The sequence below is a fragment of the Herbaspirillum sp. GW821-FHT09A12 genome, assembly GCF_059418325.1.
Map to the genome: position 1 here is coordinate 57672 of NZ_JBWKPR010000002.1, position 57671 is coordinate 115342.

Here is a 57671-nt window from a genome sequence, read left to right on the forward strand (position 1 = left end):
GACGAAATGCGTATGGAATACCAGCAGCGCGAACGGCAACGGTCTGTCAATCAGCAAATCGACGTATCCATACAGCGGATGCAGACCAATCGTTTTTGAGGCGTACCCACATGAAAACCGCAACCAATTTACATGACGACGGCTGGCAAACCCGCGTAAACATTGAAGATAACGTGGAACCTCCCCCCCTTGCAGAAAAAAAGGTGTACGCACGCGCCAAGCTGGCTAGCGCGACGGACGTAAGCCGAGAACTTGCTAAGCTGTATCGCGAAGCGCGCGGCGGACGTATCAAAGTCGAAGACGCATCGCGTTTGGCTAACATTCTTGCGATTCTCTCCCGCATCCTTGTCGACAGTGATTTGGAGGCACGTATCGGTGCCTTAGAGCTAAGGGGCTGAAGATGGCAAATGCGCGATTGAAAAGTCGAATCGCTATGTTGGAGCGAAAGAGAAATGGGAAGCCACGAGTTGCGCGCATCGCGGTTGAATACCGAGTGGATGTTAATGGTGCTGTTATTGAGCCATCGATTATTTTGTGGGCGCAACAAGTCGCCTCTGGCGAGATTAATGCTGAATTTACATTTCTTGAGCCATATAGGGGACTTCTCGCCCCTTGTATCATTCTTATTCCGACGTACGGCAGCGTTGATGAATGGGAAGTTGCTGCTCAAAAGCAGCAGCGAAGGATTTTAGCGTTGGCTCGTAGCTGAACAAGCGAGCCAACTGGATTAGATAAATTACCGGGGCTAGAGATTTTCTAAATCCCCGAAGGATCAATTCCGATATTTTTTAGCGCATTGACAAAGGACTCATCCAGTTCAACATCGCCAGTAGTGGACGCGGCTTGGTTCATCCCGACTATACGGTAGCGGATATGTTTTCCTTTCAGCATTTCTTTGAGAATGCTCCTGGCTTTTTCGCCAGTCGCAGCAGTATACGGCGACATAATTTTTGTTACGTTGGTCATTGCTTGCGCTTGGAATTTGGCTATGTCCACGCCTTTTACTTCGGTGTTTTGTGAAAGAACTGGGGGACTATTGGGCATTAAATAGATAGGCGTTTCATCTGGTGTGATTGTCCATGCATTGTTCGTGTCGATACGAATTTGTACGGTGCCAGTCGGGACTCTAAATCGTCCGCCAGAGCGAAGGCCGACAAATATTTCACCATTTTGAATGCCGACGAATGGGTAGTATTTTAGAGAACTCGTAACTATAGAGTTTCCAGCCTTCCAATTGCCGATGGTGACCATTTTTGTCGATACATCAGTAAATTCATCGATATTCTCAGCACTCTTCCAGCGTTCTCCTGCACAGCCTGTGAGCAGTCCCATTAATGCTAGCGAAGAAAATACTGTTTTTATACGCATGCTTCCCCCAAGTTGATTTGATTGATACGTGCCTATAGGCCGTGGACTATAGGCTACATGAAAACCATGCTCATGACCTATGGTGAGCGCGGAAATTATGGAAGTGGGTCAAATTTTTGGGGAAGTTTTGCGACGGTATAGATCAAAGCAAAACATTTCGCAGGAAGAACTCGCCTTCCAGTCGGGAGTAGATCGAACATTTATTTCTCGTTTAGAGCGCGGTTTGCGCCAACCCACACTTACGACATTGATTGGTATAGGACTGGCACTAGACATCTCCGCTGCGGACTTGGTGAGGGAGGTGGAGAGAGAATATTTACAGCGGCGAAGATAATCGCGGTTGTATGAAGTCAGAGAAATAAAAAAGCCCACAAGCGAAATCGCATTGTGGGTTTTTTTGTGGGACAAAATCAAAAATGAATCGTAAGTCTTTGATTTTATTGATCTTGTGGCGGAGGCTGTGAGATTCGAACTCACGGACGGGTCACCCCGTCGGCAGTTTTCAAGACTGCTGGTTTAAACCACTCACCCAAACCTCCTTGGCTGGCGGATGCCTGCTGCGGGGCAGGTATCGCGAGGGGCGCATTATACATCACTTGCGCCGCGCCAAAACCTTTCCGGGTTGCCGCAGCCTGTTCACGCTCCCGCCGGGAGCCGGCCGCATGATCGTGGATGAGGGAAGGCCAGGCTGGCCGCTTGCCCGAAAAATCTAAGCCGCGCCACAATTTGCCGTACACCACACACGAGAACCATCGACCCGCGGCAGCGATATCCTGATTTCCAGCCCATGCGGGAACATATTCGCCACGCCCACTCCGCCGCCGTGGCGTTCTGCAATCTGCCGCACCAGATACAGGCCAAGGCCGCTGCCCTTGGACTTGGCATTGCGTCCGCGCCGAAAGCGCGTGAAGAGTTGCCCCAGTTCGTCTTCCGGTATGCCGTTGCCGTTATCGCGGATGACGATATCTATCCATTCCGGCCGGTTGACCGCGACCAGGGTGACCAGGGTTCCCGGGGCGGTATGCACGACGGCATTGGTCATCACATTGGCGAGCATCATCTGCAGCCATAATTCATCGCCGGCGACGTACAGGTGCGGGGCGGCGGGCTGGATCAGCAGCAAATGTTCCGTGGCGATGCGCTGGATGCGTTTTGCCGCATAGTCGATGATGTCCTGCAGCGGGATCGCCGGTTTCGAGAAAAAGGCGCCGGACGATTCGAAGCGTTCGATCACCAGGCATTGTTCGACGATGTGGATCAGCTCGGCCACGGCGCGTTGCATTTGTTGCAAGCGTCGCGGGTGCGCCGGACTCTGGGCATGCAGCCCGGCTTCCAGGACGCCCAGCGGCGTGCCGAAATCGTGGGATACGGTCAGGAAGAATTGCCGCTGGCTTTCCCATGCCTCCCTTTCGGTTTTCAAGGCTTCCGCCAGTTTGTCGTGCGCCACCGACAGCTCGCGCTCAATGATGCGGCGCCGGGAAATCTCGCTTTCCAATGCCTGCGTGCGCCGGGTGACCTTGATTTCCAGGCTGTGTTCCGAATGCCGCAGGTGCCTGACCAGGTCGGCTTGCGCGCGCTTGCGTTCTTCGCGCATCGTTTTGACTTGCCGGATGACCGCCAGATTCATCAGGATGACGTGCAAATAACTGGAAAAGGGCAAGATATTGCGCGAAATGCTGTTGCCTTCGATCAGGCCGGCATTGTGGGCGACAAAAACCAGCGCGCTGATGATCTGCACCAGAAACGCGCCTAAATAATAATGCGCGGCGGTTTCGCCTTTTTTCAGCAACATGCCGCTGATGATGCAGGTGAAGATCACTTGCGCAAAGTAGACGGCCTGGATCAGCGGCGAGGCGATCTGGAATGCGCCGCTCAAGGCAATCAGCGAGGCGCCGACGGCCAAGCCCCAGGAGATGTTGATGTAATAACGAAACGACTGCGGATAATGCAGTTCCGCGCGCGCCACGCGCAGCATTTCGGCGCTGAAGCCGATGCCCAAGGCCATGCCCACCCCCAGCAGCGGATGGAAAAAGGGCAGCGGCAGCCATGTCGCGGCAAAGCCCATGCTCAGAAATTGCGACAGTGCCGTGCCGGACACATAAAACGCATACACCAGATAAAGGCGGGTTTTGAGGTACAGGCCGAAGATGGCATTGGACAGGGCGGTGATAAACAGTCCGCCGAAGAAAATGCCGAACAGCAGGCCTTCCCATACTTTGGCCGCCGCAAACGCCGGCGGCCGCCACAAGGTGGCGAACAAGGCGCGGGTGGTTTTCGTCTGCAGCAGAACATACAGGCTCTGATGCTGCTCCCGCTCGTCGATATCGAGGAAGAACACCGGATTTCTATAGGCCAGGTCGCGTGTGGCGGGCGGCACCTGGCTGCCGGCCTCTTCATAAGAATAGGAACCATTCGCGTCCTTGCTGTAGAGACGGACCGAATTGACATAGGCCGGGCCGAGCTCCAGCCACCAGCGTCCACGGCCGCCGTGCGCGACCGTCAAATCGATGCGCAACCATAGCGGGCCGCCGAAGCCGGCTGCCAGGTCTCCCGAGACGGGCTTGAATTGATGGCGATATTCGGGAGTGGCGAGCTCTTCAGGAGTGAGTGTTTTGCCGGCAGGATCGAAGACCGACATCATGCGCGTCAGGTTGATTTGTTGGGTCTTTTCATTGAGGGGAGAGGCTGTCGCTGTCGAGTGAAAAAACGAAAAAAACAACAGCAAGGACAGTTTTTTCAGCACGTCTTTAAATGAATTGTGTATTTGTGAATTTTTGTAAATTTTCAGGGGATTCTTTTTCTGTATAAATAGAAAAAAAAGAAAAAAAATTCTTGTAGTAAATGGCAAATACACATTGGTAAAGTTTCTAGTTTTCTCTTTGGTGAGAAGATCGGAGGCACTTTACCACCTCTTTCTTTAACCGGCCGAAGCCAGATTTTTTGCAAGGAATCACATTATTTCTTCCCTATAAACCTAATAGAAGGTTTGACGTGAACATTCTTGTTATCGAAGACCACTTAGATTGGCGCGATATGATGATTGACCATCTTTCCAGTCATGGCTTGTCCGTACGTGCAGGGGGGACATTGCGGGAAATGAAAGATGCGTTGCAAACGCAGATGCCGAATATTCTGATTCTCGATCCTACGCTGCCGGACGGGAATGCCTTGCCGGAATTGGCGGATCTGCGCCAGCGCTTTCCATCGATGGGCATCGTCGTCGTCACCGGCCGCATCCAGATGCAGGATCGGGTGCGCAGCCTGGGCAGCGGCGCCGATTATTACCTCACCAAACCGCTCAAGCTGCCGGAATTGTCGGCCACCCTGACTGCGCTGTCGCGCCGTTTGCGGACGGGAGCCGGGGCCGCCGCTCCGGTCGAGGTTTCCTGGAAATTCGACCGCAAGACCGGCAGCCTGAGCGGTCCGGAAGGCATCACCCTCACATTCACCGATCGCGAAAGCAGGATCTTTTCGGCCTTGCTGGAAAGCCCGCATTTTCCTATCAGCAATACCCGTTTGCTGCAAGTGCTGGGGGTATTGAGCGATCGGCTCGACACGCATCGCGTCGATGCCCTGGTGTACCGGATTCGCCAGAAGTTGCGGGCCTTGCCGGGCGTGCCGATCGGCATCCGCAATATTTATAGCGAAGGATATATCTGCACGCACACCAACGCGATCGATTTCGTCCAGATCGCGGAATGAGCCAGGCAAGCGTTATTTGAATGCATCCCTGGCAAGGCAGGACAATAAAAATCGAAGCTTGCCAGAAATAGCTGCATTGCGCAGCGTTGTCGCATCGGTCCGCAGCAGAGCGTTGCTGCGCCGCCAGAACCGATGCCGCAGAACCGCCGGACGCGGGCCGCTTGGCCCGACGTACGTCCGGCGATAACTTGGGGGGAGTATGTCCACCAATAAGTCAAATGCGCCATGAGCCAGTGACAAGGTAGTTCTGATCTAAAAAACGAGGCGAGTTGAACGGTATCGGAGGCCAGTCCTGCCCGATAGGGGATAACTCACGCCCGCGAATTGATAAGGGGTGACAATGAATCGCATATTCCACACCATCTGGAGCCATGTCTGCGGCACCTGGGTAGTCGCATCCGAGCTGACATCGGCCAAGGGCAAGCGCAACAGTGGAGGGCGCAGCGATGGAGGAGCCGGAAACCGGACGGCAATAGCCGGACTCCGGCTGCTGCCCCTGGTTGCGGCGCTGGTCGCCGGGGCCGGGTTCAGCGTTCCTACCTCCGTCTATGCCGCAACCTGCATCCAGGGCGACGCGATCTCAACCTCATCGGCGCTGGGCTCCGGCGGCGCCGCACCGGCCACATGCGGCTCATGGTCGATTGCGATCGGCGCCGGCAGCGGCGCCACGGCAAACAATTTCGGTATCGCCATTGGCGATGCGTCGAATTCGACAGGTACGAACTCGGTGGCGATTGGCCGGCAGGCGACGGCAACCGCAGGTCAGACCTCGGCGTTCGGTCAGGGCGCCCAGGCCACCGCGGCTGGCGCCACTGCCATAGGTAACAGCTCCGTGGCTGCTGGGCAGAACTCCTTTGCCGGCGGTTTGTCTGCGTCAGCCACCGCCGCTGCCACCAATGGCGTGGCCATTGGCACTTCCGCTACCGTCAGTGCCGCCGGCGCCGTTGCTGTCGGTGTCAGCGCCGTCGGATCGGGCGGCAACGGCGCGGCAATCGGCAACGGTGCGGCGGCATCGGGTAGCAATTCAGTGGCGGTCGGCTTTAATTCGGTCGCTTCAGGGGTGACTTCCTCTGCAATGGGCGCGGGCGCCCAAGCTGCCGGCACCGGGGGCGCGGCGGTTGGCAACGACACAAGGGCGACCGGCAACTACTCTTTTGCCGGCGGCGGCGGTAGCGGCGGGGCCAATGGCCTTGGCGCCCAGGCGCTGGGAACCGATTCGGTCGCACTGGGCCGGGCGGCTGCCTATAACCAGTCTTCCATCGCGATCGGTGCGGCTTCGGTTGCGGGCGTTTCGGGGTCGGGTAGCGTCGCCAATGATGTCGCTATCGGCAATACGGCCAAGGCGACCGGCGGCAATTCCTTCGCGGGCGGTAATGGTGCTACTGCGTCAGGGGGCAATACCACTTCTATCGGTACCGGCTCCAAAGCCACCAGCGGGCAAGACTCGGCTTATGGCGCCAGCGCGAATGCGTCAGGCGGCGCCAGCACTGCCATCGGTAATAACGCAACAGCCTCGTCCACCCAGGCTGCCGCCATCGGTTATGCGGCAATCGCATCAGGCAGTTACTCATTTGCTGCTGCGGCCAGCGCCAATGCCTATGGCAATCAAAGCGTGGCGATAGGCAATAACGCCGTTTCCGGCGTATCGGGCAATGCGGGTGGCTTTCAATTTGACGTAGCGGTCGGTAACAGCGCGAAAGCAACGGGTGGCAGCAGTGCGGCGATTGGCGCGAGTGCGACGGCGAGCGGCGCCAATGCATTTGCCGGCGGCCCGAACGCAACTGCTTCCGCCGGCCAAACCGTGGCGATCGGAGCCCAGGCGAATGCTTCTGCCGGTGCCGGCGTAGCGGTCGGCAACAATTCTGCCGCATCGGGTATCGCATCGGCCGCCCTTGGCTATGGCTCCGCTGCATCGGGTGCTTATTCGTTCGCGGGCGGCAATGCAACCGCTTATGGCGATCAAGGCATCGCCGTCGGCAAGAGTGCCGTGGCCGGTGTATCGGGGTCATCGACGACGGTCGTCAATGATGTCGCCATCGGCAATACAGCCAAGGCGACCGGTGGCAACAGCACGGCGATCGGCGCTAATGCATCGGCAAATTCTGCCGGCACGGTAGCCGTAGGGTGGAATGCCAAAGTGACTGGTGGCGGCAATACTGGTGGGGTAGCGATTGGCCAGTCCGCTGTCGCCGTCGATACCTCGACGTCGATTGGCGGCGGCGCAGTCTCTGCGGCTAATGCGATTGCGATCGGCGCCTGGGGTTCGTTTGCGACACAGGCCAGCGGAGACGGTTCCATCGCCATGGGCAATAGCGCTGTCGCGTCGAACCAAACCTCCATCGCCATCGGCCGCCAATCGACAGCTTCCGGCAGCGGCGCCATTGCGCAAGGCCAGGGCGCGACCGCCAGCGGCAGTGGATCGCTGGCGCTGGGCGGCGCCATTGGCGGCTTTGGCGCGACGGGCGGTGCGGTTTCTTATGGCAACCAAAGCATCGCGATAGGCAATAGCGCCGTGGCCGGCGTATCCGGTTCGGCAACGACGATTACCAACGATCTCGCCATCGGCTATACCGCGAAAGCCACCGGCGGCAATTCCCAGGCTTTCGGCGGCGGCGCCACTGCCTCGGGCAGTTTCTCTACTGCTGTGGGCGCCAGCGCCAGCGCCAGCGCGCTGTTTGCCAATGCCTTCGGCAACAACACGATTGCGTCGGCCCAGGGGACGACGGCCGTTGGCACCAGCGCCAAGGCGACAGCCCAGGGCGACACGGCGATTGGCGCCAACAGCGTGGCGGCGGGCGGCAATTCCTTTGCCGCCGGCCAGACTGCGGCCTCCTATGGCCAGCAAAGCATCGCCATCGGCAATAGTTCGGTGGCCGGCATTTCCGGCTCGGCGGCGACGATCGTCAACGATGTCGCCATCGGCAATACGGCCAAGGCGACCGGCGGCAATTCCGTCGCCATCGGCAATACCGCCGTCGCCAATTCGGCCGGCGCCGTGGCCATCGGCCAGAGCGCCACCGCCACCGGCGGCAAGGCGGTATCGATCGGCGTCGGCAATACCGCCAGCGGCAATGGCGCGGTCGCCATTGGCGACCCCAACAACGCGACCGGCACCGGCGCGGTGGCGATGGGCGCCAATAACACCGCCAACGGCCAGGGCGCGGTCGCGCTCGGCAACACCAGCACGGCTACCGGCCAGGGTTCGGTGGCCTTGGGCAATGCCTCGCAGGCGCAGGCGGCCGGCGGCCTGGCTTTCGGCGATACCGCCAAGGCGTCGGCGGCCAACGGCGTGGCGCTGGGTTCCAACTCGACCGCCACCAATGCCAACGATGTGGCGCTGGGCGCGGGCAGCGTGACCGCGGCCGCGGTCGGCACCGCCAGCGCCACCATTGGCGGCACCAGCTACAGCTTTGCCGGCACCACGCCGGCCAGCACGGTCAGCGTCGGCGCCGGCGGCGCCGAGCGCACCATCACCAATGTCGCGGCCGGCCGTCTCAGCGGCACCAGCACCGATGCGGTCAACGGTTCGCAACTGTTCGCGACCAATACCGCCATCAACAACATTGCCACCGGCGGCGCCGGCATCAAGTATTTCCACGCCAATTCGACCCTGGCCGACTCGGCGGCCACCGGCACCGATGCGATTGCCTCCGGCCCGCTGGCGGCGGCTTCCGGCGCCAGCGCTTCGGCTTACGGCAAAGCGGCGACCGCCTACGGCAACCAGAGCGTGGCGGTCGGCAATGGCGCCGTGGCCGGGGTATCCGGCTCGCCGACCACCATCATCAACGACATCGCGCTGGGCAACGGCGCGCAGGCCACGGGCGGAAATACGCTGGCGGCCGGCTTGTCGGCGGCGGCATCGGGCGCGTCGTCGATTGCGCTGGGCAATACCGCCACCGCCAATGCGTCCGGCGCGATTGCGCTGGGCCAGAATGCGGCGGCCAGCCTGGCCAATTCGCTGGCGCTGGGCAGCAACTCGACCACCACCGGCGGGGTCACCGCAAATACTACCGGCAGCGCGGCTTATACCAGCAGCACCATCGGCGGCGTCACTTATAGCTATGGCGGCGGGCAATCCTTGCCGGTCGGCGTGGTCAGCGTGGGTTCGGACGGCGGCGGCGTACGCCGGATCCAGAACGTGGCCACCGGCCTGGTCAGCGCCACCAGCACCGATGCCATCAACGGCAGCCAGTTGTATGCGGTGGCGCAGCAGGTTTCCGCGGCGGCGGCGTCGACCGTCAATTATTTCAATGCGAATTCCACCACCACCGGCGCCGGCAGCAATACCAAGGCCAACTCGGGCGCGACCGGCACGGACGCGATTGCGATCGGCGTCAGCGCCGCCGCCTCCTCGGCCAACGATGTCGCGGTCGGCAAGACGGCCCAGGCCAGCGGCGGCAATTCCTTTGCGGCCGGCAATGCGTCCAAGGCTGCGGGGGCGTCGTCGGTGGCGTTTGGCGATACGGCTACCAGCTACAACGCCGGCGATATTTCGATCGGCCAGAATGCGGTCGCCGGCGTTTCGGCCGGCGCGGTCACCAACGATACCGCGATCGGCGCCTCGGCCAAGGCCACCGGCGGCAATTCGTTCGCGGCCGGCGCCAGTGCCCAGGCCAGCGGCAGCCGTTCCTTCGCCGGCGGCGTTGGCGCGCTGGCTTCCGGGACTTCCTCGACCTCGCTGGGCGACAGCGCCAATGCCTCCAACACCAATGCGGTGGCGATCGGCGCCTCCAGCGCGGCCTCCGGCATCGGCGCGGCGGCCTTCGGCCTGTCGGCGGCGGCGGCCGGGCAAAACTCGCTGGCGGCCGGCAATGCGGCCAGGACCTTCAACCTGGGCGACGTGGCCTTGGGCCGCAATGCGGTGGCCGGCGTCTCCGGCGGCAGCGTGACCACCGATACCGCGGTCGGCAGCGGCACCACGGCCACCGGCGGCAACGCCTTTGCCGGCGGCAATGCGGCGACCGCATCCGGCGCCTCGTCGGTGGCCCTGGGCGATACCTCCAAAGCCACCAATGTCAATACGGTTGCACTGGGCCTGAATGCCACGGCCAGCGGCCAGGGCGCGATTGCGGAAGGCGCCAATTCGGTCTCCAGCGGCACTGCGTCGATCGCAGTCGGCGTGAGCGCCAAGGCCAGCGCCAACAATACGACCGCGCTGGGCGGCAGCGCGACCGCCTCGGCCTTGTCGGCCACGGCCATCGGCGCCAGCACGCAGGCGCTGGCCAACAATGCCTTTGCCGGCGCCGCCGGTGCGATTGCCTATAACAGCGGCGATGTGGCATTGGGCTTCAATTCGGTGGCCGGCATCTCCGCCGGCCCGGGCACCAACGATACCGCCATCGGCGCGACTGCCAAAGCCACCGGCGGCAGCGCGTTTGCCGGCGGCTTCGCGGCGCTCGCCTCGGGCGTGTCGTCGGTGGCGCTCGGCAATGCGGCGGCAGCGTCCAGCACCGATACCATCGCCATCGGCGCCTCGTCGGTGTCTTCCGGCACCTTCGCCGCCGCCATCGGCGCCAATTCGACCGCGTCCGGCAGCAATGCATCGGCGCTGGGCGCCAATACGCAAGCGGTGGGCGACAATTCCCTGGCCGGCGGCAATAGCGCCATCGCCTATAACGCCGGGGATACCGCGCTGGGCTATAACGCGGTGGCCGGCGTCTCCGGCTCCGGCACGGCGACCGACGATACGGCGGTCGGCACCGGCGCCCAGGCCACCGGCGGCAAGTCCTTCGCCGGCGGCAATGCGGCCACGGCCAGCGGGGCCTCTTCGGTGGCCATCGGCGATGCCGCCAATGCGGTCAGCGGCGGCGCGGTGGCCATCGGCCAGAATGCCACGGCCACCGGCGGCAAGTCGGTGTCGATCGGCGTGGGCAACACCGCCAACGGCGACGGCGCAGTCGCCATCGGCGACCCCAACAGCGCCACCGGCAACGGCGCCGTGGCGATGGGCCAGAACAATACCGCCAACGGCGTCGGCGCGCTGGCGCTGGGCAACAACAATACAGCCACCGGACAAGGTTCGCTGGCACTGGGCTACAGCTCGCAAGCGTCCAACCCCGGCAGCATCGCCCTGGGCGATACCGCCAAGGTATCGATCAACGGCGGCGTGGCGCTGGGTTCGGGATCGGTGTCCGACCGCCCGATTGCGCAAGGTTCGGGCACGGTGGCGACCGGCGCGGTGCCGTACAATACGTCGGACCAGAACTTGCTGGGGGCGGTGTCGGTAGGTTCTTCCACCTCCTATCGCCAGATCACCAACGTGGCCGACGGTACGCAACCGCAAGACGCCGTGACCTTGCGGCAGTTGACCGGGGCGCTGACGTCGTTTGCGACCACCACTACCAAGTATTTCCACGCCAACTCCACCGGGGCCGATTCCCTGGCGGTCGGCACCGACTCGATTGCGGTCGGTCCGGCCACGGTGGTCAACGGCAATAACGGCGTGGGCATCGGTAACGGCGCGACCGTGCAGGCGGGCGCGCCGGGCGGCGTGGCCCTCGGCCAGACCGCCACCGCCGGCGCCGCCGATGCGCTGGCGCTGGGCAACGGCACGACAGCCAGCGGCAACCAGTCGGTGGCCCTGGGTTCCGGCGCCAACGTGAGCGGCGCCGGCAGCCTGGCGCTGGGTTCCGGCGCCAAGGCCACCCATGACAACAGCATTGCGCTGGGCGCGGGTTCGCAAACGGCGGTCGGCGCGCAGACCAATTACGTCGCCTATGCCTTGGCGGCGCCCCAGACTTCGGTTGGCGAAGTCAACATCGGCAACCGCACCATCGGCGGCGTGGCGGCCGGCGTGCTCGATAGCGATGCGGTCAACGTGGCGCAGGTGAAGGAGGCGATCAACGCGGTGACGGCCGGCGTCACCAAATATTTCCATGCCAATTCGGTGGCCGCCGACAGCCAGGCCAACGGCACCGACAGCGTGGCCATCGGCCCGCAATCGGTGGCCACCGGCGTGGCCAGCTTTGCGGCCGGCAGCCAGGCGCAGGCGCAGACCGACGGTGCGGTGGCGATCGGCCAGGGCGCGATTGCGCAAGGCGGCAAGTCGGTCTCGGTCGGCGCCGGCAATACCGCCAACGGCGACGGCGCAGTCGCCATCGGCGATCCGAACACCGCGACCGGCGCCGGCGCCGTCGCCCTGGGCAAGGACAATACCGCCAACGGCGCCGGCGCGGTGGCGCTGGGCAATACCAATACCGCCACCGGCCAGGGGACGGTGGCATTGGGCATCAATTCCAAGGCCTCGGCGGCCGGCGCCTTGGCCTTCGGCGATACGGCCCTGGCCAACCAAGCCAATGCCATCGCGCTGGGCGCCAGCGCGCAGGCGGTCAATGCCAACAGCGTGGCGCTGGGCGCCAATGCCAAGACCTCGGTCGGCGCCCAGACCGGCTATACCGCGTTTGCGCTGACGGCGCCGCAAAACTCGGTGGGCGAAGTGTCGGTCGGTTCGGCCGGCAATGAACGGACCATCACCAATGTGGCGGCCGGCATCAACGGCACCGATGCGGTCAACGTCAACCAATTGAGCGCGGTCAACAGCAAGTTCACGGCGCTGCAGCAGGATGCCTTGCTGTGGGATCCGGCGGCCAACGGCGGCGCCGGCGCCTTCAGCGCCAATCATATTGGCGTCGGCCCCAACATCATCACCAATGTGGCGCCCGGCGCGGTCAATGCGACCAGCACGGACGCCATCAACGGCAGCCAGCTGTTTGCCGTTGCCGGCGATGTCAGCAACACCTACCTCACCAATAACGGCACCGGCGTCAAGTATGTGCGCACCAACGACACGGCCGGCGCCGGCCTGACGGCGGACGATGCGCATGCCTCGGCGCTGGGATCGACGGCGGTCGGCTACAACGCTACGGCATCGGCCGCGGATGCGCTGGCCCTGGGACGCGATACGATCGCCAACCAGGCCAACAGCGTGGCGCTGGGCGCCAACGCCAAAACTTCGGTCGGCGCCCAGAGCAATTACACGGCCTATGCAATGACGCCGTTGCAAAACTCGGTGGGCGAGGTGTCGGTCGGTTCGGCCGGCGCCGAGCGCAAGCTGACCAATGTGGCGGCCGGCAGCGCGGATACCGATGCGGTCAACGTGGCGCAATTGAAGGCGGCGGATGCCAAGCTGATCGCGGTGCAGCAGGACGCCTTGCTGTGGGATCCGGCGGCCAACGGCGGCGCCGGCGCCTTCAGCGCCAATCATATTGGCGTCGGCCCCAACATCATCACCAATGTGGCGCCCGGCGCGGTCAATGCGACCAGCACGGACGCCATCAACGGCAGCCAGCTGTTTGCCGTTGCCGGCGATGTCAGCAACACCTACCTCACCAATAACGGCAGCGGCGTCAAGTACGTGCGCACCAACGACATGGCCGGCGCCGGTTTGCCGGCCGACGATGCGCATGCCTCGGCGCTGGGATCGACGGCGGTCGGCTACAACGCAACGGCGTCTGCCGCGAATGCGCTGGCCCTGGGACGCGATACGGTCGCCAACCAGGCCAACAGCGTGGCGCTGGGCGCCAACGCCGCGACCTCGGTCGGGGCGCAAACCAACTACGCCGCGTTTGCCTTGACGGCGCCGCAAAACTCGGTGGGCGAAGTGTCGGTCGGCTCGGCCGGCAATGAACGGACCATCACCCATGTCGCGGCCGGCATCAACGGCACCGATGCGGTCAACGTCAACCAGCTGGCGGCGGTGAACGCCAGGATCACCAGCGGCACGGTGGGGCCGTTCGTCTCCGACAGTTCGGTGACGACGACGCAGCCGGTGTCGTCGGGCGCCAATGCGTCGGCCGGCGGTTTCGGCGCGTCGGCCACCGGTGCGGCCTCGACCGTGATCGGCAACCAGGCGACCGATAACGCCGTGGCCAACTCGACGGTGCTGGGCCAGGGCGCCAGCATCGCGGCCGGCCTGACCGGCTCCAACGTGGCGCTGGGACAGGGATCGAAGGTGGCGGCCGCGGCCGTGGCCACGCCCAATGCAACGGTCGGCGGCACCACCTATAACTTTGCCGGCGCCAGCCCGGCCGGGGTGGTCAGCGTCGGCGCCGGCGGCGCCGAGCGGCAGATCACCAATGTGGCGGCCGGCCAGTTGTCGGCTACCTCCACCGATGCGGTCAACGGCTCGCAATTGTTTGCCACCAACAGCGCCGTCAACAACATCGCCAACGGCGCCGGCATCAAATACTTCCACGTCAATTCGACCCTGGCGGATTCGACCGCTGCCGGCCTGAACAGCATTGCGGTGGGGCCGAATGCCGCCTCCAACGGCGTCGGCACCGTGGCGATCGGCAATGGCGCGACGGCGGGTTCGACCGGCTCGAGCATTGCCATCGGCCAGAACGCGTCGGCCAATGCATCGACCGCCGGCGGCGCCGCGGTGTCGATCGGCCTGGGCAACGTCGCCAGCGGCGACGGCGCGGTGTCGATCGGCGACCCCAACAGCGCGACTGGCCAGGGCGCGGTGGCCCTAGGTTACAACAATACGGCCAACGGCAGCGGCGCGGTCACGCTGGGTAACCAGAATACCGCGACCGGCAATGGCGCCGTCGCGGTGGGTAACCAGAACAGCGCCACCGGCGATGGCGCCCTGGCGATCGGCACCAACAATACGGCGTCGGGGGTCGGCTCCATGGCCCTGGGCAGCAGCGTGACGGCCAGCGCCAACGATACCCTGGCGCTCGGCACCAACTCCAGCGCGACTGCGCAAAGCGCGATGGCGGTGGGTAACAATGCGGCGGCCAGCGGGATATATTCGGTGGCGTCCGGCAATGAAAGCTCGGCGTCGGGCCAAAGCGCCACCGCCGTGGGTAATGCCGCCATCGCATCGGCCGACTACACCACGACGGTCGGCCAGGCATCCAAGGCGAGCGGAGCGGATTCTTCCGCCTTCGGTGTGCAGGCGACGGCAAGCGGCGATTTCAGCACCGCCATCGGCCAGGCCTCGATCGCATCCGGCGTCGGTGCGACCGCGCTGGGCGTGCAGGCCAAGGCGAGCGGCGATTTCGGCACCGCGCTGGGGCAAGCTGCGGTGGCTTCCGGCCTGAGCGCCACGGCGGTCGGTATTGTCGCCAATGCCGGCGGCCAGCACAGCGTGGCGATGGGCGATTCGGCCAATTCGTCGGCCGATGGCGCGGTGGCGATCGGTTATGGCGCGACTGCCGGCAACCTGGACAGCGTGGCGCTGGGCAGCAAGTCGGTGACCGCGGCGGCCAATCCGACGGCCAGCGCCGTGATCAGCGGCACGACCTACAACTTTGCCGGGGCGGCGCCGACCAGCGTGGTCAGCGTCGGCGCGGTGGGCGCCGAGCGGCAGATCACCAATGTGGCGGCAGGCCAGTTGTCGTCCTCGTCCACCGATGCGGTCAACGGTTCGCAGCTCTTCGCGACCAATACCGCGGTCAACAACCTGAATACCGGCAAGGCCGGGCCCTTCGTTTCCGACGGCTCGGTGACGTCGATACAGCCGGTGTCGTCGGGGGCCAATGCATTGGCCGGCGGCTTCGGCGCTTCGGCCACCGGGGCGGCGTCGTCGGTGCTGGGCAATTCGGCCACCGACAACGGCGTGGCCAACTCGACGGTATTGGGCCAGGGCGCCAGCATCGCGGCCGGCCTGACCGGTTCCAACGTGGCGCTGGGCCAGGGCTCGACGGTGACGGCGGCGGCGGTGCCCACCGGCAGCGCAGTGCTCAGCGGCACCACCTATAACTTTGCCGGCGCCAGCCCGGCCGGCGTGGTCAGCGTCGGCGCCGGCGGCGCCGAGCGGCAGATCACCAACGTCGCGGCCGGCCAGCTTTCGGCCACCTCGACCGATGCCGTCAACGGTTCGCAACTGTTTGCGACCAATTCCGCGCTCAACAGCATCAACAACGGCGCGGGCGTCAAATACTTCCACTCCAACTCGATCCTGGCCGATTCCAACCCTGTCGGCGCCAATTCGACGGCCATCGGCCCGGTGGCGAATGCCTATGGCAACGGCGCCATTGCGATGGGCCTGAACACGGTCGCCGGCACCTCCGGCACGCCGACCATCATCAACGATATCGCGATCGGCAATGCGGCCAAGGCCAGCGGCGGATCGAATATCGCCGTCGGCGACAATGCCACGGTCAGCGGCGTCAACTCGATTGCCATCGGCACCAATACCTCGGTGGTCGGCAACCGCTCCATCGCCATCGGCTTCGGCCAGACCGTGGTGGGCGACGGCATCGTGTCGATCGGCGATCCGAACTCGGTGATCGGCACCAACCTGTTCGTGGCCGGCAACAACAACACGGCCAACGGCACCAACGTGAGCGCGGTCGGTAACGGCAATACGGCCACCGGCACCAATGTCACGGCGATGGGCATGAATGTCCTGGCCAATGCGGACGACACCACCGCGATCGGCGTTGGCACGCAGGCCACCGCGCAAGCCGCCGTGGCCGTCGGCAATAACGCCAGGTCCTCAGGCTTGAGCTCGGTGGCGGTGGGCGATGCCGCCACGGCCAGCGCGGACTATTCCACCGCGATCGGGCAGAACAGCAGCGCTTCCTCATTGGGCGGCAGCGCCTTGGGCACCTCGGCCAATGCCTCCGGCGTCAGCTCGCTGGCGCTGGGCGCGGGATCTGCCGCGTCGGCAAACTACAGCGTGGCCTTGGGCACCAGCACGACGACTTCGCGCGGGGGACAGACCGGCTATACCGCCTTCGGCCTGTCGACCGCACAAAATTCGCTGGGTGAAATCGCCCTTGCGCACTCGACCAGCGGCACCGATCCGGTCACCGGCTTGCCTTACGTGACGGGCGACCGGCAAATTACCGGCCTGGCAGCGGGTAGCGCGCCCACCGATGCGGTCAACGTCAGCCAGCTCACCGGCGCGGCGGCCAACCTGGGCAATTCGATCTCCAATGTCTTCGGCGGCACCACCAGTTACAACCCGGTCACCGGCCTGGTCACGGGCGGCTTTACCTACGCCGGCAACTCGACTTATACCAGCGTGCAGCAAGTGTTCGATGCATTGACGACGACCGGCACCAAGTATTTCCATGCCAATTCGACCCTGGGCGATTCCACGCCGACCGGTACCGATTCGGTGGCTGTGGGCCCCCTGGCGGTGGCTTCGGCCGCCAATTCGGTAGCGATGGGCAACGGCGCCAATTCCTCGGTGGCCGGCGGCGTGGCCCTGGGTTCGGGCTCGGTATCCGACCGGGCGGTTGCGGCAACGCAAGGGAAGGTTGCCGGCAGCCCGGTGTCTTACGACACCACCGACGGCACGCTGCTGGGCGCGCTGTCGCTGGGCAACGGCACCAGCGGCAGCTACCGCCAGATCACCAACGTGGCTGACGCGACCCAGGCCAACGATGCGGTGACCTTGCGGCAATTGGTGGGGGCCTTGTCTTCATTCTCGGTCACGGGGCAGTTGTATTTCCATGCGCAATCGCCGGTTGCCGGCGGCGCTGACGATTCGGTGGCGTCCGGCACGTATTCGGTGGCGGTGGGCGCCAGTACCGTTGCCGCCGGCAACGACAGCATCGGCATCGGACATGGCGCAACGATACAGGGCACGGCAACCAGCGGCATCGCCATCGGCCAGGCGGCGACTGTGCTGAGTGCCGAAGGCATCGCCCTGGGCAACAACGCCAACGCCGGCGGCATCAAGTCGCTGGCGCTGGGATCGAATGCGCAGGCCAGCCTGCAGGGCGGCATCGCCATGGGCGCCGACGCCAACGCCAGCGGCGTGCAATCGATGGCGCTGGGAGCCGGCGCCATTGCCGACAAGGACAACAGCATCGCGCTGGGCAGCGGTTCGGCGACCACGGTGGGCGCGTTGACCAATTACACCGCGTACGCTTTGGCCGCGCCGCAAACGTCGGCGGGTGAAATCAATATCGGCAACCGCCAGATCACCGGCCTGGCCGCCGGCGTTGCCGATACCGATGCGGTCAACGTCAGCCAGTTGAAGGCGGTGGCGGCAACGGTGAGCGACGCCTTGCTGTGGGATCCGGCGCTGGGCGCTTTCAGTGCCTCGCATGGCGCGACGACGACCAACAAGATCACCAATGTGGCCGATGGCACGCTGAGCGCGACCAGCACCGACGCGGTCAACGGTTCGCAATTGTTCGCGACCAATACCAATGTCACCAACCTCACCGATGTGGTCAACAATATCGCCGGCAATACGTCGGCCACCTACATCACCAATAACGGCGCCGGCATCAAATATGTACGCACCAACGATACCGGGCTGACGGCCGATGACGCGCATGCGTCGGCCAAGGGGGCGACGGCGGTCGGTTACAACGCGCAGGCGTCGTTCGAGAATGCGGTGGCGGTCGGCAATACCGCGGTGGCTTCCGTCTTCGGCGGCGTGGCGCTGGGTTCCGGCTCTGTCTCCGACCGTGTGATTGCGGCGACCAACGGCACCATCCCGGTCGGCGCCACCGGGATTCCCTACAACACGGGGGACAAGATATTGCTGGGCGCGATCTCGGTGGGCGACAGCACTGCCGGCACCTATCGCCAGATCACCAATGTCGCCGACGGCACGCAAGCGCAGGACGCGGTCACGGTGCGGCAGCTGACCGGCGCGCTGACCTCGTTCGCGACGACTACCACCAAGTATTTCCACGCCAACTCGACCGAATCGGATTCTCTGGCGGTCGGCACCAATTCGGTGGCGGTGGGGCCCAATACGGTGGTCAACGGCGATAACGGCATCGGCATCGGCAACGGCGCCGTGGTCGATATTGCGGCTACCGGCGGCATGGCGATCGGACAAAACGCACAATCGTTGCAAGCCGATGCCATGGCAATGGGCAACGGCGCCATCGCCAGCGGCGCGCAATCCATCGCCCAGGGCGCCAACGCCAAGGCCACTGGCGGTTCCAGCATCGCCATCGGTTCCGGCGCGAATGCCGCGCATGCGGACAGTATCGCCCTGGGCTCCGGATCGGCCACCACGGTCGGCGCGCAGGCCGGCTACGTAGCCTATGCGCTGGCGGCAGCGCAGACTTCGTCCGGCGAAGTCAACATCGGTAACCGCAAGATCACCGGCGTGGCGGCCGGCAGCGCCGATACCGACGCGGTCAACGTCAGCCAGTTGAAGGCGGTGGCGGCCACCATTACCAACGGCCCCGGCAATACGACTACCGGCGATATCAACACCGCGGTGACGCAATCCAAGCAATACACCGATAGCCAGATCAGCAATCTGCGCGGCGACCTGGACAAGTATCGCAACGACGCCAACGGCGGCACGGCTTCGGCCATGGCGGTGGCCGGCTTGCCGCAACCGGGCGCGCCGGGCAAGAGCATGGTCTCGATTGCCGGCAGCACCTATGAAGGCCAGACCGGCCTGGCCTTGGGCCTGTCGACTTATACCGACAACGGCCGCTGGATCATCAAGGCCGCGGCAACGACCAATAGCCGCGGCAAGACCGGCGCGGTGGTCGGCGCCGGTTTCCAATGGTGATGTGCCGGATTGCAAAGGGGAAAGGGGAAAACAACATGAAAAAAAATCTGATCAGGACGTATTGCAAGGGGGTTTGCATGGCGGCGGCGCTGCTCTCGGTGTCTGCGCTGGCCAAGGCGCAAGATGCAGGGCCGGTGTTTCCCGCGCTGTCAACGATCACGCTCAAGGGCGGCACCTTTCCGATCCAGGGCAACCTGAAGAAGGTGGTCGCCGGCTTAAACAAGGATCAGATGCGGGACTTGCTGGGAGTGCCGCATTTCAGCGAGGGCTTCTGGCGCGTGCGGGTATGGAATTACCTGTTCAAATTCCGCAAGGACGGGGAGATCATCAATTGCCAGTATCAGGTCCAGTTCGGCGACGACATGCTGGTCGAAGGCACCTACTGGAAGGACCAGGAATGCGCCAATTTCGTCGCGTCGAATTGAGTTAAACGGATTGCATTGCGTTGAATCGCAGCATCGCGAACACGTTTTTTTATGCAGCACCTGTAGTCGATCTTTGTTCGTTGAATTTTTGTGTCACTTTATAGGAAGAGAAAAATGGCCGCATACCAATCGCTTAAAAAATCCGCTTGCATCGCTGCATTTTCCCTGGGGGCCATCGTCTCGGCGCATCAGGCCGCGGCGCAATCAAACGCCTCAATCGATACTGCCGTCGCCGCGGCGACGCGCTGGGCGGTACTGGCCGACGCCAATCAAGCCGATCGGATGTGGAGCCTGAGCGGCCCCGTCATGCAAAAAGGCGTCAGCAAGGAAGAGTGGATCAAGTATCTGGCCGCCCTGCAGAGCGAGCTGGGCAGCGCCGGCGGCCGCGAATGGATACAGATCGTACGCATCAATAACCCGGCCAATCTGCCGCCGGGAGAATACGTGAATGTGGTGTTCGCCTCCCGCTTCGCCAAAGCCCCGACGGTGGAGAAAGTCTCGATGGTGCAAACCGCAGACCGCTGGACGCCCGTCGGCTACGTCGTGACCAAGCTGGAAAGCTCGCCGGCGCCGGGAGCAGCCGCACCCGCCGCCAGATAAGGCGTCTGTCATGTGATGCAATGCCTCGCCCCGTCGATCTCGGCGGGGCGAGGCATTGTTGCGTCTTCACGCTGGCTTTATTCTTTCTTGCGTGGGGTGCGCCGCCGCGCCAGCACTAGAACGTCCCCGGATAGGCGCCGCCGTCCAGCAGCAGGTTCTGGCCGGTGATGAAGCCGGCCTGGGCGCTGCACAGGTAGGCGCAGGCGTCGCCGAACTCGGCCGGGTCGCCGAAGCGGCCGGACGGGTTTTGCTTGCGCCGTTCGGCCAGCACCTCATCCACGCTCTTGCCGCTGTCCCTGGCGGCGCCTTGCGCGGTGGCGCGCAGGCGGTCGGTTTCAAACGGGCCCGGCAGCAGGTTGTTGATGGTGACGTTGTGCGCCACGGTCTTGCGCGACAGGCCGGCGACGAAGCCGGTCAGGCCGGAGCGGGCGCCGTTGGACAGGCCCAGGATGTCGATCGGCGCGCGCACGGCGCTGGAGGTGATGTTGACGATGCGACCGAAGCCGCGCGCGATCATGCCGTCGACCGTGGCCTTGATGAGCTCGATCGGGGTCAGCATGTTGGCGTCGACCGCGGCGATCCAGTCATCGCGTGACCAGTCGCGGAAATCGCCCGGCTTGGGGCCGCCGGCGTTGGTCACCAGGATGTCCGGGCTGGGGCAGGCGGCCAGCGCCAAGACGCGGCCTTCGGGCGTGGTGATGTCGCAGGCGACGGTGGTGATGGTGGCACCATTTCCGGCAACTTCGGCGCGGATCTCGGCGGCTGCCGCTTCCAGCGCCTCCCGGCTGCGCGCCAGCATGGTCACGGCCACGCCTTCGCGCGCCAGCGAGAGCGCGCAGGCGCGGCCCAGGCCCTTGCTCGACGCGCATACCAGCGCGGTTTTACCTTTGAGTCCTAAATCCATTTGTTTTCTTCCTTTGCATGAAGTGGGGAGCGGCTAGTGATGCCGTTTGTTGTGCCGATTGTTGTACATCATGCATGCCATTGCATTCCAGGAGATCCGTCCGGGCGGCGCCAGGCATTGCCCCGGTTTATGACAGCCGGGGCCGGCTGCGCTACACTGGCGAGCTTTGCAGGCGCATGCAGCGGGGCGCTGCCGGGGCCTACTTCTTGATCACCATGTAGACGGCCAGCGCGATGATGGCGACTACGCCCATTTCCAACGCGAATACGATGGCGCCGCTCATGACAGTCTCCTTGTTTGATTTGAACGCCGCACGGCAGGGCTGGCAGTGATGCCAATCCATGCACGCGCGGCAGACCCGTAACTTTACACCGATGATGGATTCTTTGTTTTTGTCGAGCGCGCTCAACTTCCTGTTGGGCGGCGTGCTGGGGGCGATGGGCGGGCTGTTCGGGATCGGCGGCGGGCTGATCGCCATTCCGGTGCTGGGTTATTTGTACGGCATGGACCAGCAACTGGCGCAGGGCACCTCGCTGGTGATGATCGTGCCCAACGTGGTGATCGCCTTCTGGCGCTACAAGCAGCGCAACAGGATCGAGTGGAGTTCGGCATTGATGATGTGCGTGCCGGCGGTGGTGACGACCTATTTCTCGGCGCGCGTGGCCACCAGCATCGATGCGCGCAGCCTGCATTTCTGCTTTGCCGCCTTCATGGGCCTGCTGGCGCTGTACTACCTGTGGACCTTGCTGCGCCGGCAGCGCAATGTGCAGTCGTCCATCGCGCTGCCGCGCAAGTACATCTTCGCGGTGGGCATGGCGGCCGGCGCCTCGGCGGGTTTTTTCAGCGTCGGCGGCGCGATCGTCGCGGTGCCCATGCTGACCGCTTTCTTCGGCGCCACGCAGACCGCGGCGCAAGGGCTGGGGCTGGCGATGGTCACGCCGGGCACGCTGGTGGCGCTATGGACCTATGCCCATGCCGGCCATGTCGACTGGGCGGTGGGTATCCCGATGGCGCTGGGCGGCGTGCTCAGCATTTCCTGGGGCGTGGCCTTGGCGCACCATCTGCCGGAGCGCCGCTTGCGCATCCTGTTTTGCGGCGCGCTGATTGCCTTGTCGATCTGGATGATGTTCAACGGCTGAGCGGGGCCGGGGTGGGACAATGCAAAACGGGGAGCCATCGCGGCTCCCCGTTTTGCGTTGGAAAGGGCGCCTGCCCCGTTCAGAGATCGACCCTGATCCGGGCCACGACGCTGCGCTCGGCGCCGGGCGTGACGTACAGCGCATTCCACGACGAGGTGTAGTAGTTGCGGTTGAACAGGTTGTGCACATCCAGCGAGAGCCGCACGCTCTTGCTCACCTGCCAGTAGCTGAGCAGCTTGACAATGGTGTAGGCCGGCAGCGAGTAGGTATCGCTGGCGTTACCCGAACGGTTGCCCACGTAGTTTACGCCGCCGCCCACGCCATAGCGGCTGCCGTTGGCCAGGGCATCCTCGCGGATCGCCAGCAGGCCGGCGCTGAACTGCGGGATGTTGCTCAGGCGCGTGCCGGCGGCCAGCGTCTTGTCCTTGGTCACGCGGGCATCGGTCCAGGCGAAATTGCCGGAGACGCGCCAATGGGTGTCGATCTGGCCGTAGACATCGGCTTCGAAGCCGCTGCTCTTGACCTCGCCGGCCGCTACCGAGTAGCCGGGCACGTCGCTGGCGGTCAGCACATTGGTCTTGGTGATGTCGAATACGGCGAAGTTGGCGCCCAGGCGGTCGTCGTCGGTCTGTATTTTCCAGCCGGCTTCATAGGCGGTGGAATGCTGCGGATCGAACGCGCGCCCATTGATGTCAGTGCCGTTGTTGGCGCGGAAGGACTTGCCGGCCGACAGGTACAGCGAACTCCACGCATTGGGCAGATACGTCACGCCGGCGCGCGGCGATAGCGCGCTTTGGCGCTGCGAGATGTCGGTGTTGGCTACGCGGTTTTGCAGATTCTGGTCGTACTGGTCCCAGCGCAGGCCGGTCAGCAGCTTCCATTGCGGCGACAGGCTGAGCTGGTCCTGCACGAACAGGGCCTTGACGCGCTGTTGCTCGTCCGAGCTGGAGGTGCGGCTGGTCAGCGCCGGCGCCGGCTTGCCGTAGATGGGGTCGTAGATATCGATCGGGTAGTTGGCCGAACGCAGGATCTCGGTGTTCATCCACAGGCTGGAGGCTTCGGCGCCGAACAGCAGCGTATGTTCGATGCCGCCGGTCTTGAGCTTGCCTTCCAGTTCGGCCTGGAACGAGGCATCGCGCGAGGGCAACTGGCGCCAGGTAGCCTGGCGGTTGAGGGTGCGGTTATCGGCCGCCAGCGAGGTGGCTTCGGTGTAGTTGCCGCTGAAGGTGCTTTCCTTGTAGCTGGCGCCAAAGCGCGCGCGCCAGGTGTCCGACAGCGTGCGATCCAGCGTCAGCTGGTGGGTATTGCTGGTCAGCGTCATGTTGCCGTCGGCCGGTTCGTTGAGCACGCGGTCGCGGGGCAGGGCGCCCAGTGCGCCGCGCACGTTGATCACGCCGCGGTCCAGCGGCGTATTGGCGCGCAGGAATTCTCCCTCGTAGTTGAGGATGGTGCTGCTGTCGATGACCCAGGCAAAGGCCGGTGCGATCAGCGAGCGTTTGTTGTGCAGCAGGTTGGAGCGGCTGTCGCCTTCCTCGGCCATCAGGTTGAGGCGATAGGCCAGGTTCTGCGTGAGCGGGCCGGTGCTGTCAAAGGTGGTGCGGCGCAGGCCGCGACTGCCGATGGACAGGTCGGCCACATTGCGTGAGGTGAACTCCGGCTTTTTGGTGACGATATTGATGGTGCCGCCGGGCTCGCTGCTGCCGTAGATGGCCGAGGCCGGCCCCTTCAGGAACTCAAAGCGTTCCACGGTGGCGGTATCGCGCGGGGGATTGTAGCCGCGCGAGCCGGGAAAGCCGTTGACCAGGAATCCCATGTCGGTGCTGCTGAAGCCGCGGATGCCGAAGTTGTCCCAGGTGCCGCCGAAATCGTTCAAGCGGGCGATGCCGCTGACGAAGTCCACCGTGTCGGCCAGGCGCAATGCGCCAAGGTCTTCGATTTGCTGGGCGCCCATGACGCGCACCGACTGCGGCACTTCGCGCAACGGGGTGTCGGTGCGGGTGGCGCCGCTGCTGCTGGACTGGCGGTAGGAACGGGTGGCGGCCTTGTCGCTGAGTACCTGGATTTCGGGCAGGGCGCCTTCGGCGGCCTCGCTGCCGGCGCTCTGCGCCCAGGCGAAAGGAGAAGCGGAGAGCAAGCTCGCGGCAAGAACGCGAGCAGAGGCCGAGTTGGCCATGCGGACAATCATAAGAATCCGTAAATATTCGAGGAAGCGGGATTCTAAATGATAATTGTTATCTTTTGTAAATTTATGTTTGCAAGACGGCAGGCCTTGTTCCGTCGTAAAAAGACGGGAGTGTTGCTGCGTAGTCTTGGATGGCGGGGCCGGGCCGGATGAGTGCCGGGGGCTTGCGCTGCGCCGGGCTGGAAAAACGAATAAGGTCGGCGACCGGCGCTGCGCTCGGCGCCGGGGAGGCCGGATTGCCTTAGCCGAATTTGATGTCGTTGCGGCGTTTTTTCCTCGCCGCCTTGGTGATGGCGCTGACATTGCCCTCGGCGGCGGTATCGACGGCATCGACGGGTTGCGCCATCTGCTCGCCGATGAAGTCGACCAGGTTGCGCGCATGCGGCGACAGCGTGTCGATGTCCTGGAACACCATGCTGCGCTCGCGCACGCTCCACGGGTCGGACAGTTCGACGATGGCCAGTTGCATGGTCTGCTGGTGGCGCTGGGCGGCCGACAGCGGCACGATGCCGATGCCGACGTTGGTCTCGATCATGCGGCACATGGCTTCGAAGCTGCGCACCTGGATGCGCAGCTTGAGCCGCTGGCCGTTTTCCGAGACGATCTTGTTGAGGAAGTGGTGCAGCGTGCTGCCTTCATGCAGGCCGACGTGTTCGTACTCAAGCGTTTCCACGAACGGGATGGCGCCGGCGCCGGCCAGCGGATGTTCCAGCGCGGTGGCCAGCACCAGGCGGTCGGTGGAGAAATTCAGGATTTCCAGCCCGTCGCCCTGTACCGGGCCGGCCACGATGCCGATGTCGGCGGTGCCTTCCTGGATGCCGCGCATGATGTCGTGGTTGAGCCGCTCTTCCAGCGCCACGTTGACTTGCGGATACAGCGCCAGGAACTTGCCCAGGATCTCCGGCATGAATTCGGTCACTGCCGTGGTGTTGGCGAAGATCCGGATATATCCCTTGATGCCGTTGTTGTACTGCTGCATGTCGCTCTTGAGGTGCTCGACTTGCTGCATGAACAGTTGCGCATGGTGCAGCAGCGTCTGCCCGGCCGGGGTCAGTTGCACGCCCTTGCTTTCGCGGTAGAGCAGGCGGGTGCCGAAGCGCGTCTCCAGTTCCTTGATGCGGTTGCTGGTGGCCGCCAGCGAAAGGTTCATGCGCTCGGCGCTGCGCGTTAAGCTGTTGAGCTCGGCGATCAGGATGAAAAGGCGCAGGTCGGTCAGGTCGAAGAGCATGGTGTTATCCGGCTGATGGTGACTAAGGATGCAGAGGGCACATTCGCACTGCACAGAAGTCTTGCGCTTGTGCGTCGCCTTGATGGTTTGCCATGTTACGCCGATTTTCCGATGCCCATGCCGGCTCTTCTTGCTGCGTCGCCGCATGCGCGCCTTGTTCCGAGGCGCGGAACGAATGGGGCCTGGCTTCATCCTTGCCAAAGCCCCCCTTCCAAAAATACAGATTGTCTTCATCGCAACGCGAGAACAGACTTGCCCGCATTCAAACCTATAAGAACGAATGAGGAGCACATGTCGAATTCGGATCTCGATCTGACGATGTTGCGGCAATGGGTGGACAAGACCGAAGGCCGCGAAGACCACATCAACCCGGCCTTCGCCGCGGCGCTGGCAGCCACCATCGATGGCCCGCGCCAGCCGCAGACGGGCGAGGCCTTGCCGCCGCTATGGCACTGGATCTATTTCTGGACGGTGTGCCAGCAATCCGAAGTCGGCGCCGACGGCCATCCCCGGCGCGGCGGTTTCCTGCCGCCGATTCCCTTGCCGCGCCGCATGTGGGCCGGCGGCCGCCTGCGCTTCACGGCGCCGCTGCCCATCGGCGCGGCCGCGCACAAGACCTCGCGCATCGCCAGCGTCGACGTCAAGCAGGGCCGCAGCGGTGCGCTGGCCTTCGTCACCGTCAAGCATGAGATCGGCCACGGCGGCCAGGTCTGCATCCATGAAGAGCACGACATCGTCTACCGCGACATGCCGCAGCCCGGCGCCGCGCCGGTAGCGCCCAAGGCGGCGCCGACGGGCGCGCAGTGGAAGCGCCGCGTCGATCCCGATCCGGTGCTGCTGTTCCGCTATTCGGCGCTGACCTTCAATGGCCACCGCATCCACTACGACCGCAGTTACGTCACCGGCGTGGAAGGCTATCCCGGCCTGATCGTGCACGGCCCGCTGATCGCCACCTTGCTGGCCGACCTGCTGGCGCGCGAGATGCCGCAGGCGGTGCTGCGCGAATTCAATTTCCGCGCGGTGGGCAGCCTGTTCGACATCGAGGGCTTCGAGCTGTGCGGCAAGCTGGCCGCCGACGGCAAGTCGGCCGAGCTGTGGGCGCAGAACCTGCGCGGCGAGCTGGCGATGCAGGCCGAGGCCATCCTCGGCTGAGCCGATTCCCCTCATTCATCAATCACCAATAACGTTCCGGAGACTTACCATGTCGTATCAGGCGCCCAATGACGCTTATGGCGATTTGCGCGATGCAGTGCGCGATCTGTGCAATACCTTTCCCCCCGAATACTGGCGCAAGGTGGACGAAGCGCGCGGCTATCCCGAGGCATTCGTCGACGCGCTGACCAAGGCCGGCTGGCTGGCTGCATTGATTCCGCAAGACTACGGCGGCTCCGGGCTGGGCCTGACCGAGGCCTCGGTGATCATGGAAGAGATCAACCGCACCGGCGGCAACTCCGGCGCCTGCCACGGCCAGATGTACAACATGGGCACGCTGCTGCGCCACGGTTCGGAGCAGCAGAAGCAGTTGTACCTGCCCAAGATCGCCAGCGGCGAGCTGCGCCTGCAGTCGATGGGCGTGACCGAACCCACCACCGGTACCGATACCACCAAGATCAAGACCGTGGCCGTCAGGAAGGGCGACCGCTACGTGGTCAACGGCCAGAAGGTGTGGATCTCGCGCATCCAGCACTCCGACCTGATGATCCTGCTGGCGCGCACCACGCCGCTGGACCAGGTGAAGAAGAAGTCGGAAGGCATGTCGATCTTCCTGGTCGACCTGAAGCAGGCCATCGGCCATGGCATGGAAGTGCGCCCCATCCTCAACATGGTCAACCATGAGACCAATGAGCTGTTCTTCGACAACCTTGAAATCCCCGCCGAGAACCTGATCGGCGAAGAGGGCAAGGGGTTCAAATACATCCTCGACGGGCTCAACGCCGAACGCACGCTGATCGCCGCCGAGTGCATCGGCGACGGCTACTGGTTCATCGACAAGGCGGCGCAGTACGCCAAGGAGCGCGTGGTGTTCGACCGCCCGATCGGCATGAACCAGGGCGTGCAGTTCCCCATCGCCGACAGCTTCATCGAACTGGAAGCGGCCAACCTGATGCGCTACAAGGCCTGCGAACTGTTCGACGCGCACCAGCCTTGCGGCGCCCAGGCCAACATGGCCAAGTTCCTGGCGGCCAAGGCCTCGTGGGAAGCGGCCAACGTCTGCCTGCAGACGCACGGCGGCTTCGGCTTCGCCTGCGAATACGACGTCGAGCGCAAGTTTCGCGAGACCCGCCTGTACCAGGTGGCGCCGATCTCGACCAACCTGATCTATTCCTACGTGGCCGAGCACATCCTCGGCCTGCCGCGCTCGTTCTGATGCTTGTAGTTCGGAGCTTGTATAACAACAAGGAGACGCCCATGAGCCAGACCAGCGACAGCCCATCCCGCACCCTGGCCGCCTTCCTGGCCGGCCTGCGCTACCAGGACATCCCGCCGGCGGTGATCGCCCGCGCCGAAGACCTGTTCCTCGACTGGTTCGCCTCGGCGCTGGCCGGCAAGGGCGCGCGCCAGATCGAGATCATCGAGCGCTATGCCGCCGCGATGGGGCCGAAGGATGGGCCGAGCACCATCCTCACCAGCCGCAAGTCCAGCTCGCCTTACTTCGCGGCGCTGGTCAACGGCGCCTCTTCGCACCTGGTCGAGCAGGACGACGTGCATAACGGTTCGGTATTCCACCCGGCGGCGGTGGTGTTTCCGGCCGCGCTGGCGGCGGCGCAGGATCTCGGCAAGTCGGGCGCCGACTTGCTGGCGGCGGCGGTGGCGGGTTACGAGGCGGGCATCCGCATCGGCGAATTCATGGGCCGTTCGCACTACCGCGTGTTCCATACCACCGGCACCGTCGGCACGCTGGCCGCCGCGGTCGCGGTGGGCAAGCTGATGGACTTCGACACCAATCAGTTCCTGCATGCGCTCGGCTCGGCCGGCACCCAGGCCGCCGGCCTGTGGGAATTCCTGCGCGACGCCGCCGACTCCAAGCAACTGCATACCGGCAAGGCCGCCGCCGATGGCCTGCTGGCCGCTTACCTGACGCGTGACGGTTTCACCGGCGCGCAGCGCATCCTGGAAGGCGCGCAGGGCATGGCCGCCGGCATGTCGTCGGATGCCGATCCGGCCAGGCTGACCGACGGCCTGGGCACGCGCTGGGCCACGGCCGAGACGTCGTTCAAGTTCCATGCCTCCTGCCGCCATACCCATCCGGCGGCCGATGCCTTGCAAGTGCTGATGCAGCGCGAAGGCTTGCGCCACGACCAGATCGCCGCCGTCAACACGCGCGTGCACCAGGGCGCCATCGATGTGCTGGGGCCGGTGCGCAATCCGCAGACGGTGCACCAGGCCAAGTTCTCGATGGGCACCGTGCTGGGGTTGATCGCCGTGCACCAGCAGGCCGGCTTGACCGAGTTCGAACAGCAGGCATTGCAGGACCCGCGCGTGGCGCAGTTCCGCGAGAAGGTGAAGATGACGCTGGACAAGGAGGTCGACAGCGCCTATCCCGCGCGCTGGCTGGGCCGGGTGGAGGTGGAAACCACCGATGGCCGCAGATTGTCGGCGGCGGTCGATGTGCCCAAGGGCGATCCGGACAATACGCTGTCGCGCCCCGAGCTGGAGCGCAAGGCGGCCAAGCTGATCGCTTTCTCCGGGGCTGCCAGCGACGCCGAGATCGGCAACATCATCGCGCGCGCCTGGCGCCTGCACGAGGAAAAACAACTCTCAGAACTGTTCTGAGCGGGGCCGGCCCGGCCTCCTTGGATGAGGAAAAAAGGAAACATCATGCTGCACTCCAACCGGCCCCTCGAGGGCATCACCGTCATCAGCCTGGAACACGCGATTGCGGCACCGTTCTGCACGCGCCAGCTGGCCGATCTCGGCGCCCGCGTGATCAAGATCGAACGCCCCGGCGTGGGCGATTTCGCGCGCGGCTACGATACCCGCGTCAATGGCCTGTCGTCGCACTTCGTCTGGACCAACCGTTCCAAGGAAAGCCTGACGCTGAACCTGAAGGATGAAGAGGGCAAGAAGATCATCGGCAAGCTGCTGGAGCAAGCCGACGTGCTGGTGCAAAACCTGGCGCCGGGCGCGGCCGCCGGCCTGGGCCTGTCGGCCGAGGCGCTGCACCGGAAGCATCCGCGCCTGATCGTGTGCGACATCTCCGGCTATGGCGAGGACGGCCCTTACTGCGACAAGAAAGCCTATGACCTGCTGATCCAGAGCGAGGCCGGTTTCCTGTCCGTGACCGGCACGCGCGACGACATGGCCAAGGCCGGCTGCTCGATCGCCGACATCGCCGCCGGCATGTATGCCTACTCCAATATCCTGGCCGCGCTGATCAAGCGCGGACGCGACGGCAAAGGCAGCCACATCGACCTCTCCATGCTGGAGGCGTTGACCGAATGGATGAGCTTTCCCATGTACTACGCCTACCAGGGCGCGTCGGCGCCGGTGCGCTCGGGCGCCGAGCACGCGACCATCTACCCTTACGGCCCCTTTGCCGCCGGCGACGGCAAGACGGTGATGCTGGGCCTGCAGAACGAGCGCGAGTGGAAGGTGTTTTGCGAAGTGGTGTTGCGGGATCCGGCGCTGGCGTCCGACGAGCGTTTTTCCAACAACTCGCGCCGCCATGAACATCGCGACGCATTGCGCGCGTTGATCCTCAAGATGTTCGCCGATATGACTGCAGAGCAAGTCGTGGCGCGCCTGGATGAGGCCCAGATCGCCAACGCCGGGGTGAGCAGCATGCAAGACCTGTGGCAGCACCCGCAACTGGCGGCGCGCCAGCGCTGGACCGAGGTCGGCTCGCCGGCCGGCATGCTGCCCGCGCTGCTGCCGCCGGGCGCCAACGACAGCTACGACTACCGCATGGATGCGGTGCCGGGCCTGGGCCAGCATACCGAGGGCATCCTGGGGGCGCTGGGTTACGGCGCAGAGCAGATCGCGGCGATGCGCGAACGGGGAGCGGTGTGATGGCAGCGCCGCAGGCGATGTCCGCCGCCAGCTACCTGTTCGTGCCGGCCAACCGTACCGATCGTTATGCCAAGGCGCTCGACAGCGGCGCCGATGCGGTGATCGTCGACCTGGAGGATGCCGTCGGCCCGCAATTGAAGGATGAGGCGCGCGCCGCGCTGGCCGGGTGGCTGCGGCACAACGGCGCGCAACCCAGGCTGTGGGTGCGCGTCAATGCCGCGGACACCGCCTGGCACGAAGCCGATGTGGCCGCTTTCGCCGGCATGGACATCGCCGGCATCGTGCTGCCCAAGGCGGAGAATCCGGCGGCCGTTGCCGCCATCGCCAGACGCTTGAAGGGGCACAGGCAGGGCGTGATCGCCCTGATCGAGACTGCGGCCGGCATCGCCGCCATGCGCGACATCGCGCGTACGGCCGGTGTGGCGCGACTGGCCTTCGGCTCCATCGACTTGCAGGTGGACCTGGGCATGCAATGCGATGCCATCGAGAGCGAGCTGGCGCACTTGCGGGTGGAGATGGTGCTGGCCTCGCGCCTGGCCGGGATCGCGCCGCCGATCGACGGCGTGACCACCACGTTCGACGACATGCCGTTCCTGGCGGCCGCCGTGCAGCGATCGTTGCGCCTGGGCTTCGGCGCCAAGCTGTGCATCCATCCCAGGCAAGTGGCGGCGGTCAACGCAGGTTTTCGCCCGACGGCAGGGGAGCTGGCCTGGGCGAAGGCGGTGATGGCGGCCGTGGACAAGAGCGACGGCGGCGCCATTTCGCTGGACGGCAAGATGATCGACAAGCCGGTGATCCTGCAGGCGCAGCGTTTCTTGCAGCGCGGCGGGGTCGTGTAACCTGCATGTTTCTTTCCAACAGCTGAGGAGCGAGACATCATGAAAATCCAGGCCGCCGTATTGCGTGAAATGAGCGACGTCCACCCATTTGCGCAGAGCCAGCCGCTGAAGATAGAAGAGCTGGAACTGGATGCGCCCGGTCCGGGCGAGGTGCTGGTGAAGATGAAGGCCGCCGGCCTGTGCCATTCGGATTTGTCGGTGATTACCGGCGTGCGTCCACGCCCGGTGCCGATGGCGCTGGGGCATGAGGCGTCGGCCGAGGTGGTGCAGGTGGGCAGCGGCGTGACCGACCTGCGCGCCGGCGACCTGGTGGTGCAGGTGTTCGTGCCCAGCTGCGGCCATTGCCTGCCTTGCATGGAAGGCCGTCCGGCGCTGTGCGAGCCAGGTGCGCAGAGCAATACCGTGGGCCAGTTGCTGTCCGGGCAGCGCCGCCTGCACAGCAAGGCGCAGGCGGTGAACCACCACATGGGGGTGTCGGCGTTTGCCGACCATGCGGTGGTGTCGCGCCGCTCCTGCGTCAAGATCGAGGCGGATATCGACCCGGTGGAGGCGGCCTTGTTCGGTTGCGCCGTGCTGACCGGTGTCGGCGCCGCGGTCAATACGGCCGAGGTCAAGGCCGGCACCACGGCGGTGGTGCTGGGCCTGGGCGGCGTCGGCCTGTGCGCGATGCTGGGGGCGCTGGCTTCCGGCGCGCGTGAAGTCATCGCGGTCGATTTGCACGACAGCAAGCTGGAAGTGGCCCGATCGCTGGGCGCCAGCGCGACCGTGAACGCGCGCGATCCGGATGCGGTCGAGAAGGTCAAGGCGCTGACCCGCGGCGGCGTCGACTACGCCTTTGAGATGGCCGGTTCGGTACAGGCCATGGAAATGGCCTATCGCATGACGCGCCGCGGCGGCATGACGGTGACCGCCGGCTTGCCGGCACCCGACCAGAAATGGGCGCTGCAGCAGGTCAGCCTGGTGGCCGAGGAACGCACGGTCAAGGGCAGTTATATCGGTTCTTGCGTGCCGCTGCGCGACATCCCGCGTTATATCGGGCTGTATCAGGCCGGCCGCTTGCCGATCGACAAACTGATGGGCCAGCGCCTGGCGCTGGCGGACATCAACCACGGTTTCGACCGGCTACATTCAGGAGAGGGATTGCGGGACCTGATTGTCTTTTAACGTTTCACCAGGAGGAGACACATACCATGGATAAAACAAGATTGAGCAGTACGAGATTCAGCAGTACAAGAAGAGCCATCCAGGCGGCCATCGCCATTTCAGGCCTGGCCGCGCTGGCCCTGCATTCGCCGCTGGCGCTGGCCCAGCAGCCCATCGTCATCAAGTTCAGCCACGTGGTGGCCAACGACACGCCCAAGGGCAAGGGCGCCGAGCGTTTCAAGGAACTGGCCGAGAAGGCCACCAAGGGGCGCGTGAAGGTCGAGGTCTATCCGAACAGCACGCTGTACAAGGACAAGGAAGAGCTGGAAGCGCTGCAACTGGGTGCGGTGCAGATGCTGGCGCCGTCGCTGGCCAAGTTCGGCCCGCTGGGCGTGAGGGAGTTCGAGGTGTTCGACCTGCCTTACATCTTCCCCAACCGCACGGTGTTGCATCGCGTGACCGAAGGGCCGGTCGGCCAGGGGCTGTTCCAGAAGCTGGAAGGCAAGGGCATCAAGGGCCTGGCTTACTGGGACAACGGCATGAAGGTGATGACGGCCAACAAGCCCTTGCACAAGGTCACGGACTTCCGTGGCTTGAAGATGCGCATCCAGTCCTCCAAGGTGCTGGACGAACAATTCCGCGCCCTGAAGGCCAATCCGCAGGTGCTGGCGTTCTCCGAGGTGTACCAGGCGATGCAGACCGGCGTGGTGGATGGCAGCGAGAACACGCCTTCCAACGTCTTCACGCAAAAGATGCATGAGGTGCAGTCCAACCTGACGGTGTCGGACCACGGTTACATCGGCTATGCCGTGATCGTGAACAAGAAGTTCTGGGATTCGCTGCCGGCCGATGTCCGCACCGAGCTGGAAGGGGCGATGAAGGAAGCCACTGCCTATGCCAACACCATCGCGCAGAAGGAAAACGACGATGCGCTGGCCGCCATCAAGGCCTCCGGCAAGACCAAGGTCTATTACCTGAGCGATGAAGAAAAGGCAGAATGGCGCAAGGCATTGATGACCGTGCACAAGAGCATGGCGCCGCGCGTCGGCAAGGACCTGATCGACGCCATCTACAAGGAAAGCGAAGCGGCTGGCGTGAAGATGAACTGACTGAACTGATGCCGGCTGCCTTGTTGCAAGCCGCGGCCCGCAGCGATGCGGGCCGATTTTTTTGCAGACTCTCCAGGGAGTTCTGGTTTTTCCGCCTGTACCGGCTCACATGCCGCGCAGCATCAGATCCAGGTTCTGCACCGCCGCGCCCGAGGCGCCCTTGCCCAGGTTGTCGAACACCGCGCACAGCAGGATGTGGCCTTCGCCATCGTTGCCGAATACGCCCAGCGTCATGTCGTTGCTGTTGTTGTGCATGGTGGGGTCGAGGCGTTCGGCGGCGGCGCCTTGCCCGGCCGCCAGCACCTTGATGTGGCGTGCGCCTGCATAGTGGCGCTGCAGCGCCGCACGCAGTTGTTCCTGGTCGGCATGCGCGGGCAGCAGGCGCGCATGCAGGGCGATGCTCAGTACGATGCCCTGGCGGAAAGCGCCGTAGGACGGCACGAAGATCGGGCGTTGCGACAGGCCCGCGTGCAACTGCATTTCCGGCGGGTGCTTGTGCTGCAAGGCCAGGCCGTACGTGACAAAGGGCGCCGCGTTGGCGGCGTCCGCGCCTTCGTATTGTTCGACCTGGGCCCGGCCGCCGCCGGAATAGCCCGATACCGCGTGGATCGCCAGCGGATAGTCGGCCGGCACCAATCCCGCCTGCACCAGCGGGCGCAGCAGGGCAATGGCGCCGGTCGGGTAGCAGCCGGGGTTGGTCACGCGCGGCGCGACGGCGATGCGTTCGGACTGGCCGGATGCCATTTCCGGAAACCCATAGGTCCATTGGGGATCGGTGCGGTGCGCCGAGCTGGCGTCGATGACGCGTACCTTGGGGTTCTCGACCAGCGACACGGCTTCGCGGGCGGCGGCGTCCGGCAGGCACAGCAGGGCGATGTCGGCCGAGTTGATGGCGTCGGCGCGGCGCTGCGGATCCTTGCGCTCGGCCGACGGCAAGCTCAGCAGGCGCAGGTCGGTGCGACCGCGCAGGCGTTCATTGATTTGCAGGCCGGTGGTGCCCTGGTCGCCGTCGATGAAAATCAGCGGAAGCTTGCTCACGGTGGTTCTCCTGTCGGTGCGCCGGTATGGCGCGTTGAGATGGGTCAGGCAGCTATCTTGCGATAAACCCTATAATTGGAAAAGTTGAATATTTAAAAGGGATGATTCAGGTTTTCTGAATGAGCGCCGGAATCCGAGCCAATCCAATCCAACCTGTTTCCACCAGCCACCATGCGCGAACTCAATCTCGACCGCCTGCGTACCCTGGTCGCCATCGTCGACCTGGGCTCTTTTGCCGCCGCCGCCCGGGCCTTGCATCTGGCGCCGCCCACGGTGAGCCTGCATATCAGCGAGCTGGAAAGCCGCATCGGCGCGATCTTGCTGCTGCGCCAGCGCGGCCGGGTCCGGCCCTCGGGCGTGGGCGAGACGCTGGTCGCCCGGGCGCGCCAATTGCTGGCCGATGCCGAGCAGGCGCTGGAGGAGGTCAAGCGCCAGGTGCAGGGGCTGGAGGGGCGGGTGCGGCTGGGGGCGTCGACCGGCGCCATTGCCTACCTGTTGCCGCAGGCGCTGGAAATGGTGGGGCAAAGCCATCCCGGCATCGATGTGCAGGTCATGGTGCTGACGTCGGAAGAGACTCTGGCGCGCTTGTCCGGCGGCACCCTCGATATCGGCCTGGTGGCGCTGCCGCAGGCGGCGGTGGACGGCTTGTCGGTCAAGCCGTGGCGGCGCGATCCGGTGATGGCGTTTGTGCCGGCCGGCTGGGACGCGCCGCGCACGGTCACGCCGCAATGGCTGGCGGCGCAGCCGCTGATCCTCAATGCGCCCAATACGCGGCTGTCGCGGCTGACGGCGGAGTGGTTCGCGGCCGCAGGTGAACATCCGGCGGCGCGCATCCAGCTCAATTTCAACGATGCGGTGAAAAGCCTGGTGGCGGCAGGTTATGGGGCGACCTTGCTGCCGCATGAAGTAGGGCAGCCGGGCCAGCAGGAAACGGGCGTGCCGCCGGCTGACCCGCGCATTGCCATGCGGCCGCTCAAGCCGAAACTGTGGCGGCCGCTGGGGATTGCGCACCGGGCCGGCCAACCGGAACCGGCCACGCAGTACATGCTGGATGCCTTATGGGCGCTCAGGCAGGCTTGAACTAAGGGAGAAGTAGGGCGGCGAAGGGCGGGCGGACTGGCGCGGAAGGGGGAAGCGTTTTCTCAGCTTTCGGCGCCGACGCCGCTCTCGAACTGTTTTCCATATTCGGCGCGGCGCGCCTGGTCCGATTCGATCAGCAACTGGTAGCGGGTTTCGGAGACGCGCTGCTGCAGCACGGCGGCATAGCGTTCGCGCTGCAGCCATTCGATGATGATGGAGGCGGTCATCACGATCACGGTGTAGACGATGATCATGAAGATGTCCTTGTCGTTGATGCCGTCGATCATGTAGAACGGCTTGCGGAAGAAGAACATCGCGGTGGGGATGCTGACCACCAGCAGCCCCAATGCATAGAGGTAACCGGCCAGGTAGCTGACGACGATGCAATTGACGGCGAAAAACAGCATCGACAGCGCTTCGTCGACGAACGGGGCCAGTGCATAACGCAGGCCGAAGGCCACGATGAACCCGACCACGCTGATGTAGAGCGGCTGCAAGCCCTGTGGGCGCCAGCTTTTTGCATTCTTGAGTTTGATCAGGCTCATCATGGCTCTGGAGTGGGTGCGGGTCGGATCCATCTTCTCTTGCATTGCGCCGCAGCGCAATGACCTCATGTTAAGGAACTTATCTGTCAAAGAACTTACGGTAGGCTCTTTTTGGGTTGCCGATGTTGTATTCAGTGGGCAACTTTACTGGCGACGGTCCTTCAGCGGCGAGGAATGCGCCAGGTATTTGCGCGACAGTTCGTTGCCGTGCAGGTCGATGCCGCGCTTGATGAACATCACCGTTTCGTTGGTGACGATCTCGCGTTCGTTGTCGACGGTGATGATGTGGTAGCAGTCCCCCAGCCAGATCACCTTGCGTACTTCCGAGGAAATGGCTTGCAGGATGATTTCGGCGTTTTTCGGGGAGGCGGTTTCGTCGTCGATGGAGTGGATGATGAGCGTGTTGGCGCGCACCAGCGGCAGCGATTCGCGCACATACGCCATCATCCGCTGCGCCGCGCGCAGGTGGCGCGCCGGTATCGACGCCGCGCCGACTGCCGCCACGCCATCCTTTTCGAGGGCGTTGGCCACGCGCCGGCGCATGTCGAAATTCTTGATGCCGTAGGGTTCGCTTTCCTTGTACGACCAGTTGCGGATGCCGGCGTCGTAGACCACTTTCAGCAGCTTCTGGTACCACGGCACCGACCAGCCGTCGTATTGCAGGACCGGCGACAGGAGCACCACGCCCAGCAGTTCATTGCTGCGGGAAGCGACCGCCAGCGCCAGCGTCGCGCCCATGCTGAGGCCGCAGATGGACACCGTCTTGAACTCTTCCCGCAGGCGCGCCACCTTGCTTTCGACGGCGGCGCACCAGTCTTCCCAATTGGGCGAGACGCGCGGATCGGTGAGCGAGGCGGAATAGTTGTCGATGGTCATCGGAATGACGGCGCAACCGACTTTCTTCAATTGCTTGGGAATCGAGCCGAGTTCGAGCTGGGAGCCGCACAGGCCGTGCAGCAGGATGACGGCATGCTCCTTGTGCGGGCCGCCGTGGCGCTCTTCAGCCGGCGACGAGCCGGTGAGGGCTGTCGTGATGTCAGTGGATGACGGTAAGTCCATAAATCATTATTCGCCCGCATTCAAGCAGGCAATCTTTCTGGCGAACCACTCGCCCCCGAGCATGCAGGATGGCGCCGCTGCCTGGCGTGCGCTCTGTGTTTCCCGAATGCATTCTCATGGCCGCCCGTGGCGCGGGCGCGCTTTTTTGCAAAAGTCTAACCGTCCGGGCCCGATGTTGCCAGCGTTAATCGTTCCGATGCGTCTATTGGGGGTATTCCTGAGCCGGGGGAATTTCAATGGGCGGGAATCGGACGATGCCATCTGCTTGTAACGCAACAGGGCCATTCCCGGTTTACAAGGGAACGCTACTATTGTCACGAAGTTGACAGCTGGACATGGAAAGTCCGGCCCAATGAAAAAAGCCCTTCGATTCGCATCGAAGGGCCGGGCAGCGGTCTGTTGTTGCTTGTTGTTGCCTGTTGTTTTTTCCTGGCCGGTTAGCCGCGGCCTTCCAGGTGGCCGTTGACGACGCGGACCTGATCGCCGGCGCGCCAGTTGTCGGCAGTTTGCGGGAAGCTGCGGGTCTTGCCATTTTCCATCCGTACGTCGACCACATAGCTGGTGGTGGTGCGGGCATGTTTTTCCACTTCGTTGCCGGCGTAGCCGCCGCCGACCGCGCCGGCCACCGTGGCCAGGGTACGGCCGGTGCCGCCGCCGATCTGGTTGCCCAGCAGGCCGCCGACGATGGCGCCGCCGGCAATGCCTACGCCGCTGGTGCTGGGGGTGTGCTGTATCGCGCGCACGGCGACCACTTCACCGCAGCTATTGCAGATGGCCGGAGCCGGGGCGGCCTGGCCGGGCGCGCCGCTCATCGCGGTTTGCCGTGCCGGCGCCCGTTGCGCCGGCAAGGGTTGTTGGACATTGGACTGCGGCTGGTTGGCCTGCTGTTCCATGGCCGCCGCTTGCTGCGGCGAGTTGGCGCTGTTCGAGCTCGGCAGCAAGCCGGTGATGGCGGCGACGCCGACCAGGCTGGCCAGGATGACGGCAACGGCCGCACCGGCGACCAGCGGGTGCAGACGCTTCGAAGACGATTGCTTGGCTACGGTAGTGTCCATGATGGCCTCTCCATTTATTGTGTTGATGTGTGGTGATTATGGCGAGGTATGGCGCCGAAAAAAATCTGGATAGTGTGTCAGTTGTAAAAACTTGTAATGCCAGGAAAGATCCGGCCGGTTACACCCAAGCTGATCAAGGGAGCGGGCGCGTGCGGCGGGCTGGGCGGCGTTGCCCGATGCGTGTTGTCGTCGCGGCAACGTTGCGTTTTGGGGACGGTGGGAGGAGGGCGGTGGAACGCAAGTGCGCATCCCGGGCGGGGGGCGCACTTGCGGCAAACAGGTTGCGGCAGGTATTCAGTCTTCGCGGCGCAGGTGCGGGAACAGGATCACGTCGCGGATGTTGGGCGAATCGGTGATCAGCATCATCAGGCGGTCGATGCCGATGCCGCAGCCGCCGGCCGGCGGCATGCCGTATTCCAGCGCGCGGATGTAGTCGGCGTCGTAGTACATCGCTTCTTCGTCGCCGGCGTCCTTGGCGGCTACTTGCGCCTGGAAGCGCGCGGCCTGGTCTTCGGCATCGTTGAGCTCGGAGAAGCCGTTGGCGATCTCGCGGCCGGTGATGAACAGCTCGAAGCGCTCGGTAATGCCCGGCACGGTGTCGGAGGCGCGCGCCAGCGGCGAGACTTCAACCGGGTAGTCGATGATGTAGGTCGGGTTCCACAACTGCGATTCGGCGGTCTCTTCGAACAGCGCCAGCTGCAGCGCGCCGATGCCGGCGCCGGCCAGCGGCGCCTGGTCGGTCTTGACGCCGAACTTCTTCAGTTCGGTGCGCAGGAATTCGATGTCGGCCAGTTGCGCCTCGCTGTACTGCGGCGCGTACTTGACGATGGCGCCGGTGATGGTCAGGCGGTCGAACGGCTTGGACAGGTCCAGCTCGCGGCCCTGGTAGGTCAGGGTGGCGGTGCCGTGGGCATCGATCGCGGCCTGGCGGATCACCTGTTCGGTGAAGCCCATCAGCCACTGGTAATCCACGTAGGCGGCGTAGAACTCCATCATCGTGAATTCCGGATTGTGGCGCGGCGAAACGCCTTCATTGCGGAAGTTGCGGTTGATTTCGAACACGCGCTCGAAGCCGCCCACCACCAGGCGCTTCAGGTACAGCTCGGGGGCGATGCGCATGAACATCTGCATGTCCAGCGCGTTGTGGTGGGTGATGAAGGGCTTGGCCGCGGCGCCGCCCGGGATCGGGTGCAGCATCGGGGTTTCCACTTCCATGAAGCCGTTGGTCTCCATGAAACGGCGGATCGACGACATGGCCGCGGTACGGGCCTTGAAGGTGCGGCGGGTTTCCTCGCTCACGATCAGGTCGACGTAGCGCTGGCGGTACTTCATTTCCTGGTCGGACAGGCCGTGGAACTTGTCCGGCAGCGGGCGCAGCGACTTGGTGATCAGCTTGAGGCTGGTCACCTTGATCGACAGCTCGCCGGTCTTGGTCTTGAACAGCGTGCCTTCGGCGCCCAGGATGTCGCCCAGGTCGTAGTGCTTGAAGGCGGCCATGGCTTCGTCGCCGGTCACGTCCTTGGTCACGTAGAGCTGGATGCGGCCGTCGGCGCGCTCGCCCGAGGCGTCCTGCAGGGTGGCGAAGGCGGCCTTGCCCATGACCCGCTTCAACATCATGCGCCCGGCCACCGAGACGTTCACCGGGTTGGCTTCCAGCGCTTCGTTCTCAAGCCCGTCGTATTTGGCGTGCAGCTCGGCGGCCTTGTCGGCCGGACGGAAGTCGTTGGGGAAGGCGATGCCTTGTGCGCGAATGGCCGCCAGCTTGGCGCGGCGCTCGGCGATGATGCTGTTCTCGTCGGCGGCAGGTGCCGGCTGGGCGGCGTTGTTGTTTTGCGTGGTCATGGTTGGAATTCTTGAATGTTGAACGGTCGGTCGGAGGTGGCGGCGCCGTGGAGCGGGGCTCCGCGGCGCGCGCCGTCAGACGCCCTGTTTCAGCGAAGCGGCGATGAAGTCGTCGAGGTCGCCGTCGAGCACCGCCTTGGTGTTGCCGGTTTCATGGTTGGTGCGCAGGTCCTTGATGCGGGACTGGTCCAGCACATAGGAGCGGATCTGGTGGCCCCAACCGACGTCGGTCTTGGAGTCTTCCAGCTTCTGCTGTTCGCTCATGCGCTTGCGCAGTTCCAGTTCGAACAGCTTGGACTTGAGCATTTCCCACGCTTCGGCGCGGTTGCGGTGCTGGCTGCGGTCGTTCTGGCATTGCACGACGATGCCGGACGGCGCGTGCGTCAGGCGCACCGCGGAGTCGGTCTTGTTGATGTGCTGGCCGCCGGCGCCGGAGGCGCGGTAGGTATCCACGCGCACATCGGCCGGGTTGATCTCGATGTCGAAGGATTCGTCCACTTCCGGGTAGACGAACAGGCTCGAGAACGAGGTATGGCGGCCGTTGCTCGAGTCGAACGGCGACTTGCGCACCAGGCGGTGCACGCCGGTCTCGGTGCGCAGGAAGCCGTAGGCGTAGTCGCCTTCGACCTTGATGGTGGCGGTCTTGATGCCGGCCACTTCGCCGTCGGACTGTTCCAGGATCTCGGCCTTGAAGCCCTTGCGCTCGCAATAGCGCAGGTACTGGCGCAGCAGCATCGACGCCCAGTCCTGCGCCTCGGTGCCGCCGGCGCCGGCCTGGATGTCGATGAAGCAGTTGTTGGCGTCCATCTGGCCGCTGAACATGCGGCGGAATTCCATTTCTTCCACCAGCTTTTTCAGGCCTTCGGCATCGCTTTCGATGGAGGCGATGGTGTCTTCATCCTTTTCCTCGCGCGCCATCTCGAAGAGATCCTTGGCGTCGCCGAGGTCGGCGTCGATCTTGATCAGGGTGTGGACAATCGCTTCCAGCGATTTCTTTTCCTTGCCGAGGTCCTGCGCCCGCTTCTGGTCGTTCCAGACGTTCGGGTCTTCCAGTTCGGCGTTGACTTGTTCGAGTTTCTCCGACTTCACATCGAAGTCAAAGATACCTCCGTAGCTCGGTGGCGCGGGTGGCCAGGTCGTCGAGCAAGGATTGGAGGGAATTGAGGCGTTCTGCTTCCATGATGGTTTCTTTTGCGATCAAACCGCACATTATACAAGAGGAGAGCGCCGATTCGGCCGCCGCCCCGTCACAAGCCTGTCATTTTCGGCCGCTACCATCGCAGCGCTTTGCACGACTGACAAAACGCTGACGCCGCATCAGGCGCAATGCGCCGCGGGTCCTTTAAGTTGACACGGAGAAACATCGATGAGACAGCCTGAGCAACACGCCATCCAATCCGCCGCCCCAGACGGCATCCCGCAGGCCGGCCGCCGCGGCCTGCTCAAGGCGCTGGCCGCCGCGCCGCTGCTGCCGCTGGCCGGCGGCGCCGCCGCCATGCTGTCGGCCTGCGCCACGCCGGGCGCGGGCAAGCCCTTCGTGTCGGCCCGTTTCACCGGCATGCCGGCGCCGACCTTGGCCAACCCGGCGGCGATGGCCAGCACCACCGTGGGCTCGGCGCTGGAAGTGGCGTTCGCCGACGGCAGCAAGCAAACCTACCAGCTGGCCTACCAGCCTTTCTTCATGACCGGCGACATGGTGCCGGACGGCCGTGGCGGCGCCATCCTGGCCGGCGGTTATGTCGATATCAACAACCAGCCGATCATCGACCGCTCGGTGCCGGGCAAGGAGCGCCAGTTCTTCTCGGACTGCCCGGACGGCTCGTCGCTGCTGACCGTCAAGGGCGCCAGCGTGCCCGGCGTGAAGGGCAACACGGTATTCGCCGTGGTGCAGTTCGAATACACCACGCGCGACCAGAAGCAGGCCGCGATGTACGGCCAGTTGCCCTCGCCGATCGCGGTGCTGACGCTGGACCAGGAGCCGTCCTCGGGCAAGCTGTCGCTGGTCAGGTACCACAACGTCGATACTTCGCAGGTCAACGGCCTGTGGATCACCTGCGGCGCCAGCCTGTCGCCGTGGAATACCCACCTCTCCAGCGAAGAGTACGAGCCGGACGCCGCCGCCATCGCTTCCAATCCGCAATTCAAGGCCTTCAGCAAGAACCTGTACGGCGATGAAAGCCGCGCCAATCCCTACCATTACGGCCACTTGCCCGAAGTCACGGTACATGCCGACGGCACCGGTTCGATCAAAAAGCATTACTGCCTGGGTCGCATCTCGCACGAGCTGGTGCAGGTCATGCCCGACCGGCGCACCGTGCTGATGGGCGACGACGCCACCAATGGCGGCCTGTTCATGTTCATCGCCGAGCGCGCGGCCGACCTGTCGGCGGGCGCCTTGTATGTGGCGCGCTGGGAGCAGGTCTCGGGCGTGGGGCCGGGGGCCGGCAAGCTGTCGTGGGTCAAGCTGGGCAGCGCCACCAGCGATGAAATCAAGGCCATGGCCGAGCGCTACAAGGCCGCCGACATCATGGATATCCGCACCAGCGATCCGTCCGACGGTTCGTTCTCCAGAATCCCGTTCAACGGCAAGCCCAACTGGGTGCGCCTCAAGCCGGGCATGCAGAAGGCCGCCGCCTTCCTGGAAACCCACCGCTACGCCGCGCTGGCCGGCGGCAGCCTGGGCTTCACCAAGATGGAAGGCACCACCGTCAACGCGCGCGACAAGATCGCCTATTCGGCCATGTCCTATGTGCAGACCTCGATGCTGGACGGCTCCGGCCACATCAAGGTGCAAGGCCCCAAGGCCGGCGCCGTGTATGCCTTGAACCTGCGCGGCGGCCAGCGCGACGCGGCGGGCCATGCCATCGACAGCGAATGGGTGCCGATCGACATGGCGCCGCCGGCCGAACTGGTGGGCGTGGATCTGAAGACGCCGGATGCGCTGGGCAACCTGGCAGCGCAAGATAGCATCGCCAACCCGGACAACATCAAGTTCTCGGAAAAGCTGCGCACGCTGTTCATCGGCGAAGACAGCGGCATGCACGTCAACAACTTCCTGTGGGCCTACAACGTCGATACCAAGGCATTGACGCGCGTGCTGTCCTGCCCGGCAGGGGCCGAGTCGACCGGCTTGCACGCGGTCGACGAGATCAATGGCTGGACCTATGTGATGAGCAACTTCCAGCACGCCGGCGACTGGGAGAAGGGCTTGCACGACAAGGTCAAGGCCACGCTCGATCCGCTGGTGCGCGCCAACTACAAGGATCGTTTCGGCGCCACAGTCGGTTACCTGACCGGCGTGCCCCTGGGGTGATGTCCCATCCGGCGGCGCCGTGGCCGGGCGCAACCTGAAATCATCATTCGGGCAGTGAACGCAATCTGCTAGGATCAGTCCTATCAGCTTGCTTTCACTTGCCTGCCGATGACCATAACCGGAACGCGCCTCCTGCCGATCACGCTGCTGTGCACCGCCTTGCTGGCCGGCTGCGCCAGTTCCCCGGCGCCGCATGGGCAGGTCAAGGGCGCGGACGCCAGTTCGCGCGAGATGGGGCAGTCCGACACCAACCGGATCGCCACGCTGGCCATGCGCGCCAACCTCGACGGGCTCTACCTGCTGATGGACAAGCTCTATCGGCGCAACCCGGGGGAATGGAAAAAGACCGCCGCCAGCCGCGAAGAGGCGCTCGCCAAGGTAAAGGAGGCGGTGGAGAAGCGCCAGCCCTGGCCCGAGTTGCAGGGCAAGCGCGATATCGCCGCCATGGCGCTGGCGCTGGGCCCGGACTTCAAGGGCGACCGCGTGGCCGCCTTTATCTATGCCACCGCCGACATGATCATCGTCGCGCACGGCAACAAGATCGAATTCTTCCTCATCGACGGGCTGGATGCCCAGCACCTGTACAACGCCGCGCGCAATGTCGAGATCGGCGCCTGGATCCTGGCCAGTCGCCGCAATGCGGCCGGCGGCCCATTGCTGCTGTCCGACGAGATCAATGCCGACATGCGCAACCTCAGTTTCGAACGGGAGTTCGGCAAGATCGTCGGCCGTCTCGACCTGATGGCCGAATTCATTACCGAGAAATATCGCCGCGCCGGGATCAGCTATGTGCAGAACCTGCTGGGCGGTTCGTTCCTGCAGTTCCTGCCGGTGCGCTGACGATGGCGCGGCCGCATCCGGCCGGCGCGATCACATAGCCGCCGCGGCCGCCGGCCTTGGCGCTGTACATGGCCTGGTCGGCGGCTTGCAGCAGGCTGTCGGCGTCGCAGCAGCCGTCGCACACGGCAATCCCGATCGAGACCCCCAACTGGTATTGCCCCGGCGCCAGCCGCAGCGGCTCGGAGACCGTCCTGATGCATTTTTCGGCCAGCGCGCGGGCGCCGTTTTCCAGGGGCGCGTCGAGGTCGGTGGCCAGCAGCACGAATTCGTCCCCGCCCACGCGCGCCAGGGTGTCGCTATGGCGCGCCACCTGGCGCAGGCGCCCGGCGACTTCCTGCAGCGCCAGGTCGCCGGCCTTATGCCCGAGGGTGTCGTTGATCGGCTTGAAGCCGTCGAGATCGAGAAACAGCAGCGCGATTCCGCTTTGCCCGAAACGGGCCCGGGCCAGCGCTTGTTGCATGCGTTCGGCCAGCATCGTGCGGTTGGGCAGGCCGGTCAGGACGTCATGGTGGGCCTGATGCTGCAGTTCCGACTGGTGCAATTTGAGCCGGGCGAGCAAGCCGTTGAATGCCATGGTGAGGTAGCCGACCTCGTCGCGCCGCACCACCGGCAGCGGCGATAGCGGGATTTCCCCGCGCGTCATCTTGTCGGCCAGGTCGGCGGCGCGGCGCAGCGGACGGAAGAACCAGAGGTAGGCCAGGGCGATGATCAGAAAGATCACGCTTCCCTGGATCAGGCCGCCGCGCGCGACCAGGTGGCGCATGCGGCTCACGGCCGGCAGCGCGGAGGCCAGCGGCAGGCTGGCGGTGACGAACCAGCCGGTGCCGGGCACCGAGGCGAATCCCTTGATCTCATCGACGCCGTTGGCATTGGGGGCGGCACCGTTGCCGCGAAAACCCGCCAGCGCGCGGTCCAGCATGGGATCGGCCCCGCTGGCCGGCAGCGCAGTGAAGACCAGCAAGGGATCGTTGGCGGCGATGACCCGCCGCCGTGCCGGCGACACCAGCTGGAAGCCGCCGGACGGTTCCAGGCGTCCCTGCTGCAGTTGCGCGAGAAATCCGGGCGCGTTGAGTTCGTTGATGCCGCCCAGCACCGCCGCCACCTTGCCGCCCGCGTCCTTGATCGGAACCAGCATGACCAGAACCGGCGTCCCCGATGCCGGGCTCAGGAACGGTTCGCCGATCACGGTCGCCCCGGCCAGCGCGCGTTGGTAATCGGGGTCGGCGGCCAGCGACAAGGCGCGCCGATTCTTCATCGCGGGGTAGTCGAGCAGGATCGCGCCGCTGTCGTCAGCCACGAAGAAGTGTTGCGCCAGCAGCGGCTGCAGTTCGTAACGTTCGCGCAGCCATGCGCGCGCGGCGGCCGGATCGCGCAGCAGGGCTGGCGGCATGTGCGCCGCCAGACGTTCCAGGAAGCTGCGCCGTTCTTCGATACGGTAGCCGATGTCCTGCGCCAGGTAGCCGGCGATGGTGCCTTGCCGTTCGGCGGCGACGACGTTCTGGTCGCTTTCCAGAAAGTTGACCAGGAAATAGTAACGTGCGATCGCCGTGGAGACGATGACCACGATCCCCAACAGCACAAGGCGGGTGAGAAGGCTGTTGGCGAAGCGTTTGATCTTCATCGGCAAGGTTTGGTGTTGTTGTTCTGCCCGGGAACCCGTTTCCATCAGGGCGCCGTGCTGCCGGAGGTGCGCCTGATGACATTGTGGCATTGTGCCATCAGGCGGCGGCCTTGTTGGCATTCTATTTGCGCTTTGCCACAAGATGGGCGGCGCCAGGAGCCGGTCAGGCCGGTTCGGCGTGCTCCACCATCAATTGCACGGTGGTCTTGCCGTTGTATTCGTTGGCGTCCAGGCGGAAAGCGACGGTGGCGTAGTCGGGCAGGGCATCGGCGTGGCCGAACCAGATGGCGTCGTATTTCTGGCCATTCTTTTCCAGCAGCAGCTTCAGGTGCTTTTCTTTCAGGATGCGCTGGTTGAGCACGCGGAAGGTGTCGCAGAACACCGGCGGCGCAAAGCCCTGGCCCCATACCTGCTCGTCCATCACGCCGATGAACTGCACCGAATAATAGGCATCCTCCAGCACGCCGTCGGTCTCGATCACGCGCTCCAGCTGGTTTTGCGTCAGCCAGTCCTGGCCGACCGCTTCGAACGCCTGGGCGAAGGCGTCGAAGGCCTCGGCATGGATGGTCAGCCCGGCCGCCATCGCATGGCCGCCGAACTTGGTGATCACCGACGGCGCATGCTTGGAAACCAGGTCGAGCGCGTCGCGCAGGTGGAAACCGGCGATCGAGCGGCCCGAGCCCTTGATGAAACCTTCGTCGCCGGGCGCGAAGGTGATCGTCGGGCGGTAGAACTTGTCCTTCAGGCGCGAGGCCACGATGCCGATCACGCCCTGGTGCCAGGAGGCGTCGAACACGGCGATGGTGCGACGGTCGGCCGGATTGAAATCGTCCAGCAGGTTCAGCGCGGTGTCCTGCATGCCGGCTTCGATGTCGCGCCGTTCGCGGTTGATGGCGTCGAGCTCCTGGGCGATGGCCCAGGCCCGGCCTTCATCGTCGGTGGTCAGGCATTCGATGCCCAGCGCCATGTCGGCCAGGCGCCCGGCCGCGTTCAGGCGCGGGCCGACCGCGAAACCCAGGTCGAACGGCGTGGCGCGCCGCGCCTCGCGCCCGGCCGCGCGAAACAGCGCGGCGATGCCGGCATGCATCTTGCCGCTGCGCATGCGCTTCAAGCCCTGCGCCACCAGGATACGGTTGTTGGCGTCCAGCTTGACCACGTCGGCCACCGTACCCAATGCCACCAGATCCAGCAGCGCATCCAGCCTTGGCTGGGTTTGCGCATCGAAGATGCCGCGTTTGCGCATCTCGGCGCGCAGCGCCAGCAGCACGTAGAACATCACGCCCACGCCGGCCAGGTTCTTGCTGGGGAAGCCGCATTCGGGCTGGTTCGGGTTGACGATCACGCGCGCGTCGGGCAGCGCGTCGCCCGGCAGGTGGTGATCGGTCACGACCACGTCGATGCCGCGCCGCTTGGCCTCGGCCACGCCGTCGATGCTGGCGATGCCGTTATCGACCGTGATGATCACGTCCGGCGCCTTTTCGCGCACGGTCAGCGCGACGATCTCCGGGGTGAGCCCATAGCCGTACTCGAAGCGGTTGGGCACGATGTAGTCAACCTGCGCACCCAACAGGCGCAAGCCGCGCAGGCCCACGGCGCAGGCGGTGGCGCCGTCGCAATCGTAGTCGGCCACGATCACCAGCTTCTTGCGGGCGGCGATGGCGTCGGCCAGGTAACTGGCGGCGGCGTCGATATGCAACAGGCCGGACGGCGCGATCAGGGCATTGAGCTCGCTGGCCAGTTCGCGCGCACTGGCCAGGCCGCGCGCCGCGTACACGCGCGCCAGCACCGGGTGCACGCCTTCGGCGATCAGTTGCTCGGACTGCTGGATGGAGTAGGGGCGGGTGGCGATGCGGATCATGCGGCGAGTCTTTGTAACGAGGGTTTGCGCCAGAACTTGCGCAGCGCGCCACGGGTGACGGAAATCTGCGCCAGCTTGTCGGAGCCGGCCAGGACCAGGTTGATGGCGTCGAAGGCGCCGCCGCGCAGCGATGCCAAGAGCGGCGCCAGCCATTCGCGATCCAGGGTTTCCATACGCTGCAGCCACAGGCCCCATTCCTCGGCCAGGGCGATTTCCACCAACTGGTCCAGCAGCAGCAAGCGGCGGCCGCTGCCGGCGGCGACCTCGGCGGCGGTGGATGGCGTCACCGCCGCGGCGCCGAACGCTTGCGTCCAGCCATTGAGGCCATAGCTGGCGGCATAGGCCGGCGCGGCGCAAACCTTGGCATCGGCGCCGCCCCAGATCCACATCGAGTTGACCGCCTTCAGGCCGCGCATTTCGCGCTCTTCATTCAGGCTTTCCGAGAACCACTGCATCTGCACTTCGTTTTGCAGCTTGCGCCAGGCCAGTTCGCCCGGGCCCTCCGGCATCCAGATATCGACATTGCGGCCGCTGGCGGCGGACGGGGTCGAGGTGCGCAGGCCGGCCCAGGCGTCGGCGCGGATGAACCAGGTGCGGGCGTCGCCATACACCACTTCATGGCCGATGTCGGTAAACAGCGGCGCGGCCGACGCAAACAGCTTCTGCGATTGCGCCTCATCCAGCTGCAACTGCGCCACATCGGTCAGCACCAGGTGGTCGCGCGCGACGTGGATGTGGGCCGGATGCAGCACGAACCACTGGCCGGCGGCCGGCGTGTGGCCGAGGCCGCGCATCAGGGCCGCAGCGGCCGCCGGGCTGCTGTCCTGCGCCGGTTGCGGCAGGCCGAAGCGTTGCGCCAGCCAGTGCTCATGCGGCAAGGCGCGCGAAAAAGGATCGTGGGATTGGGTCGGCGCGGCGTGTTTGCCGCGCGCCAGCAGCATCGCCAGCGCCGGCGCCTGGCATTGGCGCAGCAGGTCGCGCGCCATGCCGGCAGGGGGCAGGGCGAAGGGGATGAGGATGTCGAGTTGATTCATGGGGTGCTATTTTAGCGGTTGGCAGCCCAAGCGATGCGGGCGTTGCTGCGAGTGTCCCGCAATTGCTCCCGTTGTTCTGGCGCAAGTCGGGGCAGGCTTGCGCCTGGAAGGCGGGCCTAGCCCTGCTTCCAGGCATTCCTGGCCCGCTGCCGCACCAGCATCCTGACGCTGTCGGGCATGGGCGTGCGTGCGCCGTTGGTTTCGGCCGAGAGCCACAGGCTGTCTTCGAAGTGCGGCAGCATGCGCGGCGTGATGAAGCGGCTGCGGATGGCGTTGACGTGGCGGTCGCCTTGCGGCGTCTGCTGGGTGACGTAGAAGCGTTGCGGCACCACCAGGTGCAGGTATTCTTTGGCGCGCGTCATGGCCACGTACAGCAGGCGGCGCTCTTCGGCGATCTCGGCTTCGTTGCCGGTGGCCAGATCCGACGGGATGCAGCCGTCCACCACGTTGAGCACATGCACCGAGCGCCATTCCTGGCCTTTGGCGGAGTGGATGGTGGACAGCGTCAGGTAGTCCTCGTCGCGGTAGGGCGGTTCCGCATAGTCGCCGCTGGCTTCGGGCGGGTCCAGCGTCAGTTCGGTCAGGAATTTTTCACGCGAGGCATAGCCGCCGGCCAGCGCGGCCAGTTGTTCGATGTCGGCGCTGCGGGTGCCGGCGTCATCGTACTTGCGTTCCAGTTGCGGCAGGTACCAGTCGCGCGCGGCATGGATGTCGTCCGGCCATGGCGCCGATGCGCGGCGCATCAGCGCATAGGTGTTGGCGAAGGCCTGCCACTCCAGCGCCGCATTGGCCGGCGGGGCGAAGTCGAGCAGGGCGGCGGCCGGGTCGTCGGCGGCGGCCATCAGGTCCAGCGCCTTCCTGGCGGTGGCCGGGCCGATGCCCGGGATCAACTGCAGCGCGCGAAAGCCGGCCATGCGGCCGTTGGGATTGTGCGCCAGGCGCAGCAGCGAAAGCAGGTCCTTGATGTGGGTGCTTTCGAGGAACTTCAAGCCGCCGAATTTCAGGAAGGGGATGTTGCGGCGGGCCAGTTCCAGCTCCAGCGCCGCGCTGTGCGTGGCGGTGCGAAACAGCACCGCCTGCGACTTCAGCGTCAGGCCCTGTTCGCGGTGCGCCAGCACCCGGTTGGCAATCCAGCGCGCCTGTTCCACTTCGTCCGGGATCAGCACCAGTTGCGGCTTTTGCGAGGAGGGCAGGTCGCTCCACAGGTTCTTGTGGTGGCGCTCGGGAGCCTCGGCGATGACGGCATTGGAGGCCGCCAGGATCGGCTGGGTCGAGCGGTAATTGCGCTCCAGCGTGACGATGCGCGCCGGGCGCGAGAACAGCGCGGGAAACTCGAGGATGTTGCGCACCGTGGCGCCGCGGAAGGAGTAGATCGATTGGGCGTCGTCGCCCACGGCGGTGACGCCGGCGCCGTCGGGCTTCATGCGTTGCAGGATCTCGGCCTGCAGGCGGTTGCTGTCCTGGTATTCGTCCACCAGCACATGGTCGAAGCGTTCACCCACATGGCGCGCCAGCTCGGCGTCGGACAGCAGGTCGGCCCAGAACAGCAGCAGGTCGTCGTAGTCCAGCACGTGCTGTTGTTCCTTGGCGTCGGCGTAGTGCGCGAACAGTTCGGCCAGTTGGGTCTCCCATTCGCGGCACCAGGGGAATTGCGTGTGCAGCACCGTGCCCAGATCTTCGCGGGTGTTGACCGCGCGCGAATAGATAGCCAGGCAGGTGGCCTTCAGTGGAAAGCGCTTGTCGGTGGCCGTCAGCCCCATCTCATGGCGCAGCAGGCCCATCAGGTCTTCCGAGTCGCCGCGGTCCTGGATGGTGAAATCTTTTTCCAGGCCGATTTGCAGCGCGTAGTCGCGCAGCAGGCGCGCGCCGATCGCATGGAAGGTGCCCGACCACGGCAGTTGCGGCGGCGACGCCGATGGCGGCAGTTGCAGCACTTGCCCGATCACCTGGCCGACGCGCCGTCCCATGTCGGCGGCGGCGCGGCGCGAAAAGGTCAGCAGCAGGATGCGTTGCGGATCGGCGCCGTCCAGGATCAATTTGGCGACCCGGTGCGCCAGCGTGCTGGTCTTGCCGGAACCGGCGCCGGCCACGATCAGCAAGGGATCTTGCCGGGCGGGCGGCAGCTTGCCGCCATGTTCTACCGCGGCGCGCTGTTGCTCGTTGAGCCTGGCAAAGGGATCCTTGCCGGCATCGGCGGCGGGCTCGGCGGCATCAAGGGCGGCGGCTGGATCGGGCAGCATTGGTGTATTGGCGTATCGGGGTTGGATGTTGCGGAAAGCCTTGTACTGTATATATAACCAGTTCCGCGCGCAATGCCGGGCGCGGCGCCATGACAAAATACGCGGCAGAAGTTGTCGATATGGAACCTGCCTCGGGATGGCTGCGCCGCTTGCCGCAAATGTAAGACTTCATGTCGCCGAGAACCTATGGACAAAGCCGGGCTCTATCCCGGCACGGCAGCGAACGGGGCAAGCGAGCTGGGCCGCCCGGCCCATTCTGTGGCAAACTTCGCGCTTCGCCTGTCGAAATGCGCCGGTATTCGTTGTGATGGGGACATCATTGGCCGCGCTTTTCATTCAGCCTTCTCTCGGAGCAATTTTGAGTCTAATAAAAAACCTGCCGTTCGAATGGTTGGTCGGCATCCGTTATACGCGCGCTGGCAAGCGCAGCGGCCGCAACAGTTTCATCTCCTTCATTTCCCTGATTTCCATGGCCGGCATCGCGCTTGGCGTGGCCGCGCTGATCGTGGTGCTGTCGGTCATGAACGGTTTCCAGAAGGAAGTGCGCGACCGCATGCTGTCGGTGCTGGCGCACATCGAGGTATTCGACGCTTCCGGCGCCATGCGCGACTGGCAAGCGGTGGCCAAGCAGACCTTCCAGAACAAGGAAGTGCTGGGCGCCGCGCCCTATGTGGCGGCGCAGGCGATGATGACGCGCGATGACAATGTGCGCGGCGTGCTGATCCGCGGCGTGCTGCCGGAAGAGGAGCCCAAGGTTTCCGATGTCGCCAAGCAGATCAAGCAAGGCAGTTTCGCCTCGCTCAAGCCCGGTGAATTCGACATTGTGCTGGGCAGCGAGCTGGCGCGCGGCTTGCGCGTGGGCATCGGCGACAAGGTGACGCTGATCGCGCCGCAAGGGCAGGTGACGCCGGCCGGGGTATTGCCGCGCCTGAAGCAATTCACGGTGGGCGGCATTTTCGAGGCCGGACACTATGAGTTCGACTCTTCGCTGGCCTTCATCCACATCCAGGATGCGGAAACCCTGTTCCGCCTCGACGCCCCGACCGGCGTGCGGCTGCGCATCCGCGACATGCTGCAGGCGCCGCAGGTGACCCAGCAACTGGCCTCGACGCTGAGCGGCGACCTCTACCTGCGCGACTGGTCGCAGCAGAACAGCAACTGGTTCGCCGCGGTCAAGACCGAGAAGCGCATGATGTTCATCATCCTGACGCTCATCATCGCGGTGGCCGCCTTCAACCTGGTGTCCACGCTGGTGATGACGGTGACCGACAAGCAGGCCGACATCGCCATCCTGCGCACGCTGGGCGCTTCGCCCGGTTCCATCATGAAGATCTTCGTCATCCAGGGGGCGCTGGTGGGGCTGATCGGCACGGCCATCGGCATCGGCCTGGGCGTGGCGGTGGCGCTCAACATCGACGTGGTGGTGCCGGCCATCGAACGCGCCTTCCACGTGCAGTTCCTGCCCAAGAGCATTTACGTGATCTCCGAGTTGCCTTCCGACCTGATCTGGTCCGATGTCTACACCATCGGCGGCGTGGCGGTGGTGCTGGCCTTCCTGGCGACGCTGTATCCGAGCTGGGCCGCATCCCGCGTCAAACCGGCGGAGGCCCTGCGTTATGAATAAGGCAATGGACAACAACCAAGTGGTACTGGCCGCGCGCGGCCTGGGCAAGACCTTCACCCAAGGCAAATATTCGGTGAAGGTGCTGGCCGGCATCGACATCGATGTGCATCATGGCGAGCAGGTGGCCATCGTCGGCGCCTCGGGTTCCGGCAAGTCGACCTTGCTGCATCTGCTGGGCGGGCTGGATACGCCGTCCGCCGGTTCGGTCGTGCTGCAGGGCCGGGATTTTGCCAGCCTGGGCGAATCGGCGCGCGGCGAGCTGCGCAACAAGTCGCTGGGCTTCGTCTACCAGTTCCACCACCTGCTGCCGGAATTCTCGGCGCTGGATAACGTCGCCATGCCGCTGATGATCCGTCGCGTCAAGCGCGACCAGGCGCAGCAGCAGGCGCGCGAGATCCTGGCCCGGGTCGGCCTGGAGCAGCGCGTGTCGCACGTGCCGGGCGAGCTCTCCGGCGGCGAACGCCAGCGCGTGGCGCTGGCGCGCGCCCTGGTGACGCATCCGGCCTGCGTGCTGGCTGATGAGCCCACCGGCAACCTCGACCGCGGCACCGCCGACAAGACGTTTGAGCTGATGCTCGAACTGTCGCAGACGCTGGGCACGGCCTTCGTGATCGTGACCCATGACAGCGACCTGGCCGCGCGTTGCGGGCGGGTCCTGAGATTGTCGGAAAACGGCCTGCAGCAGGCCGGGCCGATTACGGAGTAAGCTTGCTGCATGGCTGCATGGCTGTATGGCTGCATCGGTGGCGGCGGGGCCCAGCGGGCGCCTGCCGCGTACCTGTTTTGAAAGGGAGCAATACCAAATGAATAAGCGTCAATGGCTGGAAACACTGGTCGGTTTCGACACTACCAGCCGCAACTCCAATCTTGAACTGATCGCCGCCTTGCGCGATAACCTGGAGCAGCAGGGCATCAAGCCCTGGTTCGCCCACAACAAGGAAAAGACCAAGGCCAACCTGTTTGCCACGCTGCCGGCCACCGCCGGCGCCAATGCGGGCGCGACCCAGGGCGGCATCGTCCTGTCCGGGCATACCGACGTGGTGCCGGTGGACGGCCAGAAGTGGGACACCGACCCATTCAAGCTGGTCGAGAAGGACGGCGCCCTGTACGCGCGCGGCAGTTGCGACATGAAGGGCTTCATCGCCACGGCCATGGCGCTCACGCCGGAGTTCCTGGCCATGCCGCGCGCCAAGCCGCTGCACCTGGCGTTCTCGTATGACGAGGAAATCGGCTGCATCGGCGCGCCGGCGATGCTGGAAGAAATCGTCAAGCGCGGCATCAAGGTCGACGGCTGCGTGGTGGGCGAGCCCACCGGCATGAACGTGGTGGTGGCGCACAAGGGCATCAACGTGTTCGCCTGCAAGGTGCATGGCAAGTCGGCCCACTCGTCGCTCACGCCGCAGGGCTGCAACGCCATCGAATACGCCGCGCGCATGATCTGCGCCATCCGCGACTTCGCTGATGCCTACAAGGCCAATGGCCCGTACGACCAGTTCTTCGACGTGCCGTTTTCCACCATGACCACCAACCAGATCCGCGGCGGCATCGCGGTCAACACCATTCCCGAGCTGTGCGAGTTCACCTATGAGTTCCGCAACCTGCCGGGCATGAAGGTGGCCGACATCCAGGCGCAGATCGATGTCTACGTGCGCGACGTGCTGTTGCCGAAGATGCAGGCGGAGTTTGCCGACGCCCGCATCGAAATCGACAATTTCGCCGGTAGCCCGGCGCTGGAAGCGGCCGAGCAGGCGGCGATCACCGAACTGGTGCGCACGCTGACCGGCGACCGCGAGACGCGCAAGGTGGCCTATGGCACCGAAGCCGGCCTGTTCCAGCAGATCGGCATCCCCACCATCGTGTGCGGCCCCGGCAGCATCGACAATGCGCACAAGCCCAACGAGTTCGTGACGCTGGCGCAGCTGGACCGTTGCGAGCAATTCCTGCGCAAGCTGGGCAAGTCGCTGGAAGCGGCCTGACGAGATTGCGGGATAGCGCCGGGCTTAGCTTGCCAGGCTCAGGAAAAAAGGACGCAAGAGATTGCGTCCTTTTTGTTTGTCCATTTTGTTTGTCCTGTCGGAGATGACGCAGATTGCGGTTTATCCGGGTTAAATTCTGTTTGCCCGTTTCTTTACTCATGTTAAGAGTTGCAAGCGGCCGTTAAACGGTAAACTCCCGCTTCTGGGCCTGGAACGAATCCGGGTATGCTGCATTAAAAAAAATACGCTTCGGGGGAAGCATGCCAGGACGATCATGGCAGTCCAGCCCTCTTTGCGTGCGCGCCGGCACAAGCCGGCGACTTAATGTACTTTCACATCGAGTCTTCACGCCATACCAGTACGCACATGTGGGTCGACACGCATTGCCATCTCGACGCCGGGGAATTCGGCGGCCATAACGCCTCCGTCGCTGACGATGCGGCGCGGGCCGGCGTGCGGGCGATCGTGATTCCGGCCATCGCGCGGGCCAATTTCGGCGTCGTGGCGCAGTTGGCGCGTGAGGTAGGCAATGGCGTCTATGCGCTGGGCATCCACCCGCTGTACGTGCCGACCGCCCAGGAATCCGACCTGCAAGCCTTGCGCGCCGCCATCGAAAGCGCCTTGGCCGACCCGCTGTTTATCGGCGTGGGCGAGATCGGGCTGGATTTCTTCGTGCCGGAACTGAAGGAGACGCCGCTGCGCGAGAAGCAGGAATTCTTCTTTTCCGAACAACTGAAGCTGGCTCGTGACTTCGGGCTGCCGGTGCTGCTGCATGTGCGCCGCTCGCAGGACATCATCTTGAAGCATCTGCGCCGCATCCGCGTGCCGGGCGGCATCGCGCATGCCTTCAATGGCAGTTTCCAGCAGGCGCAGGCGTTTATCGACCTGGGGTTGCACCTGGGCTTCGGCGGCGCCATGACCTTCCCGCGTTCGCTGCAGATCCGCCGGCTGGCCGCCGAGCTGCCGTTGCCGGCCATCGTGCTGGAGACCGATGCGCCTGATATTTCCCCCGCCTGGCGCCATCCCGGCGTCAATACGCCGGACCAGATTCCAGGCATCGGCGAGGTGCTGGCCGGGCTGCGCGGCATGCCGCTGCCAGAGGTCGCCGCCGCCACTTGCGCCAATGCCCTGGCCGCCTTGCCGCGGCTTGCCTCTTCCGGATTGGGCTTCTGATGCGCAGTGTGATCATCGGCTTTGCCTTCGGCATAGGATTGCTGCAGATGCAGGCGCGGCTGCCCGGCATGGAATGGTATGTGGCCGGCCTGGTGCTGGCCGTGCTGCTGGCGCTCACCGCATGGAAATTCTGGCAACCCTTCCTGCGCATCCCGTTATTGCTGACTTGCGGCGCCTGGGTCGGTTTCTTGTGGGCCGGGGCCTTTGCGCACTATTTCCTGGAGCAGGAACTGCCATCGGCGTGGGAGGGCCGGGACGTGACCGTGATCGGCACCGTGGCCAACCTGCCGGACCGCAATGAGCAGGGCGTGCGCTTTCGTTTCGATGTCGAGCAGGTGGTGCAGCAGGTGACGCAGCAGGGTGCGGTGACGCCGCCGGTGCCGCCCAGGCTGGCCTTGGCGTGGTACGGCAACCGCCGTTATCAGGTGCCAACGGAGGATGGCGAAGCGGCGGCGCCGGGACGTCAGCCGGTGGCCGATATCCGGCCCGGCGAGCGCTGGCGGCTGACGGTGCGCCTGAAGCGCCCGCACGGCAACGCCAATCCGGGCGGTTTCGATTATGAGGTGTGGCTGTTGCAGGACGATGTGCGCGCCACCGGCTATGTCGTGGCAGCACCGGCGGCGTCTGGCGCGACGGCGGGCGCGGCCAACCGGCGCCTCGACGCCTTTGTCTGGACGCCGTCGAATGCCATCGAATACACGCGCGGCTGGCTGCGCGACCGCATCCTGGCGGCATTGCCGGGCGAGCCTTACGCGCCGGTGATCGCGGCGCTGGTCATGGGCGACCAGCGCGGCATCAGCCAATCCGACTGGAGCATCTTCAACCGCACCGGCATCGGCCACCTGATGGCGATTTCCGGCCTGCACATCACCATGCTGGCGGCAATGTGCGGCGGTCTTGCGAGCTGGCTGTGGCGGCGCTCGTTCTTTACCGGCGCGCAATTGCCGTTGCTGCTGCCGGCGCAGAAGGTGGCGGTCATCGCCGGCATGCTGATGGCGCTGGTGTATGTCTTGCTGGCCGGCTTCGGCGTGCCGGCGCAACGCACGCTTTACATGCTGATCGTGGTCGGCGTCGCTTTCTGGAGCGGCCGCATCACGCGCGTGTCGGTGGTGCTGTGCCTGGCCTTGGGGCTGGTGCTGCTGCTCGATCCCTGGTCCCTGCTGTGGCCGGGCTTCTGGCTGTCCTTCGGCGCCGTGGGCTTGCTGCTGTACGGCACGGTCGGACGCATGCAGCCGCGCCATGCGATGGCGGCGGCGGCGCGTACCCGCTGGT

At 64.6% G+C, this 57671-nt stretch carries 39 protein-coding genes, 1 tRNA gene and 3 pseudogenes (2 of these 43 cut by a window edge); 26 read left to right on the top strand and 17 right to left on the bottom strand.

Annotated elements, in window-relative coordinates; genetic code table 11:
• The 3 genes in view from AC07N6_RS05465 to AC07N6_RS05475 are tightly spaced (at most 11 nt apart) and all read left to right on the top strand, a layout consistent with a single transcriptional unit that may run on beyond the window.
• On the top strand, positions 1-99 hold the 3' portion of the coding sequence (locus AC07N6_RS05465; RefSeq protein WP_494779311.1) for a hypothetical protein. Its footprint begins 108 nt before the window's first position; only the last 99 of its 207 coding nucleotides appear in the window; its start codon lies beyond the left edge, outside the window; it ends in the stop codon at positions 97-99.
• A gap of 11 nt (positions 100-110) precedes the next feature.
• Positions 111-398: a hypothetical protein gene (locus AC07N6_RS05470; RefSeq protein WP_494779312.1), complete on the top strand. Its 288-nt coding sequence runs from the start codon at positions 111-113 to the stop codon at positions 396-398.
• Between the two features lie 2 nt (positions 399-400).
• A complete protein-coding gene (locus tag AC07N6_RS05475) occupies positions 401-709 on the top strand; it encodes a hypothetical protein (RefSeq protein WP_494779313.1) in 309 nt (102 codons plus the stop codon).
• A 47-nt stretch (positions 710-756) separates the two neighbouring features.
• Here the strand turns inward: AC07N6_RS05475 and AC07N6_RS05480 are convergent, their stop codons facing one another.
• The gene (locus AC07N6_RS05480; protein WP_494779314.1) at positions 757-1368 is read right to left on the bottom strand and encodes a hypothetical protein; all 612 of its coding nucleotides are present in this window, start codon (positions 1366-1368) and stop codon (positions 757-759) included.
• Between the two features lie 97 nt (positions 1369-1465).
• Here AC07N6_RS05480 and AC07N6_RS05485 point away from each other — a divergent pair, with 97 nt between their 5' ends.
• Positions 1466-1702, top strand: coding sequence for a helix-turn-helix domain-containing protein (locus tag AC07N6_RS05485; protein WP_494779315.1), 237 nt, complete (start codon positions 1466-1468; stop codon positions 1700-1702).
• Positions 1703-1817: 115 nt separating this feature from the next.
• On the opposite strand, the gene AC07N6_RS05490 is transcribed toward AC07N6_RS05485, so the two are convergent.
• Positions 1818-1907, bottom strand: a tRNA-Ser gene (locus AC07N6_RS05490).
• A gap of 170 nt (positions 1908-2077) precedes the next feature.
• Positions 2078-4009 carry a sensor histidine kinase gene (locus tag AC07N6_RS05495; RefSeq protein WP_494779316.1) on the bottom strand — a complete coding sequence of 644 codons (1932 nt, stop codon included), beginning with the start codon at positions 4007-4009 and terminating at the stop codon, positions 2078-2080.
• 350 nt (positions 4010-4359) lie between these two features.
• Between AC07N6_RS05495 and AC07N6_RS05500 the strand changes: the two genes are divergently transcribed.
• The 6 genes and pseudogenes from AC07N6_RS05500 to AC07N6_RS05525 all read left to right on the top strand — a co-directional run bounded on the left by AC07N6_RS05500 (position 4360) and on the right by AC07N6_RS05525 (position 20547).
• Complete coding sequence (locus AC07N6_RS05500) at positions 4360-5070, top strand: response regulator transcription factor (protein ID WP_494779317.1); 711 nt, start codon at positions 4360-4362, stop codon at positions 5068-5070.
• 340 nt (positions 5071-5410) lie between these two features.
• Positions 5411-8050, top strand: a pseudogene (locus tag AC07N6_RS05505) (ESPR-type extended signal peptide-containing protein); the annotation flags it as partial.
• A 6-nt stretch (positions 8051-8056) separates the two neighbouring features.
• Positions 8057-17500, top strand: a pseudogene (locus tag AC07N6_RS05510) (beta strand repeat-containing protein); the annotation flags it as partial.
• A gap of 291 nt (positions 17501-17791) precedes the next feature.
• Positions 17792-19522, top strand: a pseudogene (locus AC07N6_RS05515) (YadA family autotransporter adhesin); the annotation flags it as partial.
• A 35-nt stretch (positions 19523-19557) separates the two neighbouring features.
• Positions 19558-19947, top strand: a complete 390-nt coding sequence (locus AC07N6_RS05520; RefSeq protein WP_494779318.1) for an outer membrane protein assembly factor BamE — start codon at positions 19558-19560, stop codon at positions 19945-19947.
• A 114-nt stretch (positions 19948-20061) separates the two neighbouring features.
• A complete protein-coding gene (locus AC07N6_RS05525) occupies positions 20062-20547 on the top strand; it encodes a DUF4019 domain-containing protein (RefSeq protein ID WP_494779319.1) in 486 nt (161 codons plus the stop codon).
• Positions 20548-20662: 115 nt separating this feature from the next.
• Here AC07N6_RS05525 and AC07N6_RS05530 read toward each other — a convergent pair whose 3' ends face one another.
• Both AC07N6_RS05530 and AC07N6_RS05535 read right to left on the bottom strand, forming a co-directional pair.
• A complete protein-coding gene (locus tag AC07N6_RS05530) occupies positions 20663-21451 on the bottom strand; it encodes an SDR family oxidoreductase (RefSeq protein ID WP_494779320.1) in 789 nt (262 codons plus the stop codon).
• Between the two features lie 199 nt (positions 21452-21650).
• The gene (locus AC07N6_RS05535; protein WP_494780278.1) at positions 21651-21860 is read right to left on the bottom strand and encodes a hypothetical protein; all 210 of its coding nucleotides are present in this window, start codon (positions 21858-21860) and stop codon (positions 21651-21653) included.
• Here AC07N6_RS05535 and AC07N6_RS05540 point away from each other — a divergent pair.
• The gene (locus tag AC07N6_RS05540) at positions 21826-22590 is read left to right on the top strand and encodes a sulfite exporter TauE/SafE family protein (protein ID WP_494779321.1); all 765 of its coding nucleotides are present in this window, start codon (positions 21826-21828) and stop codon (positions 22588-22590) included. The two genes, AC07N6_RS05535 and AC07N6_RS05540, sit on opposite strands and share 35 nt — an antisense overlap.
• Before the next feature lie 79 nt (positions 22591-22669).
• Here AC07N6_RS05540 and AC07N6_RS05545 read toward each other — a convergent pair whose 3' ends face one another.
• Together AC07N6_RS05545 and AC07N6_RS05550 are read right to left on the bottom strand one after the other, a co-directional pair.
• Positions 22670-24763, bottom strand: a complete 2094-nt coding sequence (locus AC07N6_RS05545; RefSeq protein ID WP_494779322.1) for a TonB-dependent siderophore receptor — start codon at positions 24761-24763, stop codon at positions 22670-22672.
• A gap of 250 nt (positions 24764-25013) precedes the next feature.
• Positions 25014-26000: a LysR family transcriptional regulator gene (locus AC07N6_RS05550; protein WP_494779323.1), complete on the bottom strand. Its 987-nt coding sequence runs from the start codon at positions 25998-26000 to the stop codon at positions 25014-25016.
• Positions 26001-26291: 291 nt separating this feature from the next.
• Between AC07N6_RS05550 and AC07N6_RS05555 the strand changes: the two genes are divergently transcribed.
• The 7 genes from AC07N6_RS05555 to AC07N6_RS05585 are packed head-to-tail and all read left to right on the top strand — an operon-like array spanning position 26292 to position 34101.
• Positions 26292-27152, top strand: coding sequence for an HTD2 family dehydratase (locus tag AC07N6_RS05555; RefSeq protein WP_494779324.1), 861 nt, complete (start codon positions 26292-26294; stop codon positions 27150-27152).
• A gap of 49 nt (positions 27153-27201) precedes the next feature.
• Complete coding sequence (locus tag AC07N6_RS05560) at positions 27202-28368, top strand: acyl-CoA dehydrogenase family protein (RefSeq protein WP_494779325.1); 1167 nt, start codon at positions 27202-27204, stop codon at positions 28366-28368.
• 41 nt (positions 28369-28409) lie between these two features.
• On the top strand, positions 28410-29774 hold the full coding sequence (locus tag AC07N6_RS05565; protein WP_494779326.1) for an MmgE/PrpD family protein: 1365 nt from the start codon (positions 28410-28412) through the stop codon (positions 29772-29774).
• A gap of 45 nt (positions 29775-29819) precedes the next feature.
• Positions 29820-31010 (top strand): CaiB/BaiF CoA transferase family protein, encoded by a 1191-nt coding sequence (locus AC07N6_RS05570; RefSeq protein WP_494779327.1) that lies wholly within the window; start codon positions 29820-29822, stop codon positions 31008-31010.
• Complete coding sequence (locus AC07N6_RS05575) at positions 31010-31849, top strand: HpcH/HpaI aldolase/citrate lyase family protein (protein WP_494779328.1); 840 nt, start codon at positions 31010-31012, stop codon at positions 31847-31849. Before AC07N6_RS05570 ends, AC07N6_RS05575 begins: the two co-directional genes overlap by 1 nt.
• Before the next feature lie 39 nt (positions 31850-31888).
• The gene (locus AC07N6_RS05580) at positions 31889-33013 is read left to right on the top strand and encodes a zinc-dependent alcohol dehydrogenase family protein (protein ID WP_494779329.1); all 1125 of its coding nucleotides are present in this window, start codon (positions 31889-31891) and stop codon (positions 33011-33013) included.
• A gap of 26 nt (positions 33014-33039) precedes the next feature.
• Entirely contained in the window at positions 33040-34101 is a 1062-nt protein-coding gene (locus tag AC07N6_RS05585) for a TRAP transporter substrate-binding protein (protein ID WP_494779330.1), read from the top strand.
• 105 nt (positions 34102-34206) lie between these two features.
• Here the strand turns inward: AC07N6_RS05585 and argC are convergent, their stop codons facing one another.
• Positions 34207-35139 (bottom strand): N-acetyl-gamma-glutamyl-phosphate reductase, encoded by a 933-nt coding sequence (gene argC, locus AC07N6_RS05590; RefSeq protein WP_494779331.1) that lies wholly within the window; start codon positions 35137-35139, stop codon positions 34207-34209.
• A 171-nt stretch (positions 35140-35310) separates the two neighbouring features.
• Here argC and AC07N6_RS05595 point away from each other — a divergent pair, with 171 nt between their 5' ends.
• The gene (locus AC07N6_RS05595) at positions 35311-36219 is read left to right on the top strand and encodes a LysR family transcriptional regulator (RefSeq protein ID WP_494779332.1); all 909 of its coding nucleotides are present in this window, start codon (positions 35311-35313) and stop codon (positions 36217-36219) included.
• A gap of 62 nt (positions 36220-36281) precedes the next feature.
• Here AC07N6_RS05595 and AC07N6_RS05600 read toward each other — a convergent pair whose 3' ends face one another.
• From AC07N6_RS05600 to prfB, 5 genes are all read right to left on the bottom strand, one after another.
• Positions 36282-36797, bottom strand: coding sequence for a DUF4118 domain-containing protein (locus AC07N6_RS05600; RefSeq protein ID WP_494786247.1), 516 nt, complete (start codon positions 36795-36797; stop codon positions 36282-36284).
• A 111-nt stretch (positions 36798-36908) separates the two neighbouring features.
• On the bottom strand, positions 36909-37823 hold the full coding sequence (locus tag AC07N6_RS05605) for an alpha/beta hydrolase (RefSeq protein WP_494779334.1): 915 nt from the start codon (positions 37821-37823) through the stop codon (positions 36909-36911).
• Positions 37824-38260: 437 nt separating this feature from the next.
• A complete protein-coding gene (locus AC07N6_RS05610; RefSeq protein WP_494779335.1) occupies positions 38261-38878 on the bottom strand; it encodes a glycine zipper 2TM domain-containing protein in 618 nt (205 codons plus the stop codon).
• Between the two features lie 294 nt (positions 38879-39172).
• Positions 39173-40720, bottom strand: coding sequence for a lysine--tRNA ligase (lysS, locus tag AC07N6_RS05615; RefSeq protein ID WP_494779336.1), 1548 nt, complete (start codon positions 40718-40720; stop codon positions 39173-39175).
• Positions 40721-40795: 75 nt separating this feature from the next.
• Positions 40796-41900 (bottom strand): peptide chain release factor 2 gene (gene prfB / locus AC07N6_RS05620; protein ID WP_141916427.1). Its coding sequence is split into 2 segments (ribosomal slippage): positions 40796-41818 and positions 41820-41900, totalling 1104 coding nucleotides; the frame shifts between segments, so codons are not numbered across the junction.
• Positions 41901-42086: 186 nt separating this feature from the next.
• On the opposite strand from prfB, the gene AC07N6_RS05625 reads away from it, so the two are divergent.
• Positions 42087-44033, top strand: a complete 1947-nt coding sequence (locus AC07N6_RS05625) for a PhoX family protein (RefSeq protein ID WP_494779337.1) — start codon at positions 42087-42089, stop codon at positions 44031-44033.
• Between the two features lie 108 nt (positions 44034-44141).
• On the top strand, positions 44142-44873 hold the full coding sequence (locus AC07N6_RS05630; RefSeq protein ID WP_494779338.1) for a hypothetical protein: 732 nt from the start codon (positions 44142-44144) through the stop codon (positions 44871-44873).
• On the opposite strand, the gene AC07N6_RS05635 is transcribed toward AC07N6_RS05630, so the two are convergent.
• The 4 genes from AC07N6_RS05635 to AC07N6_RS05650 all read right to left on the bottom strand — a co-directional run bounded on the left by AC07N6_RS05635 (position 44815) and on the right by AC07N6_RS05650 (position 51626).
• Positions 44815-46494, bottom strand: coding sequence for a bifunctional diguanylate cyclase/phosphodiesterase (locus tag AC07N6_RS05635; RefSeq protein ID WP_494779339.1), 1680 nt, complete (start codon positions 46492-46494; stop codon positions 44815-44817). The two genes, AC07N6_RS05630 and AC07N6_RS05635, sit on opposite strands and share 59 nt — an antisense overlap.
• 163 nt (positions 46495-46657) lie before the next feature.
• On the bottom strand, positions 46658-48352 hold the full coding sequence (gene recJ / locus AC07N6_RS05640; protein ID WP_494779340.1) for a single-stranded-DNA-specific exonuclease RecJ: 1695 nt from the start codon (positions 48350-48352) through the stop codon (positions 46658-46660).
• Positions 48349-49386, bottom strand: coding sequence for a hypothetical protein (locus tag AC07N6_RS05645; RefSeq protein WP_494779341.1), 1038 nt, complete (start codon positions 49384-49386; stop codon positions 48349-48351). Before AC07N6_RS05645 ends, recJ begins: the two co-directional genes overlap by 4 nt.
• 116 nt (positions 49387-49502) lie before the next feature.
• Positions 49503-51626, bottom strand: coding sequence for an ATP-dependent helicase (locus AC07N6_RS05650; RefSeq protein WP_494779342.1), 2124 nt, complete (start codon positions 51624-51626; stop codon positions 49503-49505).
• Between the two features lie 358 nt (positions 51627-51984).
• Between AC07N6_RS05650 and AC07N6_RS05655 the strand changes: the two genes are divergently transcribed.
• The 5 genes from AC07N6_RS05655 to AC07N6_RS05675 all read left to right on the top strand — a co-directional run.
• Complete coding sequence (locus AC07N6_RS05655) at positions 51985-53250, top strand: lipoprotein-releasing ABC transporter permease subunit (RefSeq protein ID WP_494779343.1); 1266 nt, start codon at positions 51985-51987, stop codon at positions 53248-53250.
• The gene (gene lolD / locus AC07N6_RS05660; RefSeq protein WP_494779344.1) at positions 53243-53956 is read left to right on the top strand and encodes a lipoprotein-releasing ABC transporter ATP-binding protein LolD; all 714 of its coding nucleotides are present in this window, start codon (positions 53243-53245) and stop codon (positions 53954-53956) included. The genes AC07N6_RS05655 and lolD overlap by 8 nt, the downstream gene beginning before the upstream one ends.
• A 97-nt stretch (positions 53957-54053) precedes the next feature.
• Positions 54054-55226 carry an acetylornithine deacetylase gene (argE, locus tag AC07N6_RS05665; protein ID WP_494779345.1) on the top strand — a complete coding sequence of 391 codons (1173 nt, stop codon included), beginning with the start codon at positions 54054-54056 and terminating at the stop codon, positions 55224-55226.
• A 366-nt stretch (positions 55227-55592) separates the two neighbouring features.
• Entirely contained in the window at positions 55593-56399 is an 807-nt protein-coding gene (locus tag AC07N6_RS05670) for a TatD family hydrolase (protein WP_494780244.1), read from the top strand.
• On the top strand, positions 56399-57671 hold the 5' portion of the coding sequence (locus AC07N6_RS05675; RefSeq protein WP_494779346.1) for a DNA internalization-related competence protein ComEC/Rec2. 1226 nt of this gene lie beyond the right edge of the window; only the first 1273 of its 2499 coding nucleotides appear in the window; it begins with the start codon at positions 56399-56401; the stop codon falls past the right edge of the window. The genes AC07N6_RS05670 and AC07N6_RS05675 overlap by 1 nt, the downstream gene beginning before the upstream one ends.

Excerpts from the sequence above, each read along its gene's own strand:
- AC07N6_RS05475 (WP_494779313.1), top strand. The coding sequence starts at position 401 with ATGGCAAATGCGCGATTGAAAAGTCGAATCGCTATGTTGGAGCGAAAG.
- recJ (WP_494779340.1), bottom strand. The coding sequence starts at position 48,352 with ATGATCCGCATCGCCACCCGCCCCTACTCCATCCAGCAGTCCGAGCAA.
- AC07N6_RS05495 (WP_494779316.1), bottom strand. The coding sequence starts at position 4,009 with ATGATGTCGGTCTTCGATCCTGCCGGCAAAACACTCACTCCTGAAGAG.
- AC07N6_RS05555 (WP_494779324.1), top strand. The coding sequence starts at position 26,292 with ATGTCGAATTCGGATCTCGATCTGACGATGTTGCGGCAATGGGTGGAC.
- AC07N6_RS05565 (WP_494779326.1), top strand. The coding sequence starts at position 28,410 with ATGAGCCAGACCAGCGACAGCCCATCCCGCACCCTGGCCGCCTTCCTG.
- AC07N6_RS05575 (WP_494779328.1), top strand. The coding sequence starts at position 31,010 with ATGGCAGCGCCGCAGGCGATGTCCGCCGCCAGCTACCTGTTCGTGCCG.
- AC07N6_RS05625 (WP_494779337.1), top strand. The coding sequence starts at position 42,087 with ATGAGACAGCCTGAGCAACACGCCATCCAATCCGCCGCCCCAGACGGC.
- AC07N6_RS05595 (WP_494779332.1), top strand. The coding sequence starts at position 35,311 with ATGCGCGAACTCAATCTCGACCGCCTGCGTACCCTGGTCGCCATCGTC.
- AC07N6_RS05545 (WP_494779322.1), bottom strand. The coding sequence starts at position 24,763 with ATGGCCAACTCGGCCTCTGCTCGCGTTCTTGCCGCGAGCTTGCTCTCC.
- AC07N6_RS05530 (WP_494779320.1), bottom strand. The coding sequence starts at position 21,451 with ATGGATTTAGGACTCAAAGGTAAAACCGCGCTGGTATGCGCGTCGAGC.
- AC07N6_RS05540 (WP_494779321.1), top strand. The coding sequence starts at position 21,826 with ATGATGGATTCTTTGTTTTTGTCGAGCGCGCTCAACTTCCTGTTGGGC.
- AC07N6_RS05630 (WP_494779338.1), top strand. The coding sequence starts at position 44,142 with ATGACCATAACCGGAACGCGCCTCCTGCCGATCACGCTGCTGTGCACC.
- AC07N6_RS05480 (WP_494779314.1), bottom strand. The coding sequence starts at position 1,368 with ATGCGTATAAAAACAGTATTTTCTTCGCTAGCATTAATGGGACTGCTC.
- AC07N6_RS05550 (WP_494779323.1), bottom strand. The coding sequence starts at position 26,000 with ATGCTCTTCGACCTGACCGACCTGCGCCTTTTCATCCTGATCGCCGAG.
- AC07N6_RS05570 (WP_494779327.1), top strand. The coding sequence starts at position 29,820 with ATGCTGCACTCCAACCGGCCCCTCGAGGGCATCACCGTCATCAGCCTG.
- AC07N6_RS05580 (WP_494779329.1), top strand. The coding sequence starts at position 31,889 with ATGAAAATCCAGGCCGCCGTATTGCGTGAAATGAGCGACGTCCACCCA.
- AC07N6_RS05525 (WP_494779319.1), top strand. The coding sequence starts at position 20,062 with ATGGCCGCATACCAATCGCTTAAAAAATCCGCTTGCATCGCTGCATTT.
- AC07N6_RS05600 (WP_494786247.1), bottom strand. The coding sequence starts at position 36,797 with ATGGATCCGACCCGCACCCACTCCAGAGCCATGATGAGCCTGATCAAA.
- lysS (WP_494779336.1), bottom strand. The coding sequence starts at position 40,720 with ATGACCACGCAAAACAACAACGCCGCCCAGCCGGCACCTGCCGCCGAC.
- AC07N6_RS05520 (WP_494779318.1), top strand. The coding sequence starts at position 19,558 with ATGAAAAAAAATCTGATCAGGACGTATTGCAAGGGGGTTTGCATGGCG.
- AC07N6_RS05650 (WP_494779342.1), bottom strand. The coding sequence starts at position 51,626 with ATGCTGCCCGATCCAGCCGCCGCCCTTGATGCCGCCGAGCCCGCCGCC.
- lolD (WP_494779344.1), top strand. The coding sequence starts at position 53,243 with ATGAATAAGGCAATGGACAACAACCAAGTGGTACTGGCCGCGCGCGGC.
- argE (WP_494779345.1), top strand. The coding sequence starts at position 54,054 with ATGAATAAGCGTCAATGGCTGGAAACACTGGTCGGTTTCGACACTACC.
- AC07N6_RS05670 (WP_494780244.1), top strand. The coding sequence starts at position 55,593 with ATGTGGGTCGACACGCATTGCCATCTCGACGCCGGGGAATTCGGCGGC.
- AC07N6_RS05585 (WP_494779330.1), top strand. The coding sequence starts at position 33,040 with ATGGATAAAACAAGATTGAGCAGTACGAGATTCAGCAGTACAAGAAGA.
- AC07N6_RS05605 (WP_494779334.1), bottom strand. The coding sequence starts at position 37,823 with ATGGACTTACCGTCATCCACTGACATCACGACAGCCCTCACCGGCTCG.
- AC07N6_RS05635 (WP_494779339.1), bottom strand. The coding sequence starts at position 46,494 with ATGAAGATCAAACGCTTCGCCAACAGCCTTCTCACCCGCCTTGTGCTG.
- AC07N6_RS05485 (WP_494779315.1), top strand. The coding sequence starts at position 1,466 with ATGGAAGTGGGTCAAATTTTTGGGGAAGTTTTGCGACGGTATAGATCA.
- AC07N6_RS05645 (WP_494779341.1), bottom strand. The coding sequence starts at position 49,386 with ATGAATCAACTCGACATCCTCATCCCCTTCGCCCTGCCCCCTGCCGGC.
- AC07N6_RS05560 (WP_494779325.1), top strand. The coding sequence starts at position 27,202 with ATGTCGTATCAGGCGCCCAATGACGCTTATGGCGATTTGCGCGATGCA.
- AC07N6_RS05470 (WP_494779312.1), top strand. The coding sequence starts at position 111 with ATGAAAACCGCAACCAATTTACATGACGACGGCTGGCAAACCCGCGTA.
- AC07N6_RS05610 (WP_494779335.1), bottom strand. The coding sequence starts at position 38,878 with ATGGACACTACCGTAGCCAAGCAATCGTCTTCGAAGCGTCTGCACCCG.